Below are 57,671 nucleotides of genomic sequence, written 5' to 3'. Positions count from 1 at the left end.
TCGCCGTTCGGCCGGGCACCGACGCCGCGCTCGCGCTTGGCATCATGCACGTGTTGATCCGGGAAGGACTGACGGACGCCGCGTATATCGCCGAGCATACCGTGGGGTACGAGGAACTGGCGGCTCAGGCCGCGGCGTACTCTCCGGAGCGCGTGGAGGAAATCGCGGGCGTGCCCGCGGATACGGTCATTCGTCTCGCGCGGGAGTACGGCACGGCTTCTCCGGCGTTCATCCGGATCGGAAACGGCCTGCAGCATCACGATAACGGCGGCATGGCCGTGCGCACGATAGCCTGCTTGCCGGCCCTCACCGGCCAATGGCGCGTGAGAGGCGGCGGCGCGATCAAGGGCAACGGGTACTATACTTCCGTTAACGCAATGCGGTTGGAGCGGCCGGATCTCCTGGCGGACAAATCCACGCGCACGGTGAACATGAACCAGCTCGGCAATGCGCTGCTGGATCTGCGGGAACCGCCTGTGAAGCTCCTGTTCGTGTACAACAGCAATCCCGCCGTCGTCGCCCCGGACTCGGGCCGCGTGCGCAAGGGGTTGCTCCGCGAAGACCTGTTCACCGTCGTGCACGACCTGTTCCTGACCGACACGTGCAAATACGCGGACCTCGTGCTCCCGGCGACGAGCCATTTCGAGAATCTCGACTTGTATGCTTCCTACTGGCACTTATATATCCAATTAGGCGAACCGGTCATGGAGCCGATGGGCGAGTGCAAATCGAACTTCACGCTGTTCAAGGAATTGGGGCTTCGAATGGGGTTCGAGCCGGAGGTTTTCGGAATCACGGAAGAGCAGATGATCCGGGAAGCGCTGGATTACCCCGACAACCCGTATTTGGCGGGCATCTCGTTCGAGAGACTGCGGGAGCGGGGCTGGATGAAGGCCGGGCTGCAGGGGCTGTCCTTGTACGATGAGGGGACGGTGCCTACGCCGTCGGGCAAAATCGAGCTGTATTCGGAACGGATGCGTCTGGCCGGACTGTCCCCGGTGCCGGATTACGCGCCCGTCGGCCTCGGGGAAGAGGATTTGCCGTTCTTGCTCGTGGCGGGACCGAACCACGGCTTCCTGAACTCGACTTTCGGCAACCAGGAGAAGCTGAAAAAACTGGAGAAACGGCCCACGCTGCACATGCACCGGGACGATGCTGCCGCCCTGGGCATCGAGAGCGGCGATCGGGTACGGGTCCGCAACGGGCGGGGCGAGATCCGGATCGTCGTCGACGCGGCGGAAAACGTGCTGCCCGGCGTGCTCGTCACGCAAGGATTGTGGTGGGAAGACGGCTACGAGGGCGGGCAGACGGTGAACGCGCTCACTTCGCAGAAGCTGGCGGACATGGGCGGCGGGGCGACGTTTTTCTCCGCCCGCGTCGAGGTTCTTCCTTCATGATCTTGGGAATGCGGAATCGTATAGGCATTCACTCCGGTCCGGGCCTCCGCATAAGCTGAAGAGGAAACCAGATGACAGGAGCGAATGACCATGCCCGTTGCTCCCGGAACCCATGTCGCGTACACGATCGTCCCCGGCGACTCGCTCTACGCGATCGCAGACCGGTTCGGAACCTCCTCGGCGGCGCTGGCCCGGGCGAATGCGCTGTTTCCGCCCGTCGCCGACCCTAACCTTCTCTTTCCCGGCCAGAAGTTGCTGATTCGAACGCCCGGCATGTCGCAGCGAAGCGTCGTTCTCCATCAAGTGGCGCCGGGGGATACGCTCTCGGGAATCGCGGAGCGTTATTCCACGACCGCCGCCAGGCTAGCCTCGCTGAACGCGAATCAGGACACGAGTAACCTGCGCGTCGCGCAGCTGCTGTACGTGCCGGCTTTCGTCTATGAAGTCGAACCCGGGGACTCCCTTTATCTCATTTCCCGCAAGCGCGACGTAACGGTAAGGGAATTGATGTCCGCCAACCGCAACCGTACCGGATTTTCTCCGGATCTGATTTACCCCGGATACCGGTTGATCGTTCCGCAACGAATGGGGGAATGAGAGATAGGTCGCAGGAAAATGCCATAAGAAAACCTTCTATCGAAGTCTTTCGAAAATGAGCGACCGCGTTAAGGCGTAAGTTTTTCCAAGCACAGAAAGTTTTTTTGCGCTTTATTCCTTTTGCGAACTTAAACTTTCCGTAACGGTAAGAAAGCCGGGAGCCGAATCGTGTCGGCCGCCCGGCTTTTCGTTTATCCGAATTGCAAAATCAGCATCGCCCCCAACGTGGTCGCCGCCAGCCCGATCAGCACGGGAATCAGGTTTCTCCGCGCCAGCTCGAACGGGGTGACGCCGCAGATCGCGGCGGCCGGAATCAGCGCCCATGGGATCAACGTGCCCCCGCCGACCCAGATGGCGGCCACTTGGCCGAGCGCCGTCAAAGTGTCGATGCCGCCCGCGGATATCGAGAACATGTGCGCGATCGAGCCGACGAGCGAAATGCCGGAAAATCCCGAGCCGTCCAGCCCCGTGATAGCCCCCGCCGAGGTGAGGGTAACCGCGGCCACGGCGCCGTTCACGGGCACGTGGTTCGCCAGCGCGACCCCCAGGTCGTTCACGATGCCGTGCGATCCTTGCAGGAGTCGGTCGCCGAACAGCTGCGTGAACGCCGAATCGCCGAGGTAGAAGAACGCCGCGATCGGAATGACCGGTCCGAACACCCGGAAGCCGAACTGGAACCCTTCGATCAAATACGAAGTCGTCTCTTCGAGTCCGCGGTTCCGGTGCGCGATCATCGTCACGCCGATCAGGATCAGCACCGCCGTTCCGCCGATCAAGGCAGTGGCGTCCCCGCCCTGCAGCTTGAAGGCGATCATCGCGGCCACGTCCGCCGCGAACAGCAGCCAGATCACGACGGCCAGCGCACGTTTCAGGCCTTTCGGAAGCATCGCCCCCGATCGGACGACGCCGGCCGGCCCCGCGCCGGGCAGCCCGCCTTTACCGGGAGCGCCGACGAGGCCGTTGCGCCAAGTTCCCCGTTTCTGATCCCTCCGCATCATCCAATAAGCGACGGCCGTCGTCACCGCGCCCATGATCAGGACGAGCGGAACGCTGGCTTCCATCACTTGGCTCACCGGAATGCCCGCCGCATCCGCCGTTAACTTGGGCGCTCCTTGAATGATATAGTCGCCCGACAGCGCGATGCCGTGTCCGAACAAATTCATGGCCATCGCCGCGCCGAGCGCGGGCAGCCCGACCCGAAGCGCCACGGGGAGCAGGACCGCCCCGATCAGCGCGACGCCGGGGGAAGGCCAGAAGAACAAAGACACGACCATCATGATCAACCCGATGCCCCAGAACGCCATCGCCGGCGTCCTCAGAAAACGGGTCAGCGGCCGCACCATCGTCTCGTTGATGCCGGTGATGATCAGCACCCGGCTCATCGCCACGATGATCGAAATGATGAAGATGGTCCCCAGCAGCTCTTTCGTCGCGTAAATGAAGCTGTTGAAAATACCCGAGACCGAGGTGCTGAGCGTCTCCGTCGCGATCAAGCCCAACGTGAAAATGCCGGCCACGCACACGAGCGTCGTATCCCGCCGTTTGATCAACACCGCCATGATGAACACGATGAAGGCCAAATAAACCCAGTGCAGCGCCGTCAACTGAACTTCCACCGGGAATCACCTCTCCAAGCCTGCAATGTGGGTGATGCATTGTATGCTTGGAGGAGGTTAGGCGTTCGTACCGGGCAACATGCCGTTTAAGCTCGTTGGGCGCGGGCGTTGCGCATTGGACGTTTGGGCGCATTGGCGGCGTTGGGGCGATTGGAGCGGGAGAGGGTTCGATTTTACGGCCGGTTGCGCACCTGCGGATTCGCTAGTCCGCGAATCTTACGTCGCCGTTTTCCAAAGACGCGATACGGGCTAACGATTCGACGCGGTACCCCGCTTCCGCCAGCTTCGCGTACCCGTTCTGGAACGATTTTTCGATCACGATGCCGATCCCGACCGTCCGAGCCCCGGCGGCTTCGACGATGCGGGCCATGCCGAAGGCGGCTTCGCCGTGCGCCAGGAAGTCGTCGATGATCAGCACGTTCGTACCGGATTCCAGAAACCTGCGGGAGACGGCGACTTGGCTCTCCTGCTGCTTGGTAAAGGAATAAACCGTCTCCACGTACAGGTCGTCCTTCATCGTCAGCGATTTCTGCTTGCGCGCGAAGACGAGCGGAACCTGCAGCTCGAGGGCCGTCATCAGCGCCGGCGCGATGCCGGAAGATTCCAGCGTGAGCACGAGATCGACGCGAACGCCGGAGAACCGCCGCGCGAAGGCTTGTCCGATCTCCTTCATCAATGCGGGGTCGATCCGGTGATTGAGGAACGAATCCACCTTAAGCACCTGATCGCTGAGCACGATCCCCTCCTGCCTGATTTTGTCCTTCAATTTCTGCATGGCGGCTTGCTCCTTCCGGGGTGGAGTTTGTTCCATTATACGGCTGAACCTTGGGAGCCGTCCAAGCATGCGGCGCGACCGCCGTGATCCTGGACCCCGGTCCTCTAGTCATGAAGGTCAGCCTCGGCGGGCGCCGCGATGGAAACCCTCCCGCATATCCGCTACAATGGGAGGATCAAGCTTCCGGAGGTCATTCCATGCCTGCCGTCAACCGACGCCTGATCACCGATTCCGACATGCAGGACGCGATGGACCGCCAAATCGGCATCCGCGTGTTCGAAGACGACCATATCGTCCATTCGGGCGGCTCGATTCTCCGATTCGACGAACGCACGGTGGTGATTCAGGCCGGCGTCAGCGACTTGTCCTACTTCTCCCGCCAATCCTGCGAGTTTTTCGAGCTGAAAAAGCGATAAAGCGACCCTCCTGCCTCAACCGCCTTATTGGTGCTTTGAGAGAAGCCATCCCGTGATTTGTCCGCTTCAGCCACGACTTTTGGCGCTTAGAGCACCGCAATCCCGTGACTTGCCCGTTCCCGCCACGACTTGTGCGCTTAGAGCAGCGCAATCCCGTGACTTGCCCGTTCCCGCCACGACTTTTGCGCTTCGTGCTATGTGGGCGAGGTTCGTACCGCCGTTTGCAGGAGATGGAGGGGGAGTTGAGAAAGAAAGTTTCTTATCTCCACCCTTTGGCGGGATTTCGAAGGGAGTTAAGAAAGAAAGTTTCTTAACTCCACCCTTTGGCGAGATTTCGAAGGGAGTTGAGAAAGAAAGTTTCTTATCTCCAACCTTTGGCGAGATTTCAAAGGGAGTTGAGAAAGAAAGTTTCTTATCTCCAACCTTTGGCGGGATTTCGAAGGGAGTTGAGAAAGAAAGTTTCTTATCTCCACCCTTTGGTGAGATTTCGAAGGGAGTTGAGAAAGAAAGTTTCTTAACCCCACCCTTTGGCGGGATTTCGAAGGGAGTTGAGAAAGAAAGTTTCTTAACCCCACTCCTACACTGGGTTTACGATGGGAGTTAGGAAAGAAACTTACCCCCCTTCCTCCGTCACGGGAACTCCGCACGCGTTGATCCGGAAAGCTCCTTAGCTCCTCCAGCGACGCGACAATCCCCAGCACAACGAAAACAAGACGCCGGACAATGCAGCCGGCGTCTTGTCTCATATGCCTCTTTTCGCTTTCACGCAGTGCAGGCCCCTCTTGATCCCCCAGGGCTTATGGAACTGCATAATGCGGCGCAGCATATGCCGGCTCGGCAGTTTGGTGAAAGGGCACGGATCCGGCCGGGTGTTGGCCTCGAGGACCCAAGGCTTTCCTCGGCGGTCGATGGCGATGTCCAGCCCGATTTCGACGAGACCCGGGTAAGCGGCGTGCAATCGCCGCGCCGCCAGGAGTCCGATCCGGCTCATGCGCCTTCGCAGCCCCGCGCCGTTCGGGATCAGCGCGGATACCGGGTAGATCGTCCCGCCTTGGCTGCCGTTGGTTACGATTTTGCGCGGAGGCGCCACCCGTCCGACCATGCCCGTCACGGTCCAGGGACGGAGCGGCGTCCGCTGCACCATCACCCGGATGTCATATGGACGGCCGCGGTAAGTCGCGAGACGGATCCCCCGCTGCACCAAGTACGGTTTCCGGCGTCCCGCGCGCACGATGGCCGCGTACCCTGCCCCGATGCCGGCAAACCTCATTTTCCGCAATCCGAGTTGGAATCGCAGACCGTTCCCCCGTTTCTCCACCTTCATGACGCCGTTGCCAAGCGACCCGACGACCGGTTTGACGTAAACCATTCCGTATTTCCGCAGCATGCTCTTCAAACTCCGCCGAGTCAGCCGCCGAGTCTCCGGCATGCTGGAAGACAATCCCGGATGCCTTCTCAGCACCTCGTGCTTTCTCCACTTGTCTCCGAAATTCCGAGGATGAGCAGCCATTCCCGCTTCCACTTCCTTTCCTTCACATCATACTCGGCGGCAAAGCTTCGGCGACCCTGGCGGCTGTCCTTGCCGGTCAATCGCCCGGAGCGCGGGGCCGCTTCCAACATATGCTGAACCATATGGCTTGGCATCGCGGCAGAGAAAGCCGGAGCGGAGTCGGCCTGCCCATGCCCCATGCGCGAAAGAGAGGTGCCGAATCGTGAATGACGACGCCATCGTGATCCGAATGGCGCTGGAGACGGCCTCGCGTTTCCCTTGGTACGCGAAGCTGCTGAACGAACGACCGGAGCCGGAAGGCTCCCGGCTGCCGCCGCTTCTTACCGCCCGCCGCTTGGAGCCGTATTACGAATCCGCCCCTCGCGGACTAGCCGCGGGCGTTTCCCTGAACGCCTATTCCACCTCGGGCACCAGTTCGGGCCGGCGCAAAACGATCTATTATTCGCCGGAAGACGAAAGGCAATATATCGAAATCAAAGCGCGGATGTTCGCCGAGTGGCTGGCCGGAGGCGCCTCGTCAGTCAACGGAGAGGATTCCGGCCATCCGGCACGGCACGGTAACGGGATCGAAGGCGGCGAAAGCCGGCCCTTCCGCAAAGTGCTGTCCGACATGGGTACCGGACATGCCGCCGCCACCGCCCCGGAAGTGTTCGAATCGATCGGCCTGGCCTGCGAATCCTTGTCCTTCGAGCTCCCGATCGTCGAACATTTGAAAAAGCTGGAGGCGCTCCGTCCGGACGTGCTGTACACGATGCCCTCCATCCTGGACCGGATCCTCGCCGCGGCCGGGGACGCGTCCCGCTTCGGCATCCGCAGGATCATCCTGGTGGGCGAAATCGCCCCGCCCGCCTGGCAGAGAAAAATCGCCGCCCGGTTCGGCATCCGGGAGACGGATATCCTGGACACCTGCGGCTCCATCGAGATCGGGACGATCGCGGGATACGACCATTCCGTCGGACGTTACGTCTTGGCGGAAGGATTGACCGCGGAATGCGTCTCCGCCGAGGAGCTAGGAGAAAATTTCGACCCGCTCCCGCCGGACGAGAAGGTGCTCGTCTTGACGTCGGAAGTCCGGGAGGCTTTTCCCGCCGTCCGGTACGTAACTTACGACGTCGTGCGGGATTTCCGCACGATGACCGTGCGCGGCGTCCAACGCCAAACGTTCGCGGGGATCGTCAAGCGGATCGGCCCGGAGCTGAAGCACGGCGAAAAAATCAGCTTGTACGATATCGAGGAAGCCGTGCTGCTCCATGCGGACGACGCGGATATCCGGGTCGAAGTGAACGGACGCAAGCTGAGCGTCCGCCTGCGGAGCGCGAAGCTGACCGCGGAAAAGCTGCCGGCCGTCAGGCAGTCCATCGAAGAGAAAATCCCGGCCATCGGGGCGATGATCCGGGGCGGCCTGCTCGACGCCATCGAAGTCGCGCTCGAACTGGTTGCGGGATCCGGCCCTGCGCAAAAAGGCATTAAAACGCGCAAAATCCATTACGGGGAGACGGAATAGCCATGACTTCTTCCTTGCTGTCAGCCATCGGCCGCACCCCGCTCGTACGACTGGCCAACCTGTTCGCGAACGAGCGCGGCATCCGGGTTTACGCCAAGCTGGAAATGCTGAACCCGGGGGGCAGCGCCAAAGACCGGCCGGCCCTCCGCATGCTGACGGAAGCTTGGAAAGACGGACGGCTGGCCCCGGGAGCCACGGTCGTGGAATCCAGCTCGGGCAACACCGCCATCAGCCTGGCGATGATTTGCGCGCAGCTGGGCCTTCGCTTGATCTGCGTCGTCGATCCTCGCACGGCCGGCAACAACCTGGCCATCCTCCAGGCGCTGGGCGCATCCATCGATTATGTGAGAGAACCCGATCCGGACACCGGCGAGTTCCTTCCCGCCCGGATCAACCGGGCCCGGCAGCTGCAAGCGGAAATTCCGGGCGTTTTCTGGACGAACCAATACGGAAACGAGGACAATTGGCGCTCGCACCTGGAGACGATGCAGGAAATCCTGGACGCCGCCGGCCCCGTCGATTACGTCGCGGGCGCCGTCAGCACCTGCGGCACGATGGCCGGCTGCGCCAAGAAAGTACGGGAGCTCGGCCTCCCCACCCGGATCGTCGCGGTCGACTCGGAAGCCAGCGCCATCCTGGGCGAAGGGAAAGGCGTCCGCCGATTCCCGGGCATCGGCGCGGGTATCGTTCCGCCGTTCGGACAGACCCGTTTTTGGGATGAAGCGGTCACGGTATCCGACCGCGAAATGGTGGAAGGGTGCCGGGAGCTGGCGCTGCGGGAAGGCCTCATGGCCGGCCCCTCCTCCGGCGGGGTCATCGCGGCCGTCCGCCGGCTGCTGCCGAAAATGCCGGACGGAGCGGTCTGCGCGCTGATCTTGCATGACCGCGGCGAGCGGTATATGGATACGGTATTTTCGGACGAGTGGGTAAACCGGCAATTCGGAGATGTCGAGAGTCACGATAAGGAGGATGAAACAGGGTGCTCGTCCTGAACGACGGCCAAATCCGTTCGCTCGGTTTCCGGTGGCCGGAACTCGCGGACCGCATCGAACGCGCGGTGCGCGTCCTGGACAACGGGGATTTCGCGCAGCCGATCAAACCTTACTTGCGTTACCGGGATCCCCGCAACCGCATCATCGCCATGCCGGCTTTTCTGGGCGGGGAGTTCGATATGGCCGGGATCAAATGGATCGCCAGTTTCCCCGGCAACCTGGAGCTCGGCCTCCCCCGCGCGCACGGCGTCATCGTGCTGAACCGCGCGGACACCGGCCAGCCGACCGCCATCCTGGCCGGAGGAGCGCCCAACCTGCTGCGGACGGCCGCGGTCAGCGGGCTTATGCTGCGCCGCTGGCTGGAAACCCGCCCGGAAGCCGCTCCGCTGCGGATCGCGATTTTCGGCTGGGGGCCCATCGGCCGGGCCCACTTCGACATGTGCGCCAGCTTGTTCGGCGACCGAATCGGCCGATTCCTGCTGCACGATCCGAGAGGGGTCGAGGCCGCGTCCATTCCGCAAGCGTGGCGAGACCGTACGGACATCGTCCCCGAGTGGCAGGAAGCATACGGCGGCTGCAACGTCTGCATCACCTGCACGGTAGCGGACCGCCGATATATTGATCGGCCGCCCGCGGACGGCGCCTTGCTGCTGAACGTCTCGCTCCGCGACTACCGCATCGAGGCGTTGCGCTCCCTTCAGGCCATCGTCGTGGACGATTGGGAAGAAGTATGCCGCGAGAACACGGACATCGAGCTGCTGCATCGCGAGAACGGGCTGTTGCCTGCCGGGACCGCATCGATCGCCGACGTGGTGTGCCGCGACGCCTTGCGCGGATGGGATCCGGCAGAACCCGTCCTGTTCTGTCCGATGGGCATGGCCGTCTTCGATCTGGCGGTAGCCGGGTATTTAGCCGGACTGGCCCGGCAAGCCGGCGTCGGAACGGAAATCTGACGCGTTCCTCACAGCCCCGTGAAAGCCTGGACGAACTGGATGATCGCCGGGCCGAGCAGCACGATGAACAAGCTGGGGAAAATGAACAGCACGAGCGGGAACAGCATTTTGATCGGCGCCTTCATCGCTTCTTCCTCCGCCCGTTGGCGCCGCTGCTCCCGCACCTCTTGGGATTGGACGCGCAGCACTTGCACCATGCCGATCCCCAGCTTCTCCGCCTGGAGAATGCTGCCGATCAGCACTTTCAGCTCGTCCAGCACCACCCGGTCCCGGACGCCGGACAACGCTTCGCGCCGGGTTTTGCCTAGCCGGATCTCCTCCAGGCAGCGCCGGAATTCCCCGGGCAGGACGCCCTCCTTGCGGGAGACCAGCTTGCTGAGGGCCGCGTCGAAGCCCAGTCCGGCTTCCAGGCTGACGGTGAGCAGATCGAGCACGTCGGGCAGCTCCCGAAGAGCCAGCCGGCTTCTCGACCGGGACTTCAGCTTGAGATAATAACCCGGCAGCCAGAACGCGCCGAGCGCGCCGATCAACCCGAGCAGGATGCCGGCGCCGATGCCGGCATCCAATACATAGCCGTATGCCAGTCCGATCCCCGGCAGCAGCACCGCCAGCGTTAGCTGCAGCAGCCGGAAATCGACCGGCGTCATGCGGAAAGGCTGCCCGGCCTGCAGCAGACGTTTTTCGATCCGGGCTTTTTTGCCTTCCTCCATCCTGCGGCTGAACAGCTTGCGGAACCCGCTCCAGACCGGCTGGAAGACGCGCCCCCGCAGCGGCTCATCGGGGCCGCCTTCCGCCGCGGGCCCGCCCGCGGCTGCCGCCTCCGGCACCCCCGTGATATGGGCCAGCCTGCGTTTTAACCGTTTGGCCCGTTCCTCCCGGACGACGAACAGCGAATACAGCGTAAGCGTAACCGTCATGCAGAACGCCGCGTAGAGCATGCTCACACCTCGATCGTCGTGATTTTGCGGATCAGCAGGAACCCGATGAAGCCGGAGAAGAGCCCGCCGGCCACCATGCCGATGCCGATCGGGTTATGGAACAAGGTGCCGATATACTTGGGCTCGATGAAATACAGGATGATCGCCAGCGCGAACGGCAGCAGGCCGATGACGGTGCCCGACATTCTTCCCTGGGCGGTAAGCGTCGACACCTGCCGCTGGATGCGGGCGCGGTCGCGGATCGTCTGCACGATCGTCTCCAGCACGACCGCCAGGTTGCCGCCGATCTGCCGCTGGATCAGGATCGCCTGGATCATCAGGTTCAAATCCTCGCTGGGCATCCGTTCCTTCCATTCCCCCAGCGCGTCCTCCATCGTCGCGCCGTACTGCATGTCTTTAAGCACCGTTTCGGCTTCCTCGCGGATCGGGCCTTCCGACTCGTCGGCCACCGTCCGAAGCGCCTGGGCGAAGCTGAACCCGGCCCGCAAGGATCCGATGATCGTCGTGAGCATGTCCAGCAACCCCTCTTCGAACGCCTTCATCCGCGCTTTCCGCTTCCGGTCGATCCATAGGCGCGGAAACGCGAATCCGGCCGCCGCCCCCAGCGCGAGCAGCAGCGCTTCGTCCGAGATCAGATAAAACAAGCCGGCGCCGAGCGCGGTGCAGATCCACTGGAACAGCACGTACTCTTCGGGTTTCAGCGGAACTCCGGACAAGCTCAGCATTTTCTCCAGCCGCCCGCTCCGTTTTTTCGTCAGCACCTTCTCCCGCACGGCTTGCTTGTACAATCGCAGCTGCACGAGCCAATCGAGCTTCTTGCGTCCCAGTTTCTGCCTGTCGTTCAGCGCGAGGAACCGTTTCATCCGTTTTTCCATCCGCTTGTCCGACTGGAACAGCAGGCCGAGCACCGCCGCAAACAGCAGGAAGGCGCTCGCCAGGACCATCCCGGTCATCACCCAGGTCATCAAGGTCACGGGCTCAACCCTCCTCCTCGATGAACACGGAGGCGGGGATGTGGATGCCGGACGTTTCCAGCCGCTCGTAGAACCGGGGCCGCACGCCCGTCGGCACGAGCTTGCCGGCGATCCGGCCCGCCTCGTCCACCCCTGTCTGCCGGAACGAGAAAATATCCTGCAGCACGATCACGTCCCCCTCCATACCCTGCACTTCCGTAATGTTCGTGATTTTGCGCGAGCCGTCCCGCAGCCTCGACTGCTGGATGATCAAATCGACGGCGCCCGCGATCTGTTCGCGGATCGCCTTGACCGGCAACTCGATGCCGGCCATGAGCACCATCGTCTCGAGACGGGCGATCATGTCGCGCGGGCTGTTGGAGTGGCCCGTGGCGAGCGAGCCGTCGTGGCCCGTGTTCATCGCCTGCAGCATGTCGAGCGCCTCGCCGCCCCGCACCTCCCCGATCACGATGCGCTCCGGCCGCATCCGCAGGGAGTTGCGCACGAGGTCGCGGATCGTGACCGCGCCCCGTCCTTCGATGTTCGGCGGCCTGGATTCCAGCGATACGACGTGCTCCTGCCACAGCTGCAGCTCCGCCGCGTCCTCGATCGTCACGATGCGCTCGTCGCTCGGAATGAACGAGGACAGCACGTTGAGCGTGGTCGTTTTGCCCGACCCGGTGCCCCCCGAGACGAAAATGTTCAAGCGGGCTTTCACGCAGGCTTCGAGGAAAATGGCCATGTCACGCGTCAGCGTCCCGAAGCCGATCAGATCGTCGATCGTGAACGGGTCTTTGGAAAATTTCCGGATCGTGATGGACGGGCCTTTGAGCGACAGCGGCGGGATGATGACGTTCACCCGCGACCCGTCGGGCAGCCGCGCGTCCACCATCGGGCTGCTCTCGTCCACGCGGCGTCCGATCGGCGACACGATTTTGTCGATGATGTTCATGACGTGCTCGTCGTCGCGGAACTGGACATGCGTCAGCTCCAGCCGTCCGCCTCGTTCGACGTACACCTGGTGCGGACCGTTCACCATCACCTCGCTGATTTCCTCGTCGAGCAGCAGCGGGTTGATCGGCCCGTATCCCGTCAGTTCGTGAATCAGTTCTTCGACCGCTTTCTTGCGGTCCACTTTGCCGCGGAGCGACTCGTCCTCCTGGATGATCTGCACGGCCATCGCGTCGATTTTCGGCAGGATGTTCTCGACGGGCTCGTCCTTCAAATCGTTCAAAATCTGCTTATGCAGCTTGTTCTTCAATTCCTGGTGCTTGGACAGCGGAGCCGAATGGGCTTTCGCCTTGGCGTCGTGCCCGCGGATGTGGCGGAACGCCGTCAGCAGGTCCTTCTTCGGCTTCGCCTGCCGCGCCGCTTCCTCCGGTTCGGCGGCGCCCGCGGCGGCAGAGGCGGCCGTCTCCGGCGGCTCATGGCCGGCCCGGGCTTGGATTTTGTCCAGCAGACTCATGGCAGGGCCTCCCTAGAAAAGCGATGTGATGTTTTTCGACGTCTTGTGCAGCAATGACTGCAGGAATGAGCCCGACTTGGGCTTGAATACCGAGATTTCCCGCCGGATGACGAGCTGCTCGGCCCATTTGAACAGCGCTTTGGCCAGCTCGGTCTTGGCCTGGTTCTGGACGAACGGGATGCCGGTGTTGAGCGACTGCGTGGCCAGCTGCCATTCGTTCGGCACGAACAGGGACGTCTCATAGCCCAGAATGTCGGGCACGTCGCCGGCCTTGATGACGCTGTCCATCGTCGCCCGGTTGACGACCAGCTGCGTCTTGTGCCGGTAGCCGAGCACCTCCAGCGTCTCGAGCATCAGCTTCGTGTTCTTGATGGCGCTCATCTCCAGCGTGGTCAGCACGAAAATCTGGTCCGCCTTCTCGATGAACTGGAGCGTCTGCTCCTGCAGCCCGGGGCCGGTATCGACGACCAGGTAATCGGTCTGGGCCATCAACAGGTCGCATACCTTCTCGATCACCGCGGGCGTCACGAGATCCGCGTACTCGGGCCGCTCCGGCGCCGCGAGCGTCTTCACCCCGCTCCCGTGATGGATCAGGAAGCCGCTCAGCGCGTAACGGTCCATCTCGCCCAAGCTCTCTACCACGTCCTTGATCGTGAAGGTCGGATGCAGGTCCAAGGCCAGCGCGACGTCCCCGAACTGGAAATTGCCGTCGAGCAGGCCGACCTGCACGTTCTTCTTCGTCAGGGCGACGGCCAGGTTGACGGCCATGATCGTGCGGCCGATGCCGCCTTTCGCGCTGCAGACGGCGATCATTTCCCCGCGCTTGGGGGCCGATCCGCTCCCCTCCGGAAGGCGCGCTTCGCTCATGGCTCGCTCCCTCCGTCCTCCTGCACGATACGGCTGTGCAGCATGAGGCTGACCGGCCCTTTCTCATCGGAATTGACCACCTTCACGCCGTCTTCCGGTTTGACTTCCAAGGTGACGGACGCGTATTCCACGTACGGGGTCGTTGCGTCCGCTTCCACCATCCGGCGGCCGATCGCCAGCACCCGAACGTTCTCGAGCAGGATCCGGGACTCGGTCGTTCCGCTTTCCTTGTTCGACTCCGTGGTCACGAGATCGACGTAATCGTCCGGTTCGATCAAGTTGGACACCGACTGCACGAGGTTGACGCCGAGGGAGACGGCCCGGTAGCCTTCCCGGATTTTCTTGGAGACGAACATCGCTTCTTCTTTCTGGTCTTTCAAGTGATTCGCGAGCAGCACCTCGCCGGCCGCCAGATCGCTGGCCGCCAGTTTGCCCGCCGCCAAGGCGGGATCCTTGATGGTCGAAGGATGCACGGCATTGGCCGGAATCCGGACGATTAGCAGCATGTCGCCCGTGATTTTCGTGTTTTCCTTGATCTCCTGCTTCGCCGCCGCTACCTGAACGAACGTCTCGCTCGCGGCGGCCGCGGCGTCGTATTTTTTCATGTAGTCGAAAAACAGCACCGTCGTGGCGATCCCCATCAGGAGAGCGGCCAGCAGTATCAATTTGGATCTCATCGGTTTCACCCGTCCTGCCCGTTATGGTATCGGCCTGGTTATTCGATCAACCGGATCGCGTAGGCGCCTTTGACGTCGGCTCCCGGCTGCGCGTATCCCGTTCCCGTCCGCTCGATGAACATGCCCGTGATGGACGTGTCTTTGCTCGACATGGGCTCCGCGATGTAGAAATAGGCGAAACCGGTCACTTGGATTTGCTTCAGCTGGTTGGAAGTTTGATTATACGGTCGGTAAACGGGAATGAGGATGACCCGAGGGGAGTCCCGGTGGGAATAATCCCCCGACGGATAAGGATCCGAATCGATTCTCCACTGGATGCCGTCCCGCGTCTTGCCGGCGATATTCCCCGTTTGCGTGTCGATGATGTCGCCGAGTTTGATTTCGCTCTGGTATCCGTATCTCAGGTTGCTCTCGTACGTCGAAGCGCCGGGACCGCCAAGGGCCAGGACGCCGAAATAGCCGGCTTCCACGCCGGAACTGTCGACTTTGAGCTTGTACGTCTTGTTGAACTCGAGCGGAATCGACTCGTCGATTCCGAGGGGCGCCACTCCTTCTGCCGAGCCCATCGGGGAGATCCGGGCCGCGGCTTCCGCTTCCACCGTGGCCTCTTCCTTGCCCAGAAGCCGGCTGAACCCCAGCGGGACCTTCTTGCGCAAATGAACGCGAAGCGAGTCCCCCATCTTCACGTCTTCCATGGTTAAGTCGGCTTGCTCCCCATGTTTCGCCAAAATTTCTTCCACGACGGAACGAACGTCCGTCTCTTCGCCGGTCAACTCCTGGGCCCCGGAAAGCGCCGCCGCGTTGGCGGCTTTCTGGAGATGGCTTTTGGCGGCGTACATTGCGCCTCCGTCCATGACCAGGCCCGTTGCCGTCAGCATCAGCAGGAGGGCCAGACCGACGAGTACGGCCGCGTTGCCGCGCTCGTCGCGCAGCCAGGCTGCCGCGAATCGTTTCAACCGCGTTCCCTCCTATTCCACCCGAATCGTCGAGTCCGCCGAAAGGACCGGAGCCGGCAGGATTTGCCCGATAACCGGGGTGATCAGGGGCAAGGCGTACGTCAGCTTGACGGTCACGTCCTGGCCGGATTTCCGCTGCGTGTCCCGAGGCGAGATCGTGACGTCGAGCGTCGAGGAGCTGCCCACCCGGACATGGCTTCGGGCGTAGCTGACGATCGCGGCGTCGGTGCGCCCCAGACCGCCGAGCCGCACCGCCTCCTGCGCCGTCATGTTCAGGCTGACGAAGGCGAACAGAAGCCGCCCCAAATCGACGATCCCGCAGATCAGCAGCAGTAGCAGCGGAAGCAGCAGGGCGAATTCCACGAGCGACTGCCCTTTCTGCTCCCGGATCATGCCGCTCCCCATCCTTCCAGCGCCCAACATAAGACCGCCCCTCCCGCAATCGCCACGCCGTACGGATACGTGACCGCCTCGGCGGCCCCGCGGCTCGGGCTCGGCCATATTCTCAAGCGCAGGCACAAGAGCCATAACCCCCACTGACGGATCCGGGACCGCACCCCCCCGTAGCGCAGCATGACGCCCAGCGCCAGCACGGCGCCGATCGCCGCCATGCAGAAGGACGCCGCAAGCACGAATGCCGCGCCCTTCAAGGCCCCCACCACCGCCAGCAGCTTCACGTCCCCCGCGCCCATTCCCCCGAGCAAATACGGGATCAGCAGGATGCCCAACCCGGCGGCGAATCCGAGCAGCCCGTCCGCCAGTTCCGGCCAGCCTCCCAAGGCGACCCGGAGGATCAAGGCGGCAGCGAGCGCGGGAAATACGACGGCGTTGTAAATTTTACGGCTTTTCAAATCGGTGGCGGCGCATATCGCCGACACCGACAACAGAACGGCATTCATCCACACAGGAATCCCTCCTGTAATCGGGAGATCGACGGAGTCGAACTCTCCCCTTACGCCCGAGGCGGCATGGGCCGCAAGCGTCCCTGACGGAAAAGCAAAGCCATACGCGGATCACGTATGGCTCTGTTTTTCTCTATTCGCGCTTTCCGATCCTCACGGCGCCGGGGACGGGGACGGGGTCGTGCCCATCTGCGTCACGCCGTCGCCGACCGTTTTTTCGGCGTTGTTGAACAGGGAAATGATATGCCCGCGCAGCAGCACCAGAGCAGCCACGACCGCCACGGCGATCAGCCCCAGCACCAAGCCGTACTCCGTCATGCCTTGTCCTTGCTCTTCCTTGATCAGTCCAGCCAGTTTGTTCATCATTTTCGGTTCCTCCTCAAATGTGGGTGTTGGGCGTTTCCTCATCCGATGGTTCGAATACGGCGGTTTGTCCGACCTGCACTTCCGCCCGTTCCAGCGTGCCCGCCGGCAGCTCCACGACGGAGCGGGTACCCCGGAACGATACGCCCAGGTTTCCCGGTTTCAGTTCCCGTTCCATCCCGACGATCCGTCCGTCCGAATCGAGATGAAGCACGTCGATCGGATACTTCATCAGGAAAGAATGCACGGCACGGCACGGCGCGAGATGCAGCCCCGCGCCCTCCGGCAGCGAATCCGTCAGCATCAGGCCGCGAAACCTGCGCAGGAACGTATCCGCCCGGCCGATCCGATTCCCCAGCCGGCGGCCGCTTTCGCGGATCACCAGCATCATGAAGACCCACACCCCCTTCCGCGACTGCAGCCTGAGTTTCGGTTCTCCCGAAAGAAGGGCACAAAAAAAACTCCCCCAGGATCTTTCGGCAGCTGGCTGGCGTCCGCGCGGTCCGATGATCCGCGCGCTTAGCCCCTGTAGCTTTGCGTCGCCTGCTTTCGCAGGGTTTGCCTTTATCGAGATCCGGCGGAGCGGTCACGTTCGCCGGTTCGATGTGATTTCATCATAAAACGCGGAAGAATCTCCCCGAAATCCGTCGTTTCGATCAATTTTCCGAACATTCCGATATGTATGAATACCCGGGAAACGACCATGATGTTCCTAGTCCTTAGGGAGCATAAAATGAAGATTGGATTGATTGGGACCGCTTCTGATCGTGGGTAGATCCGACCAAACCATTCATTTATTTTGATAAAGCTGTTAAACGATTACATTTCATAGAGCGTATGGAAAATTCGAATCCGGATCCGGGATCCCCCGACCGGGGAACTACGCGTTGTTCGCTTGACAGACCGGATCGGCATGGGTTATATTGGACGAAAATGGAAACGCGCGTTCGGGAAGCACCCGTCGGATGAGGAACATTCCTCGCCAACGGGTGCTTTTTTTCTTTTGCGGCGCGTGTCAGACGAGGAGGATGAATATGAACGTTCGGAAGGGAATCCGCGGCCGGACCATTGCCGCCGCGCTTGCCGCAGCCATCGCGCTGTGGGCCGGGGCCGCGCTCCCGGCGGGAGCCGCCGCCGCTCCGGCATTGACCGCGACCCAGCAGAAAGCATTCGACGGGACGGTATCCTCGGCGGATGCGGCTCTTGCGGATAAGCTTAAGACGCAACACGCGGAATATCTGCGTTTGAAGACGCAAAGCCTGGACTGGGAGCAGAAGATCGCAGCGGCCCATAGCCGCAACGCGAAGAGCATGGAGAGCCTTCGGCAGCGGATCCGGCAGGTCGACGCGGCGAAGCTAGCGGCGATGAAGAAAGACGCCGAAGATACCCGCAAACGCCACCAGAAGCTGTTCGATCTTTATCAGAACGTAAACGCGCAGCTCAAGACGGCCAAGAAACTCAAAAGCAAATCGCTCGTCTCCGTCTTAAGCCTGCAGGCGGACGGCATGAAAATTCCGGTCCACTTGGCCCGGGAGGAAATCAAAGCCAAGAACTCGGCGTACGAATCCGCCCGCAAAGCCGCCCAAGGCAAAATGAAGAAACTGCGGAATTCGTTAGCCGCGGCGGATCCGGTCCTGGCCCAGATCCGGGCGTCGAAGAGCGCCCTGAGCGCGCCGAACGACGGCCGCCGAACCGTCTGGAACGCGTTCACGAAGTCGCTGGGCAAACGCGACGCGAAATCCGCCTGCGAATTCCTGGCTTCCGTCAATGCGTTGACCCGGCAAATCGTCGACCGGCAGCAAAAAATATACGCCCTCGAGGAGCGGGTTGCCGCCATCATCCGCGACACGGAAAAACAGCTGTCGGCCTAATTCTTCCCATTTGCATTTTCCAAACGGGTTCCGGGCCGAATCGGGCCATACTTTCTAAGCAGCCACTACTGCCATGGAGGTGACCACGATGTCGGGTCGCAACAACAAGCCGGACAACGACGGACCGGCTTCCGCCCCTTCCCGCCTGGATCAATTCGGCGGCGAAACGCAAGGCGTCCGCGCCCGCAAGCCGAAGAACGCGGACCGTTCCCCGGGACGGAATTCTTGTTGACGGCTTCGTCCGTTTTCGAAATCGGGCGGCAGCCCGAGTCAAACGCTCCTGCCCGATGAGGCCGGGGCGTTTTTTTGGGCATCCTGAAAAGGGTACATAACGGCAAAAGGGGAGTTTCGTATTGTCCATCTATTATGAGGCAGCAACCGTCATCGTTTTCGGATTCGCCGTTCTGCGGCTGGCCGGCAAAAAAGTGATGGCCGAAATGACGACGCTTGAGATGGTGACGGTGCTTTCGATCGGAACCGTCATCGGACATGCCGTCACCGAGAACGAGTTGTGGAAGACGCTCATCGTCATCGTGATTTTCGTCTCTATCCTGATCGTCTTCCAAATCCTGGCGCTGAAGTTCCCCTGGGTGGAGAAGGTGATCATCGGAAGGGCGACCTTGGTGATCCGCGACGGACGCATCGTCGAGCGAAACCTGAAGAAGCTCCGCATGACGATGGAGCAGCTAGAGCTGCGGCTTCGGCGGAACGGCATCTCCAATCTCTCGGATGTCCGGACGGCCACGATCGAAGTAGACGGACGGATCGGCTACGAGCTGGTCGAGTCGGCGCAGCCGTTAACCCGGGGACAAGCCGAGCAGCTTCTGGCGTTGCTTAAAGTGCGAACACCCCCCGCGGACGTCGATCACACGCTTTTCGAGCAGATCCGCAAGACCGATGGCTGAGTTTGGAAGATGAGAATCGGTTCAGATTCCACAATTGCGCCTATCGGACATGCTATAGTTTCTCCTGTGCTTAATAACCCATTTAACAGGAGGAATATCATGAATATTGCAAAACTTACAAAAAAAGCGATCGTCGCATCCGTTCTCGGATTGTCCTTGATTGCCGCGCAGCTGCTTGGGGCCGGCGCCCACACCGCGAACGCCGCAACCTCCGCAAGCGTTTCCGCTTCTTCGGCCAAAGCGACGAAAATCGTCAATTACGCGCTTTCCCTTCGGGGCAAAGTCAAATATAAATTCGGGGTCAATAACCCGAGCAAGTTGATCTTCGACTGCTCGTCCTTCACGAAGTACGTCTTCGGCAAGTACGGCGTACCCCTGAAATGGGGCACGAAATACCAAGCCAAGCAGGGACGTTACGTTTCCAAGAGCAACCTGAAGCCCGGCGACCTGATTTTCCTGAGCGTCTCCACGCCCGGTAAAATCAACCATGTCGGCATCTATATCGGCAACGGCAAATTCATCCACGACACGATCGGCGCGCACTGGAACGGCTTGCTCGTCAGCAAGCTGAGCGATTACTCCAAGCGGTATATCACGGCTCGGCGGGTTCTGTAATCCGAGTCTCCGAAGCGGACCTCCGGCTTACGCCGGGGGTCTTTCTTGCGTTTTACGGGAGCTCGATGACGTAACGTCCTCTCGATTCCCCTCTAAGCAAGGTATCCACGGCTTCAGGGACCCGTTCCAACGGGATGCGCTCGAGCAAGGATTCCAGCCCGTCCGGCTTCCAAGGCCCGGCCAGCCGTTCCCAAATCCGCACCCGCATATCCATCGGCGCCTGCACGGAGTCGATGCCGATCAGCCGGATTCCCCGAAGGATGAACGGAAAAACGCTCGTATTCAGCGCAATCCCCCCGGTCATCCCGCTGGCCGCGACGGCGCCGCCGTAACGCAAAGTACCCAGAACCGCCGCCAGCGTCCCCCCTCCCACGCAATCGACAGCACCGTTCCAGAGCTGCGCGCCGAGCGGGCGGTCCGCAGCCGGCATCCATTCCATGCGCGAAATCACCCTTGCCGCGCCTAACCGGAGCAGCAAATCCCGCATGTCCGCTTTGCCGCTTGACGCCGTGACTTCGTAACCCAGCTTGGCTAATATCGCGACCGCCGCGCTTCCTACGCCTCCGCTCGCTCCGGTGACCAGCACCGGCCCTTGATCCGGCTCAACGCCCGCCTGCCGCAGCGCGTCGACGGACAAGGCCGCGGTGAAACCGGCCGTCCCCAGCATCATGGCTTCCCGCGAACCAAGCCCAGGCGGAATGCGGACCGCCCAAGAAGAAGGGACACGGGCATAACGGCTGTATCCCCCGTAATGGCTGACGCCTAAGCCATAGCCGGTAACCAACACTTCGTCGCCGGCGCGGAACCGTTCGTCTCGGCTTTCCTCCACCGTGCCCGCCAAATCGATCCCCGGCACCATGGGATAAGCCCGCACGACATTTCCGTCCGGCCGAAACGCCAACGCGTCTTTATAGTTCACGCCGGAATAACGGACCCGGACCAGCAGCTCTCCGTCCGGAAGATCCTCGACGCGCAGCTGACGCAGTCCGAAACCGAACTGCCCTTCCGATTCCTCCACTCTCCATGCCGGGAACGTGTCGCCCCCGACAACGTTTGCCTCATACGCCATTTCGTTTCCCCACCTATTCGTCCTTTTTTCCTTTCGCCCTCATCGCCGCCGCTCTTCGCCGCATATACATGAGAATCGGCAAAGGAGGCGAAGGAAATGAACCGGATCTGGTTTCGCGTCCTGACGGCGCTTCTCTGTCTGCTCTTCGTCATCCCGGCTGCCGCGCAAGCGAAGTCGACGCAGCTCGCGGAGAAATACGCCAAATACGATCAATTTATCCTGATCGATAAGTCCTCCAACGTCCTCCAGTATTATGAGAAAGGGAAGTTGGTCAAATCCTTTTCCGTCGGGACGGGACGCAAAAAAACCTATACGCCGGAAGGTCTGTTCACGATCCGGGAAAAAATCAAAAACAGGCCGTATTACAAGGAGAAGATCAAGGGCGGGGATCCGAAAAATCCGCTCGGAGACCGTTGGCTCGGCCTGAAGGTCACGATTAACGGCAAAGTATCGTACGCCTACGGCATCCATGGCACCAACAACGAGAAGTCGATCGGGAAATACGTCTCGGCGGGATGCATCCGCATGCACAACAAGGACGTTCGTTGGCTGTACGACCGAATCGACGTAGGCACGGCCGTGCTTATCACGCATTAGGAACCGTTCGGCCTTCCAACGAAAAAAGGAACTGTCCGGCCTCGAAGGCTCGTGCAGTTCCTTTTCCCATTCCATGCTTACAGCTTTACGACATTCTCGGCTTGCGGGCCGCGGTTGCCTTGTACGACATTGAACTCGACGCGCTGGCCTTCGTCCAGGGAACGGAAGCCTTCGCCGGTAATCGCGCTGTAGTGTACGAATACGTCATTGCCGCCTTCGACTTCGATGAAGCCATAGCCTTTTTCGGCATTGAACCATTTCACGATTCCTTGTTGCATGATGGGTGCACCTCCTTTACCAAGTACCATGAGACCTTTTTATTTCGGGAGAAATAAAAAACTCACATATTGTACAAGGTTATTTGCCCAAAATTATAACCCTCTACAATATGCGAGTTCAGGTCAAAATTTTTGAAAGCAAAGTCATCGTACCATATTCGATTAGCAAAAGCAAATCCCGAGTGGAAACCAACCTCCGGCATCCGGCGCGGAAGTCGGTATCCCTATTATGTCCCGTTGCCGGCCAATCATGCGGACCCGCCCGAAATTATTTTCTCCCGTAATCCGCCTTGATTTCTCCCCACTCCGTCGTCTCCCATTTCAGCAGTTTGTTGTCGTAACGGTTGGCGCGCAGCCATTCGAGCGCCCGATCCACCAGCGTCCAGACCTCTTGGGTCGTCTCGTCCCGCGCGAGATTCGTCGCGACCTGTTTTTCCCTGACCCATTTGAGGGCGGTCCGGGAATCGCTGTATACGGTTTTGCTGCTGCCCTGCTTCTTCAGGTATGCCAGCGCGTGGACGATGGCCAGGAACTCTCCCAGGTTGTTGGTCCCCTTGCTGATCGGGCCGTAAGCGAACAGCACTTCTCCCGTGCGGGTGTCCACTCCCTTGTACTCGATCGGCCCCGGATTGCCGCGGGTCCCTACGTCTACCGAAATGCTGTCCAGATCGACCGCCCCCGCAGCCGCGGCCGGCGTACCGGCAGCCGTTTCCCGTTCCGCGGCTTTCCGCGCTTCGGAGAAGGTCCGCTTCCATCCGCCGCGGTAGGCTTTTTCCGCCTCGGCGCGGGTGCCGAACGACTTGTACTTGGCGCCGGCTACACCGTCCACCTGCGCCTTGCATGCCGTCCAGCTCTCATAGATGCCCGGGGTTTTGCCTTCCCAGACGACGTAATATTTGGATTGGGCCATGTTACCGCGAAACCTCCAACCGTCCATCGCTTTGTGGCCATTATTATACCATGGGAGAACCGTCACCGGAATTTTCCGAAGTTATTGATCTTCATCTTCACGTGAACGGTGATTTTGGCGCCGGCCCATTCCTCCCGCCAATTCATGTTTTTCCATGCCGCGTAGCCGATATGGTTCCGGACGGCGGTGCCCGCGCCGATCCCGTCCGCCCGGTTTTTCCGCATCAAGTCGATCAGGTTTTCGGCCCTGTCCTTCAAACTTTCCGCGATTAGCGCCTCCAGCTTCGCCCTCTGCCGGTCATCGCCGATCTTCAGTTCCCCCATGTACTCCAGAACCGACGCCTCGACATCCAGCGTGATGCGAACCGAGATACGGCCTGCCGCGTCCTTGCCGACTTTGAATTTCCGGTTGCTGGCCAGCGAGCTGAGCATGGCATGGCTGAGCCCTTTTCCCCCGTCCGGCGCCTCGATGTTGATCTCCCCGTTGCGGGTCTTCCCCCTCAGCATGTGGAGCAAGACACCGTCTTTCGAGTCGATCCGGGCAACGTACTTGTCATCCCGGAACAGAGCGATGCCGCTGATCTCCACGTTGTCCCCGGCATCCTTCAAGATGGGCATGACGGGGTCGAGGCCGTCGTCGAAGTAATCCCGTTCGAAATCGTACAACAGCACCCTCGGAATCCCCTGGTCCTGGATCTCCTTCTCCAATAGCCGGTCTATGTACCTCCCGACGCCGGGATGCTGCGGATAGTTCTTGTTGAGCATGTCCCCGGCTTCTCCGTCCACGATCGAAAGCTTCAGCCGGGGGGAGATGGTCGGGTCGCGGATCAAGGTATCGACGTACGGCCATAAGCCCTGCTTGGCGACGGAAATGCCGAACAGCGTGTTCCGGAGCTGTCCGCTGACCAGCTCCCAGTTGGTCTGCCGGGATTGGATCATCCGGGCCTCCTTGCTCGAGTGCGCCGTTGTCGTCAATACCTCGCCGGACGTCTGGCCGGACATCTGGACGTTCCCGGTCTGCCCGGAAGACGATTCGCCGGTTTGCGAATCGCCCTCCCCCGTGATTTTCGGAATGAAGGCCACCATCTTCAATTGCCCATCCGGCAACAGGTCGTAGCTGTTGATGTTGATGAAACCAAGCCGCTCCAGCACCCGCTGCTGTCCGCAACCGCACAGCGCCGCCAATGGCAGCAGCAGAAGCGCGAGTTTACGTGCTTTCAAGACCGGATTTCCCCTTTCTTCTCTGAAACGGCAAGACGGCCAGCAGGATGAGGGGAAAGCCGAACGACACGACGAACCCGGCATAACCGATCTCCCTCAACCACTCTTCCGTTTCCATCAGCGTGTCCGGAATCGCCGCGACGCCCGTCGCGGCGGCGATCAGAACGAAGCCCAACAGTTTCCGGTTCATTTTCGGAACGATGCGGAGGCCCGTCTCGACGGCGGACCAGTAATAGACGGCGACCGTGACGATATTGGCGAACAGGAAGAAGCCGTAGAACAAGTTCTCGATCCGTTCCATGAACGGAAACTTGACGGCGGCCAGCAGATCCAGCACGGGAAACAGCTTGTGCTTGAGCTGGTTGTAGTGGAACACTCCGAAGCAAATGATGCTGACGTACACATAGAGGAGGGTCAAGTATAGATTCGCCATGAAGGCCGCTTGGGTGAGCTTGGTTTTCTTGTCGCTGTACGGGAAGAGCACCAGACTGAGCTCATACCCCAGAAATGCCGGATACAAATTGAAAAACCCCTTGACATAGTCCGTTCCTTCCCGGAACAGGAACGGAGTCAGCCGGCTCCAACGGAAGTCCGAGAAAAAGAAGAGGAGCAGCAGCGTCATCCAAACCGTCAGGAACAAAAACACGATCGCCGCTTTGGAGATGCTGTAAATTCCTTTGCCGTACAAATAGTAAGCCAGCAGCCCCAAGACGATCATGAAAACCGACGAATGGATGGTCGGGAACGCCACCATTTTCAGGATATGGATGTATTCCTTCGCCGCCAGGCTGGCCATCATGGCCCATACGGCAACGACGGCGAAATAGACCGGAAACAGCAGCACGCGCGGGATCGTCCGCTCCAGGATGTCGTAGACCGATTTCCCTTGTCCCAGCTTATAGATGCCCGCGACCATCAAGATATTGAGCGTGGAAGCGGCAAAGCAAATAAGCAGCGCGGACCAACCGTTGGATCCGAAGTACTGGGCCTCCACCTGCGGAAACCGGAACAGCACGAGTCCCGCTTGCACGATGTAGAGCAGGATCAGGGCTTGGGTATACGAGAGCTTCTCCTGCATGCGGAGGTTCCCTACTTTCTCGTTTTCATCCGGACGGGATTCAGCGCTTCGGTCTGTTCCGGCCTCTCCTTCAGCATCTTGAAGGGCGCGCGGATGAAAGTGTCCTTCCAGTCTTTGAATTGCAGGGGCGCGAGCGGGGAGATGAAGGACGCGCCCAGGCTGGTCAACCCGCTTAAATGGATCACGACGAACGCGAGTCCGATGGCGAGACCGAAGTTCCCCCACAAACCGGCCAACAGGATCAACCCGAACCGGACCAGGCGGATGGACGCGCTCATGACGTAGCTGGGTATGACGAATGACGCGATGGCCGACGAGGCGACCGCGATGATCAGGATATTGCTCGTAAAGCCGGCTTGCACGGCCGCTTGCCCGATGACGATACCGCCGACGATGCCGATCGTCTGCCCGATTTTCGTCGGGAGCCGCGCTCCGGCTTCCCGCAGCAGTTCGATGGTCGTTTCCATGAGCAGCGCCTCGTAGACCGGCGGGAACGGAACGCGGCTGCGCGATTCCACGAAGGTCGGCAGCAGGTTGGCGGGAATCATTTCGTAATGATAGGTGGCCACCGCCACATACAGCGCCGTGAACGTAACGGTAATCCCGAAGGCGACGAACCGCAGCAGCCGGGTCCCGGTCCCCAGCAGCCAACGCTGGTAATAGTCGTCCGAGGAAGTGAAAAACTCGAATAACGAGGTCGGGGCGCTGAAGGCCGAAGGACTCCCGTCCATCATCCCGATCACGCGGCCCGAAACGAGCTTGGAAGCGATCGCGTCCGGCCGCTCCGAGGTGAGGAACTGCGGGAAAATGGACAGGGGCGAGTCGTCGATGTACTGGATCAGCATGCTGGTGTCCGTAATCGCGTCCACTTCGATTTGCCGGACGCGCTCGATGATCTTCTGCACGTAGATCGGATTGACGATCCCATCGATATACAACACGTAGACGTCGTTCTTGGCGACTTCGCCCACGGACAGCTTGACCACCTTGAGATGGGAGCTTCTCACGCGTTTCCGGATCAAGGAAAGGTTGGAACCTGCGTTCTCGTTGAACGCATCGTGAGGCCCCGTAATGACCGTCTCCGTCTCCGACTGGCCGATGGAGCGCTCCTTGGGACCTAGAACGTCGACGAGATACGGTTCGTCCCGGTAGAACAAGGCGGTCTGGCCTTTCAAAATGCCTTCGATCAACTGCTTTCGGTCGGTAACCGCCTGGAATTGCGTCTCGCGCAGCAGGCGCGGAACCTCTTCCCGGGTCACGCCGCGCAGCGGCCGGATGACGTCGCGGTCCAGCTTGTCCGGATCCGACAGGAAACTGAAATAGACGAGATGGACTTGGATTTCCGGAAAGGAACGATGCGTAAGATCGGCGCAATCCCGGAATTCGTCCAAGACATGCTGCATGGACAGAACGTCGGAGCTCCCCCGTTTTGCGGGCGTTCGAGACTGCGGGTGCCCGGATGGTTGGGCGATCCGGCCGCGCAGCGTCCGGAACAGGAACGTGAAGACATTCATGAGGAGCGCACACCGCCCTGTAGTGGGATCATTCCCATTATGGGTCAACCCCGGCGGTTGCAAACCTCTCCGAGTACGGATAGATCTTGCGGGAGGCGGCAACCCTAAACCCGAATAAGGCCGAGGAAGGAGACTTTTCCCATGCCCCAAACGCAAACCCCCGCCCCGCAGGCGCAGCAGGCCCCTTTGATGCAAACGCCGCCCCAGGTCATCACGGTCAAGGACTTCAATTATTTGAAGGACATGTTGTCCTGGGAGCTGCTGGCGATGAAAAAATGCAGCCATTTCGCGAAGGAATGTTCGGACACGGACATCCGGACGGAGATCGACAAAGCCGGGCAAATGCATCTGCGGCACTACAATTTGCTGCTCAAGCATTTGCAAAACGACAACAACGCGGCCATGAAGAGCGTTCCCCAGCAAGGTCAATGACAGGAGGTCCCGCATGAACATGAACCAGAACCCGTCCGGAAACCAACAGACGATCCAGAACCCGAAGCCCCCTTACGAGCCTCAGGTCAAAGGTCCGGAGATGAACGACCGCGACCGTCTGAACGATGTCCTGGCCATGGAGAAATATTTGACCGACAGCTTTAACACCGCAGCGCGCGAAGCGAGCCATGCCGCGCTGCACAACGATGTCATGACGGTATTGACCGAGACGCACCAATGCCAGTACAGCCTGTTCGAATGCATGTTCCGCAAAGGCCACTACAAGCTGGAGGCGGAGGAACAGACGAAGCTGAGCCAGGCTTGGCAGCAGTTCAGCGGTTATTCCAGCCAGTTTCCCTATCCGAACGCGACGTTGCAGTGATCGGGGTATCGGCGGGAAAAAGAGATCGCCTTTCATCCTGGCCCAGAGGGCGGGACGAAAGGCGATTTTTTGTCGGTTTATCCATTCGGCGTTCAAACGCGGAAGCGGCCGGCGGCCTGCTTCATCCGCTCCGCCGTCTCGCTCAGCTGCCGCGCGGACGAAGCGATCCCCTCGAAGGAAGCCAACTGCTCCTCGGCCGCGGCGGAAACGTTCTGCGCCGCTCCTGCGGTCCGGGCCGACGCCCGTTCCATCTCCGCCAGAGCCGCCGCGATTTCCTGTGCGCTCGCCGACATTTGCTCCGAAGCCGCGGACGCCTCTTCGACCTGCGTGACGACGCCGCGGGTCGCTTCCATGATCCGCTCGAACGCTTCGCCCGTCTCGCTGACGGCTGCCACGCCCGTCTCCACCTCGCGCTCGCCTTGGCCCATCGATTTCATGGAGGCTTCCAAGTCGCGGCGGATTTCGTCGATCAGCTCGGCGACCTTCTCCGCCGATTCGTTGGACCGTTCCGCCAGCTTCCGGACTTCGCCGGCTACCACGGCGAAACCTTTGCCGTGCTCCCCGGCGCGCGACGCTTCGATCGAAGCGTTCAGCGCCAGCAGGTTCGTCTGGTAGGAGATCCCTTTGAGCGTTTCCGCGATCGAACCGATTTGCTCGGAATGATTGCCCAACCGGCCGACGACTTGGCTCAAAACGCCGACCGTCTGACTGACGGCTGCCATCTGGGAGATCGATTGCCGGATCAACTCCCCGCCCCGTTCGGCTTCCTGCAAGGTGTTCAAGGATGCGTCATAGGCGGAGGTGGACGTAGCGGCGACCCGCTGAATGCCTAGCGCCATCTCTTCCATCGCTTTGGCCGTCTCTTCGATGCTTCCGGCCAGCCGTTCGTTGTGCTGAGCGACTTCGCCGATTGCGGCAGAGGTTTCGTTGACCGCCTGCACCGCGTCCGATGCGATCGCCGACAGGGAGCCGGAGGAAGAAGCGAGCTCGTCCGAACCGCGCAATTGGCTGCCGGCCAATTCCCTTAGACTGTCTCTCAGATGGTTGAACGCAACGGTCAGCCTGCCCAACTCGTCGTGCCGGTTCGCCGCGAGAGGTTCGCCGGTCAAATCCCCTTCGGCCATCTTGTCCGCGCTTTCGGCCATGCGGACCATGGGCTTGGCGAGCCGAAGCGCGAAAATCGTCAGGACGATTCCGCCCGCGGCCAGACAGATCGCCAGCGTCAGCAGGATGGTGGACAGGATGTGCCGCTGGCCGCCGTTATAATCCTGCATATAGGAGCCGGCCGCCACGATCCAGCCCCAGTCGGGATCCTTCTCGGCATATGCGACCTTCAGCGCTTCCTTATCCGAATTCGGCAGCGGCCAATCGTAATAGGTGAATCCGCCCCCCGCTTGCGCCGCCTTGATCATGTCCTGGATATAATACGTGCCGTCCGACGTTTTCTTGTCCCAGATGTTCTGCCCTTCAAGCAGCGGATGCGCGAGCAGATTGCCCTTCTCGTCCAGCACGAAAAAATAGCCGTTCTCGCCCAAGTCGATTTTCGGATTGATCGGCCTCGTGCCGTCGGTCTGCTTCTCCCCGAGCAGCGCGACCTTCAGGTCTTCCTCCGCCTGCTCCCGGGTCACCGTGCCGCCCTCGACGGCATGATTCAGCGACCCGATCATTTCCAAGGCCAGACGGACATTATTGCGCAAACCGTTTTCGATCAACTTGTTCGTTTCGCCTGCGGACACTTGGTACGACATCCAGCCGAGCGCAACGATCGGGATCACCAAAAGCACCGAACAAACGAGCAACAGCTTTTTGCGGATAGTCAACTTGAACATTCAGCCACGTCCCCTGGTTCGAATAGGATGGATTCAGCCGGTCAACGCGAATCTGGCAGGCATATTTTTCTAATAGACTACTGGCTGACGAATGGAAAATCAAATGAATCCGGCGGAATTCGACAGGACGCGTGGAAAAGTGTGACGGATTGGTGACGGGCGGGAAGCGGAAGCGCTTTCCGGGGAGAAAGAAACCGCCGCAAGCGCGGAGAAACCCCGGCTTTCAATCCGCCAGGGTTTCACCGTGCGTCGAGCTTTCGGGCTGGCTTCCGCCGCTTACGTAGACGTTGCTGCCCAGGGTCAGCCGGACGCCTTCTTCCTCGAATACGTTCAAGATCGCGAGGTTGACCGACTGGCGCACCGCTAGATGCTCCGACCACGCCGTCGTTTTCGTGAAAAAGTAGAAGAAGATGCCCAATCCGTTGTCCCGGAACTCGTTGAACTTGACCATGATCGTCTCGGGATCCACGTCCCCGTTCCGCCGCAAATCGTCCTCGATCCGCCCGATGGCGCGGGCCAGCCGCCGGGGGTCCGAATCCGGCGCCGCGCTGAGGGAGAAGGAGATCCTTCGCTTGCCCATCCGGCTCCAGTTCGTAATCGGCTGATCCGCCAGCGACGCGTTCGGCACGGTGACGACGGCGTCCGCGAACGTCCGGATTTTGGAGCTGCGGAACGTAATGTCTTCCACGACGCCTTCCACCGTGGGCGTCATGATCCAATCTCCTTTGGAGAACGGCTTTTCCAAAATGAGCACGATGCCTCCCAGGATGTTGCTTAGCGAATCCTTCGCCGCCAGCGCCACGGCTAGGCTGCCCAAGCCCATGCCCGCGACCAGCCCGTTAATGCTGAATCCCCACTCCGAACCGACCGCCGTGACGGTCAGCAATACGATAATGAACCGAAGCACCTTGGACAGGAACAGGATCAGCATGCTGGAGTCGTCCAACCCGAACTTGCGGCCGAGCCCTTCGAGAATCGCCGAGGACGCGGAGGAGAGATTGTATGCGCCCCAACCGATCAGGAGGATCAGCACGCTCCGGCAAATCCGGTCCCAGACGCCCAGATACGTCCAGTCTCCCGACGCGAAGAAGTGTACCGCGAAATAAGCCCCAAGCAGGATGAACCCGGCGCGAAGCGGCGCTTCGAACCCTTGCATCCCCTTCGCCCATCCTTCCCGCTCCCGGAAACGGACCAAGAGGAAGGTGACCAGATATTTGGCGAAAACCTTGCGAAGGATGAGAAAGAATACGAGTATGCCGGCGGCAATCAGGAACTCCGTCCACCGGAACCGGTCCCATGCTTCCATAAACCGTTCGATGCCCATTTGATGCCTCCATCTTAAAAGTTGCCTATGACTAACAATTCTATCACAATGAACAGATTGTATGTTTAACAAAAAGAACCTCTTTCCCGCGCTGCGGGAATCGAGGTTCAAGGTCTGCCGTGCCGCCTTCGACGGCATGATGGAATGGCTCGATCATTTCCAAGGCCTGGCTGATACGTTGTTGCGCAGGCTGTCCTCGATGAGTTTGCTTGTCTCGCGGCGGTTGGACGGCGGGCAATGCAAATAGTGGATGTGGTACACTATTTCGGCGGTTGGACGGCGGGAGTTGCAAAATAGTGGATGTGGTACGCTATTTCGGCGGTTGGACGGCGGGAGTTGCACAATAGTGGAAGTGGTACGCAATTTCGGCGGTTGGACGGCGGGAGTTGCACAATAGTGGAAGTGGTACGCAATTTCGGCGGTTGGACGGCGGGAGTTGCAATATAGTGGATGTGGTACGCTATTTCGGCGGTTGGACGGCGGGAGTTGCAAAATAGTGGAAGTGGTACGCAATTTCGGCGGTTGGACGGCGGGAGTTGCAAAATAGTGGATGTGGTACGCTATTTCGGCGGTTGGACCGAGGGAGTTTCCTAATAGTGGAAGTGGTACGCAATTTCGGCGGGTGGACGGCGGGAGTTGCCAAATAGTGGATGTGGTCCGCGCGTACGGCGGTTGGACGGCGGGAGTTGCAAAATAGTGGATGTGGTACGCTATTACGGCGGTTGGACGGCGGGAAATGTGTGCACTTTAAACAAAGCCCCGCCTAAAAGGCGAGGCCCTACATCGTGATATTGCGTTTTACGGCTGCGCTCCTCCACTCCCGCCAATGCGTATACGCCAGCAGCACAAAATTCCCGACCCAGAACAACAGAACTTCCGGCGCGAAGGTCCGGGCGACCAAGTAGAACGAGAGAACCATCATACCCGACACGACCTGAATGGCGTCCGCCTCCGAAGAAGCGAGCCTGCCGGTTCCCGTCAGCTTGCCGAGTCCTTTGAGCGCCGCCAAGATGACGGCGTAGGCAAGCGAAGCCTCGAATCCGGTAAGGGCGCTCCACACGCCGAAGGTGACGGCGATTCCCTTGCCTCCCTTAAAGCCGAGGAAAGGCGAGAAAGCATGCCCCGCTACCGGCGCAACGGCGACCGGCACCACCCCGATGCCGGATGCTTCTCCGAAATGGAGGAACAGCCACACCGGCGCATAACCCTTCAGAAAATCCAGCACGATGCCGGCCAACCCCCAGCGGAAACCGGCCGCTTTCCATAGGTTGACGCCCCCGGGGTTGCCGTCGCCGACCGCCCGGATATTATGCCGGGTCAGCAGGCCGAGCCAATAGGAGAACATGAGGGAGCCCGACAGCAGCGCCAAGGCGGTCCACGCGATCACCATGCGGCTACCGTCCCCCTACTTTGATGTTTCGGCCCTTCCAGGTCACTTGCCCCACGACGGTCACCCGGTAAAGCGAATACAGCATCACGAAAACGAAAAACAGGCCGGACAGCACGTGCAGCGGCACGATCGCGAATCCGAAACGTCCCGTATATTTCACGAAATAAAAGATTTGCAGCATGTACAATAAATACCCGATCGCCAGCGGCGCGATCCACGGGGTTCCCCAGAGGAAGGCGGCAGATTCGGCCACGAGCAGCCCGACCAGCCAGATCGCCGTCAACGCGATCGTCCCCGGAGTCAGCGCGGCCGTGCTCAGAACGGCTCCTTTGCCGAAACCCTGGATTTCGCTGCGGATGCCCTGCTCGTACATGCGGAACGAGACGAAGCCGCACCCGAGGTAATTCGTGACGGGGATGCCGGCCTCCCGATATCGCGCGCCGAGATTCAGGTCGTCCAGCACCTCGGACCGGATGCCTTCATGGCCCCGGACTTTCTCGTAATCTTCCCTCGAGGTTACGATGCAGGAGCCGTACAGCCCTTTTTTCGGATTGCGTCTCTCGAACGGGGAAGCGAATGCGAAAATGCCGAGAATGTTCGTGATCAAAGCGAGCCGCTCGTGCCACTTCTCCGTGACATGGTAGGGCACGACGGAGATGACGCCTCCCGCCCGTTCGCGCGCTTTCACGAGCGCCTCCAAAGCGCCGGGAGACAAGCGGATGTCCGCGTCCAAAAACGCGATCAAATCCCCGGTCGCATGCGCGTATCCGTTCCACAACGCCCAGTTTTTGCCCGTCCAGCCCGGCGGGAGTTCCGCGTTCGCGATGACGGATACCCCGAAGCTTTCCGCCGTCTCCCGCGTCCGGTCGGACGAAAAATCGTCCACCACGATCACTTCGAACGGCTGGAACGTTTGATCCCGAAGCGATTGCAGCAAATGAGGCAAATTCCGTTCTTCATCCCTCGCGGGAATGATGACCGACAGCTTTGCGGCAGGCGGCGGCGAGCCGGCGTCCGTTGCCGGAATCGTCACCCTCCTGAACAACGCCAAACCCGAAATCAAGCCCAATACCGTCAGCGGCAAGATCCAGACCCAGACCATGAAGCTCCTCCTCGTCGGCGGATAGGGTGGAACATGCTTCCAATTCCATTGTAGCAGAACTCCGCAAGTCCGACTCCCTTTCTTTGCCCCGTGCCTCGAAATTGAAAGCCGCCCGAGTCGATCGGGCGGCCAGCGAGTAATCCGGCGAACGGAGCATTCTTGTCGTTCTTTTTCCCTGCCTCCTCCAACAGCCGTCGATAGCTGAGCTTGTCGTTCTCCGCCCAATTGCCGATTTGGGCAAACCCCGTGGTCAACTCCGCGAAATACATAAATCCATTTCTTCCAATTTCGCGTATAATAGAAGTAACCATTCCTATGCTTTGATCGATAATATCGCCATTATCGGAGGTCATCGCCATGGGTTTCTACAAAGAGTTCTATTCGAACGGCATGATTCGTTTCGTAACGGGGGTATTCGCGGCGAGCGCGGCGGCAGCCGCCTGCTTCTATGATGGCTGGCTGACCTGGGTCGCGGCGGCGGCAGGCGTCGTGTTGTTCGCGCTCTTCGAATACGCCGTGCACCGCTATTTGCTGCACCAGTTCCCGCGGATCGCCCCGGCTATGTACGCGGGCCATGAGGCCCACCATCAGGATCCGAACGACATCAAGCACCTGTTCGGGCCGGTCCATTACGATATCATCGGATACGTTCTCGTTTTCGGCGTCTTGCTGGCGGCAAGCGGAAGTCTGCCGATCACTTGCGCGGCCGTGGCGGGCATTTCCTTGATGCAGCTGTATTACCAATGGATGCATTACGCTTCCCACCGCCCCGTCAAGCTGCGGACCCCGTGGAGCAAATGGATGAAAAAAAAGCACCTGCTCCATCACCATATGGACGACCATGCGTGGTACGGCGTTTCCAACCCGGTCTTGGACTATTTCATGGGCACGTGGAAGCCGATCCGCAGAACGCTGCGGAAAGATAACCCCCCCTCTTCGCGGCCGCCTCATTCCCTCTGACGGTCAATCGACCAGCCTGTGCCGGTACCACTTCTCGCCGCGGTATCGGCGCAGGAAGATCAGGCCGCGCACGCCCCACTCGCAGTTCATCGCGATCCATACGCCCAACAAACCGACGTGGAGCACGATGGCCAGAATATACCCGAGCACGACCCGGAACAGCCACATCGACAGCATGGAGACAATGGAAGTATATTTGGAATCGCCAGCGGCCCGCAGGGCCGACGGCAGAATAAAACTGATCGACCAGAGCGGAATCTGGGCGATCGCGTTGATCAGCAGAATCCAATAGATATCGTCATAGATTTCGGCCGGCGGTTGGAAAAGGTCGACCAAAGGCTTGGACAGCGGCAGCAGGATCAGCGCCGTCAAGGTGAGCGCCAGGGATGACAGCCACACGAACGAACGGGTGAATTTGCGGGCGTCCGCGATGTTGCGGCTCCCGACGCACTGGCCGACCACCGTGACCGCGGTCAGCGACAACGCGCCCGAAGGAATTTGGTAGACGCTAGCCAGCGTGTTGCACACGGCGTTGGCCGCGAGCGCGTAGGTGCCCAAGCTGACGATGAACACTTGCGTCAGCATTTTGCCGCCGTTGAAGAACATTTGCTCCGCGGCGAAGGGCAGGCCGATGAACAGGATTTTCCGCAGCATCGCCAAGTTGAAATGAAGCAAATCCCGCATCCTGACTTTCAACTCCGCGCTCGTTTTCACCAGATAGACGAGCGCGCAGACGGCCGCCGCGTATCGGGATACGTTGGCCGAGATGGACAAGCCAAGTACGCCTTGATGAAGCAGAAGGATCAGCACCGCGTTCAACAACAGGTAGGACAGGTTCATGATCATCGACAGCGCCAGCGAAGCCCGGCTTCTCCCGACGCCCCGCAATACCCCGCACACCGCCTGCACGATGGCGATCCCCGCATAGGATACGCCGCTTCCGATCAGATACGTCTGGGCTTCCGCCATGACGTCCGGGGAAGCCGATCCGAACAGCGCGCGCAGCAGCGGATGATAGAACGACACCACGAGCGCGCCGATGAGCACCGCCAGCAAGGTCACCGAAGATACGGCACTGGCGGCCGCGCGGGATACCATCTTGCCGTTGCCGCTCCCCTTGTACTGCGCGACGACCACCGTTCCTCCGGTCGCGACGGCGACGAACACGTTGATCAGGAAAATGTTCAGCGAATCGATCATGCTCACCGCGCTGACGGCCGCCACGCCGGAAGAGCTGACCATCGCCGTGTTCAGCAGGTTGAAGCCGGTCAGGAAGGCCTGATCCACCAGGATGGGGATGAACAGCGAGACCATTTGCCGGTAATCCATCGACGCGCCGGTAAAGTGCTTCTCCAGAACGGCTTGAATCCGATTGTTCCTCATGTTGGCAACATCCTCCGGAGAAGGGAATCGTCGCTCTAGTCGCAACGCTATCCTTTCTATTGTACATGAATAAATGTCAAAAGGGCGTCCTAAACCCAGCCCTTTGCAAAGTTCGTCAGGGCGATATCCGGGCGTTGCCGGCTTAACTACTCAGCCCCGGCCCGGCGCCTCCATTAAGCCTGTCTCNACCCAGCCCTTTGCAAAGTTCGTCAGGGCGATATCCGGGCGTTGCCGGCTTAACTACTCAGCCCCGGCCCGGCGCCTCCATTAAGCCTGTCTCGTTAAGAAAGAAAGTTTCTTAATTCCTCTCTAAACACGGGGTTCAACCGACTGTCGGTAATATATATGTTCGGTTCCATAAGTATAAATTCCGATATATGGACAAAGACGGTTCCCGCAACGGAGGCATTCCGCCCCGCTTCGGGAACCGTCTTCGGTTACCAGGCCATTTCTTCTCCCTTGTAATCTACGAAAAGCGGATGGGCCCTCTCGGTGCCGTCTTCCGAATGACGATGGATCACGGCAGCGATCTGCGAGGCCGCTTCCTCCGCCGTCAGATCCCCTTCCTCGCTGAGCTCTCCGCCCATGTACGTCTTCATCCAGCCCGGATGCACGACCAGCACTTTGCCGCCGCGGCGGCGCAGCTCGTTGTGCAGGATGTTGGATTGGACGTTCAGAGCGGATTTGGACATGCAATAGCCGTACCATCCTTCGCGCCAAGCCTGGCCCACTTGGCCGGCCTCCGAGGAGATGTTCACGACCAGTTTCGTCTCCCCGTTCATCAGAAGCCCGGACAAAGCCTGGACCATGCGCAGGGGACCCAGCGCGTTAACGGCGTACATGCGCTGGATCTGCCCGTAATCGATCTCGCCGAAAACGGATGACGTCTTGTCCGACTCGGCGATGATGCCCGCGTTGTTGATCAGGATGTCCAGCCGCCCGGCTTCGGACGCGATTCGCCCGGCCGCTTCGCGGACGCTCTCTTCGCTCGAGATGTCCAGGCGCACGATCCTAATCCGCGACGGCCATTCGTCGGACAGCTTGCCCAGCGCCTCCCACTGCGGCATATATTGTCCGGCGTACACCGTATATCCCCTTTGGAGCATCTCCACGGTCAGCGCATGCCCCAAACCCCGGTCCGCTCCCGTGACGCAAGCGACTTTGCTCAACGTTCATCCCTCCGAGTCCGATACTGGTTTGATCAACCGCCGATACTCCCCGACGCGGCACGGCTGGCCGCCGGGCGATCCCGCCGCATGAATTTGCGCTGCAGCCACCTCCGGTTGGCGAGCGCGGCGCGAATGGCTTCGTCGGCGATCATGGCGGCGTATACGCCGTAGATCAGCCAACCGAAGGCGATCCCGAAAACGTACGTCCCGACGACGGACACGCCCCATTGGACCGGCACGCTGATCATCATGACGTACCGGCTGTCGCCTACCGCGTTGAGCGAGTTGCCGATCGGCATGTTGGCCATTTTCAGCGGCTGCAAGAGCAGATCGCAGAGGATGACGCCGACCCCGAGGCGGATAATGTCCGGATTATCCGTGAACATCGAGAGCACGGGCTTTCCGAAGCCGTATAGCAGGAGAACGTTCGCGATTACGATGATCTCGCCCCACAACAGCGCGCGCAAGGCGCTTTTGAAAGCTTTGTCGTGTTCGCCCGCCCCGTAATGAGCCGCCACCTGGATTTGCACGGCCAACGCGATCGCCCAGCCCAGCGTGAAGCAGAACGACTCCATCGTATTCAAGTACGTGCGCACGGCCAGCTGCTCGGCGCCCATGGAGGCGACCATGGAGAAGATCACGAGCTGCGAGAAAGTCCATGACGCGCTGCTGACGGCCATCGGAACCCCGACGCGGGCGACTTCCTTCAGCAAGGGCATGTCGAATCGGAAGTAATCGCGCCGACCGATAGGCGTCGAGAACGACCTCCGGAATATCCAGAACAGCGCCGCGCAGGCGATGATCCGGCTGGCTAGCGTGGAGATCGCGACGCCCGTCAGTCCCAGCTTCGGAATGCCGAACGCTCCGAAAATGAAAACGTAATTTCCGACCAGGTGGATCGCGTTCATTCCCAACGCCACCAGCATCGGCGCCCGGGTGTTCCCGGTGCTGCGGATCACGGTGCCGAGCGCCATGACGGCGCCGATCCAGAGCGTGCCGCCTCCGACGATTCCGATATACTGCGAAGCCATGCCCTGCAGCCGATCCGGCGTTTGCAGCAGCTCCGCGAAAAAGCCGGATCCCGCCGATAGAGCCGCGCTGGCGGCGATTCCGATCCCGGCGATCAGCACGACGCACATCGCCGCGACGCTTTTGGCGTCTTTCTCCCTTCCCGCCCCAAGGCTCCGGGATATGACGATGCCCGCGCCTCCGCTCACGAGCGCGAACAACATGATGACCGCCTGGAAAAACTGGTTGGACAATCCGACGACCGCCACCGCATCGTCGGATATGCGGCTGACCATCAACGTGTCGGCGGTGCCGATCATAAACTGAAGGAACAATTCGATCATGATGGGCCATGCCAGGCGAAACAAGGAAAGCTCCTTCGGATTCATCGCGTGTCGTAAAGTCTCCATTCCATGGGCATTTTCAATCTGCCGTACGTTCTTTCCACATCATCAGGGCGGCACCCGCGGCGACGGCGTCCTCGCGCAGCTCCCCCTTGGAAAAGACCGGTTCGTAAGCCGGATAATAATAGATATGCTTGCGCGCGATTTCGATGGCCGTCTCCCAAAAGCCGGAGTGGGAGTACGTCAAGGCGCCTCCTAAAATGACGACTTCCGGATGCAGCAGATTGATCATGTTCGCCAAGCCGATCCCGAGATACGACGCCGCCTGCCGGAACATCTCGACCGCGGCCGGCACCTCCTGCCGGAGCGCCTGAAGCAGGTCGTCGTAACGGATCCGGTCCGGCGCCGCCGCCCGGAACAGCTCCTTCCACGGACCGCTGCCCATCTTGGCTTGGGACGACGCCTGCTTCTCCAGCGCCTGTACGGAAGCGAACGCCTCGAGCGCGCCGAAATTCCCGCTTTCCTGCAGGCGGGGGCCGCCCACCTGGACGATCATTTGCCCGACCGCGCCTTCCATATCGATCGAGCCGTGGATGATTTGGCCGCGGGACATCATGGCGGACCGCAGGCCGACCCCGGCATGGACGTACAGCATGTGCTGCGGATTCGACTTTCGCATCGCCCAATGTTCGCCCATGAGCGCCGTGTTCGCTCCGTTCTCGAGACGCGCCGGGAATCCGGTCGCCTCTTCGATCATCCGGCAGACGGGCACGTGGGACCAGCCCTGCGCCGGGAAGTGCAGCGGCTGCAGGATCGTGCCCGCCTCGCGGTCCAGCGGTCCTACGGCGCCGATGCCGACCCCGAATACTTGGCCGGGATCGATCTTATGGTCGAATAGGATGGCTTTCATGCTGGCGTCCACATGCCGGACGAGCCGTTCCGGCGTCATCGATTCGTCCATGCGCCACCGGGTGAACGACATCGGATTCATGCGCGAATCGAAAAAGCCGAGCGAGGAATGGAGCCGGGAGATTTCGAGTCCGAAGTAATACCCGTAACCCGGATTGATTTCATAGAGAATCGGCCGACGGCCGCCGCTGGAAGGTCCCAGTCCCGAGGCCAAGATCAGCTTCTCCGACGCCATTTCCTCGAGCATCCGGGTCAACGTGCTGCTGGTTACGGCAAAACGGCCGAGCAGCTCCGCCTTGGAGACGATGCCGGACTCGGCGATAAAGGAATAGATTCGCTCCTTGGAGCTGGGCAAACGGTTGGTCCGATTCATGTCAGGGCATTCCTCACCGATCCGTCAAACGCGGAATAATGGGTTGATTTCATTATACCGGAACGGAAAGCCGATGGGGTCACCGCCGTATCGAATTTGAGGTTAATTCCATAATGAAATAAAGCTGATTCTATGATAGCCATTCGAAGTCGGTCAACGCCGCGCACGACGGATCACGCTTGGTTGGGGCCGCCGTGACGGGGGCAACCCCCCGTTCCCGCGGTCCCCGCGGACGGAGAAGGACCGTCCCGGCTCGTCCGGACGGCTCCTCTCCCGACCCCGCTCGCGCGGGCGGCGCAGTCGATTCCGCCAACGCGCCGATGCCCCGTCCCGCGAACCGGGCATCGGCTCCTACGCTCTGACCAATCCGGGGTTTCCGGATTTTTTGTTCGAATTGATCAATTGCGGGAGCATCCGGAATCCGCTGGTCATGTCCGACTGGCACAATGGACAGATCGGCTCGCTGGAAAACGTGAAATTGTCCCGGATCCAGCCTTTGCACTCCGGATTGACGCACGACCATACCAAAGTTTCCTCCAAGGGCAGCTCTTCCACCGGCTTGCCGCGATAAGGCATGTTCATTCCTCCGTTTCATCGGGAGTTTGGCGGAATCGAATTCCCACCGCTTCGAATCCTCTCCGCGCGCATCGGACAGACGGCGCCGAGGGTTTTATTGTTGGGATTTCTGCATCTTTCCATACATTTCGTGCCGCGGTGCCCATTCGCTCATCGGGATTTCTCGCGAATCTCGCCAACGCCGCGCTTTTCGCTATTGACACCCGGAATTCATTTCCCCTATAATTCTTGCTGTAAATGATAATCATTATCAATTGTTTTCCACACGTATAAATGAGATCCTGGGGGGAACGGAATGACGATCGCGGGTTGGCCGAACCAGCGGGTACTCCTGACGGCGATATGCACCATGATACTGATCTTCGCCCTTGCGGCCGTCCCCGGATTCGCTTCGGCTGCCGGCAGCGGCACGGACGGAGCCGATACCCGTACCGCCGTTTCCTACGCGGGTACCGTGATCGACAGCTTGAAGGCCGGCAACGCGGACCAGGCGGCCCAATCGTTCAGCTCCTTGAAAGCTTGGTGGAACGCGAACAAGAAGACGGTCAAGCAAAATTCGTTGGACATGTCGCTGGAGATCGACCGGCAGATCGCCAACCTGTCGCTGGATTTCCTGAACCGGGATACCGGGAAAGCGGCGGATGACGCCGAAGCGCTCAGGTTTTCGCTGCAAGCCTATGCGGACGGCGCATACACCGGCAACGACGGGAAGCAGAAGATGACGCTTTCCTCGTACGTAATGAAGCTCCGCCAAGCGGCCGATAAGATGCAAAACGGCGACTGGGATGCGGCGCAGAGCGAAGTCAAGCTGCTCCAGCGGCAATGGCTTTCCGTCGAAGGAGACGTCGTCAGCCGGTCCCAAACCGCGTACAACAACGCGGAGCGGGATCTGGTCTTGATGGACGCCTATTTGGCCAGCCCGGCCAAGCGCTCCCAAGCGCTGCCCGTTGCGGAACGGATGACCGAATCGCTCTCCGCCCTGCTGAATGCGGGGTACTCGTGGTGGGATGCCGCCCTGATTCCGCTTCGGGAAGGGATCGAGGCGTTGCTCGTCGTCGGCACGCTGCTCATGTTCGCGAGGAAATCGGATTCCCGGGCGGCCAAGCGTTGGGTCGTCGGCGGATCGGCGGCAGGAATTCTCCTCTGCGTCGCGGTCGGCTTCGCGGTCGCGATGCTGCTGTCGGCCGGCACTTTCGGGCAAAGCAACTCGCTCATCAACGGCTGGACGGGCGTGCTCGCCAGTCTGCTGCTGCTTTACGTCAGCTACTGGCTTCATCGGAACGCGGACATCAAGCGCTGGAACCAGTTTCTGAAGTCGAAGAGCGTCCAAGCCATGACCAGCGGAAGAATGGTTTCGCTCGGGCTGCTCGCCTTCTTCGCGATCGTCCGCGAAGGATTCGAAACGGTCATTTTCCTGATCGGCATGGCCGGCAAGATGCCGGCGGGCGAGCTGGCGGGCGGGATCGCCGCCGGCTTCGGCATTCTGGCCGTCGTCGCATTCGCCATGATCAAGCTGGGCACGCGGCTGCCGGTACGGCCCGTGTTCCTCGTGTCCAGCGCGGTCGTCTTCTATCTCTGCTTCAAATTCATGGGCTCCGGCATTCACAGCCTGCAGATGGCCGGAATCATTCCGTCCGCGGTCCATGACTACTTGCCGGAGTGGAGCGCTTTGAGCCTGTACCCTTCCTGGTACAGCACGCTCCCGCAAGCCTTGTTCGCCGCGGCCGCGGCAACCGTCTTGATCTATCAAAGAATATCGGCCGGAAACAAAAGAAAACGCCAAAGCGAGCCTTCCATGGAGCTTTTGGCGACGAAAACGCAAGTACGATAATGGGGGAAACGGACGAATGAACAGACGGATCTTCGGGGCAAGCGCGATTTTGGCATCGATCCTGGTACTGGGCGCTTGCGGCCAATCGAACGGGAAGAACGCGGAAACCGCATCCGCGGCGCAAGAGCAAGCCGGGGGATCGCCCTCCGCTTCCGCATCGGCGCCTGGAGGGAAGAGCCCGATTCAAGAGGAAACCGCCAAGCTGCAAGAGCAAACGAAGCAACTGCAAGCCGCGATCGAGAAACAGGACGCCGCGGAAGTGAAACGGCTGGGCAAAGCGATCAGCGACGCTTGGCTGGCTTACGAGAACTCGGTTCGCCAGACGTTCCCGATCGAATACACGGAAGTCGAGAAATACGAAATGCCGATTTTCGCGGCTTCGGCTTCCGACACCCTCGATTTCGAAGCGTTGAAGACGAACGCGGAGAAGCTGCAGGGAGCGCTCACCACCCTGTTGAACGCGAAGGAAACGGCCGCGAGCACCTCCGAGCTGCTCACGAAAGCGGTCGCCCAATATAAAGTCTACGTAGAAGAGCAAGCTGACGGGCTCGTCAGCAGCACGAAAGTATTCGCCGAAGCCGTGAAGGCCGGCGACGCGGAGAAAGCGAAGCTCGAATATCCGAAAGCGCGCGTCTTTTTCGAGAATATCGAGCCGATCGCCGAAAGCTTCGGAGACTTCGATCCGAAAATCGACGCCCGGCTGGCCGACGTCGAAGACGAGAGCACGTGGACCGGTTTCCATCGGATCGAGAAGGCGCTCTGGCAGGACAACTCGCTGGAAGGCATGGACAAATACGCCGACCAATTGGTGAAGGATACCGAAGAATTGCGGAAACAGATCGCCTCGATCGAGCTGGAGCCGAAGGCCATGGTGGCCGGCGCCATGGAGCTGTTGAACGAAGCGGCGATCTCCAAGATCACGGGCGAAGAAGAAATCTACTCCCATACCGACCTGGTGGATTTCGCGGCGAACGTGGACGGCTCGAAGAACGTTTACCTGGCCATCATTCCCGCGCTGAACGAGAAAAACCCGGGGCTGGCCGACCAACTGGACAAACAGTTCCAACAGCTCGAACAGACATTGAACGAACACAAGACGAACGGGCAATTCGTCTCGTACGATAAATTGACGACGGAACAGATCCGCGCCATCAGCGACCAGCTCAGCCAACTTTCCAGCTTGATGTCGCAAACCGCAAGCATCCTCTGACGAGGGTTGGAAGGAGAACGGCAATATGACGCAAGAAAAGAAACCGGAGGGCGTCTCGCGGCGGGATTTCCTGAAAATGACCGCTTCGCTCGGCGTCGGCCTGGCGCTCGGCGCGTCCGGCATGTCGGCTCTCGGGAATTTGGCCTCTCCTTCCCGCCCGGCCGCAGCCGGAAGAGGCGGCACGCCGACCGGCGAGACCATCCCGTTCTACGGCGAACATCAGGCCGGAATCATCACGCCTCAGCAAACCTACATGTACTTGGCCAGTTTCCGGATCACGGCGGCGGATCGCGCTGCCGTGATCCGCTTGTTCCGGGATTGGACGAAATTCGCCGATCTCAGCACGGCCGGCGGCACGATGAAGACCGGGGACAATCCGATGCTGCCCCCCAGCGACACCGGGGAAACGCTGGATCTGCCCGCTTCGAGGCTCACCGTGACGTTCGGCTTCGGGCCGACCTTTTTCCGTCTGGACGGCAAGGACCGGTTCGGCATCGCGAATAAAGCCCCGCTCTATTTGAAGGATATTCCCCGCATGCCGAAGGACCATCTGGATTCCTCGCTCTCTGGCGGAGACGTCTGCATCCAGGTGTGCGCGGAGGACCAACAGGTCGCTTTCCACGCGGTGCGGAATTTCATCCGCCTCTCGACGGGATCCGCGTCTGTCAATTGGCTGCAGGAAGGCTTCATCAGCGGCGGCAACGGCGGGCAGACCCCCCGCAACCTGTTCGGCTTCAAAGACGGGACGGCCAACGCCTTGCATCAGACGCCGGAAGGCTTCCGGAACGTCGTCTGGGCGGGTCCGGACGAGCCGGCGTGGATGCAGGGCGGCACTTACATGGCCTATCGCAAAGTGCGCATGCTGCTGGAGGTGTGGGACCGATCCTCGCTGAGCGATCAGGAGGATACGTTCGGAAGGTACAAAGAATCGGGATCGGCTTACGGCAAGAAGGACGAATTCGATGCCGTCGACCCGTCGAAGCTGCCGGCCGACTCCCATGTTCGGCTGGCTAAAAACTCCAAGCAATTGATCCACCGCAGGGGGTATTCCTACACGGACGGGGTCGATCCGCGGACGGGCAACGTCAACGCCGGCTTGCTGTTCATCAGCTTCCAGCGGAATCCCGACGAGCAGTTCATCCCGATGCTCCGGCTCATGCAGAGCCAGGATAAGCTGAACGAGTACACGGAGCACATCGCGAGCGGGATGTTCGCTTGCCCGGGCGGCCTGCGGGAAGGGCAATACATCGGGCAGAGCATACTGGAATCCTAATATTCTATAATAAGAAAAACCGTCAGGGAGAAATTCGTCCCTGACGGTTCTATTGTTTCGTGCCTCTGAAGTCATTCTTCAGCAACTTTCCCACGAACATGCTCAATCCTGTACGCAAATGAACATGACCATTGGGACCCGTCTGTCGAGAGGAGCGGGGTTTAAGCTTGTGCGGCAGGCTTAATCAGTTGTTGCCCCGCGCGTTGGCGGGGTTTAAGCTTGCGCGGCAGGCTTAATCAGCTGTTGCCCCACGCGTTGGCGGGGTTTAAGCTTGCGCGGCAAGCTTAATCAGCTGTTGCCCCACGCGTTGGCGGGGTTTAAGCTTGTACGGCAAGCTTAACCGGAAACTATCCCCTGCTTTGGGCGGCGTTTAAACCGATGCGACCCGAAGTCATGCTTCATCCCTTTCTTATTTTTTTGTGATTTGGACATATGGAATCCCGATAAGTTATAAATTCTAGCCAAGAATGGAGCTGTCCCGCGCGGAATCGCCCGCCGGAGACAGCTCCTTTTCGCTTATGCAAGGGGTTCTCTCATGGGTGGGACCGATCCTCGCGCCGAGAGGAGATATTGCGTTTGCGCAACAATTCGGCCGTCGCTTCGACTTGGGCCGCCGAGTTATTGCATTCGGGCAGCAACTCGGATGTTTTGGGGCATCGCCGGATCCGAAACCGGGATTTTATTGCTCAAACGCAATCGCTTATGCTTCAGAAATACTCCAAGCTCTCCAAAATCTCCCGCACGCTAAGCTCCGCGCACGCCATGGACGAGTCCGCGGCTCCGTAGTACATCTTCACGGTGTCGCCGTCGACGAGCGCGCCGCAGGAGAACACCACGCCGCCGAAAAAACCGTTCGTCTCGTACTCGGCCTCCGGCTCCAAAATCGGCCGCGGCGAACGCGCGATAACCTTGGACGGATCGTCCGGATCGAGCAGCAGCGCGCCCATGCAATACCGGTGCTCGCGGGTCGCGCCGTGATACAGCTCGAGCCAGCCCTTCTCCGTCCGGAACGGCACGGCGCCGCCCCCGATCCTTCCGCTGTCCCACATGCCTTCCCGAAGTCCGGCCAGATGCTTGTGGTTGCCCCAATGCAGCAGGTTCTCGGATTCCGCGATCCAGATTTCCGGCTTGCCGGAGCTCATGACGGTCGGACGATGGAGCGCGTAATATTTGCCGTTCACCTTCTCCGGGAAGATGAGCACGTCCTTGTTGTCCGGCCCGAAAATCATGCCGTGAAACGCGAAGCTGCGGAAATCCTTCGTCGAGACCATCGACTCCCCGATGCCGACCGGCGAAACGGCGGAGAAATACACGTAGTACGTGTCGCCGATCTGCGTCACCCGGGGATCCTCGATCCCGAAGGTCTCCAGAGGCCCGGAGGGGTACACCGCCGGCCGGTCGTCGACCGTGAACCGGCGCCCGTCCTGGCTGCGAGCGATCCGGATGTACGAGAGCGAGGTCAAGTACTTGAAGCCGGCGCCGTCCGTCACGTCCCGCACGACGCGGGGATCGGAGAAGTCGTATTGCGGATCGTCCCGCCTCAACTCCACGAGATTCACGGCTTTCGTAACCGGATTGTAGACCGGAGCCAGGACGATGCCGGGGTCCGGACTCACCGGCCGCTCCGCCACGCGAAGCAGCAGGAGCACTTCTCCGCCGCAGCGGGCGACCCCGGCGTTGAACGCCCCGATCACCTCGAAGCCCTCGTGGTACGGCTTCACGTCGGCGGGCGTGATCAACGGGTTTTCTTCATAGCGGTATGCCTTTACGTTCACGCGATCCTCTCCATTTTCAGCACGATGCCGGTCTTCGGCGGAACGCGGACCTCCGCGGATCCTTCCGCGCGTTCGAACAGCCGCGTTTTCGAGCCCAGGTCCTCTCCCCGGCAGGGCGCGCCGTCCGGCAGCGCCACCTGGACCGTCCGCTCCTCGCCATGCGGGTTGTAAATCAGCCGATGCCGCGTCCCCGGCCCTTCAACGCCGAGGAAGTCCGTGACGTCCAGGTCCCATTGCAAAATATACGGATCTTCCGACCGGTCCATCATGGCGTCCCACCAGATCGTCATGGCCCCGCCGTACACCGAGCGGTGGCCGAAGAAGTCCCCGGAGGCATACGGCGACGGCCCTTCCGCCTGGTGGATCAGATTCTCGTACGGCACATCCGGCGTGAAATGCGGCGTGCTCTGCGATTCGGCCGGCATCAGGTCGGCGATGAACCACTGGGCGTTACTGGCGGCATGCAGCGCGTATTTGCCGACGGGGCCGGCCAAGTCCGGCGCCTCCTTCAGCACGGGAAGCAAATAAGGCAGCAGCACGAGCGTCTCCAGGCTGTACGCGATTTTCCGCTCCGATTCGTCCAAGTTGCCGAACCAGCCGCGCATCAGCCCGCTCACTTCCTTGTCTCCCCACGTGCCGACGTGCAAAGGACCCTTCACGGGATCGAACACGTGAGAGACGGCTTTGCCGATATCGTAATTCCCGCCGAGCCGGTTCAAACGGGCGGCGGCATGGCAGGCCATCGCGCCGTTGGGCATCTCGTACCACGGGTTCTCCGGAAACGCCAGATAACGGTCCATCGCGATGCGGGCTTCCGTCAAGTAACGGCTGTCTCCGAACATTTCATAGGCGAAAACCATGAGGTACGCGTAGCCGCCCACCGAATCCGGCTGCCGGAATTGGTCTTGGCGGGTGAACGGCACGCCGTGGTCGAAGTCGAAGCCTTGGTCGTTGAAGTCGTACTGGATCTGATGCGCCATCTTCACCAAGCCGTCCATGCTGCTCTTGAGCAGCGGCACGAGCTCCGGTTCTTCCTCCGCCTTCCGCTTGACGATGCCCGCGGCCAGCGCGTTGACGAACATCAAATACCAGTATTCCATCATTTCGGCCTGGGGCGCTCCCTTCGGCCGGTTAAAAAACATTTTATGGTCGGGGTGGTAGAAGTCCCTGAGCGACTTCAGATAAAGAGATACGTCTTCCCTTTGGAAAATGCCCCCGAGCACGACGCCGCCCAGCGTAATCAACTCTTCTCCGGTCCCGTCGTGAAACGCCGCGAAGTGCGAATTCCCCATGCCGTTCACGAACATGACCCGGTTCTCCGGATTCAGGACGTATTGTTTGAAGCGCTTCCCGATGCGGTTCCAGTCCGGCGGTACCGCCTGCGGCTTCTCCGGCATCGATTCGATCGCCGGAAATCGGGTCGTGATGATCATTTCGAAAACACCTCATTCTCGTAAAATCCATGCCGTGCCTTCTCCGGAGGCCGGGGACGCCGTGACCCGAATGCCGTCCGGAGAAGCGGCCTTGGGAACGGCCAACTGCAGGGAGAACGTGCCGTCCTTGGCCGTGAAAGCCGTGCCGGCAACTCCGTCGGCCCGAACGGATACCTTTCGGCCGGAAACCGGCTTGCCCAAGGCGTCCGTCACCTTGCCGGTCACGGCCGCCTTGGACCCCGCTCCCCGCCCGGCCTGCAGCTGCGCCGCGACGGAAATCCGGTCGCGGACCGCGGCGGCGTCGGGCGAACCGACGAACAGGGTCCCGCTGACGCTGTCCCGGATGACGGCAGTCTTTTTGCCGTCCGGAGTGGCAACCGTGATGCCGGATTCGACCGGGTACAGGACGAGGGCATCCAAGCCCGCCGACCGATCCCCGCTCGGGTTCTTCAAGCGCAGCTCGTGCTCTCCCGCCGTAAGCGAGACGCTTGCCACCCGTTTCAGGGCGACGCGTCCGGCCGGGGCCGCCGGCAGGTCGATCAGGGCGGGCGCCTGGCCGTCAAAGCCGATCGAGACGCGCGGCGCCGCCGATCCCGCGTTCCCGGTCGCCACCGAGCTGAGCATGACATCGTACAGGCCCGCCGCCGGGACGTTGACCTTGAACGACTTCTCCTGGCCCGCCGGCATTTCGACGTAACCGCCGCCCGAGACGTCCGGATTGGCGTACCGTACCTCCGGGACGGACATTTTGAACAGCTTGGCGGCCGCGATGGAGGCGTAGCCCTCGTGCGGATTCGGATTGTCCGCGCTGACGCGGAAGCGTACGATCAGCTTCGCCGTACCTGCGGGAATCGCTCCCCGAGGCGTCGTCTTCACCGCGCCGTCGCCCGAATACCAGGTGCGCGCGTGATAGCTCATGTCGTTGGCATCCGCCACGACCGTCTCATGTCCCGCCGAGTCAACGGCGAGCACTTCCGCGCTCAGCGCCGTATCGAATTCCACGCGGGCGTCGAATTGCAGCTTGACCGTTTCTCCGGGCTTGAAATGTCCTTCCGCGCCGTCCGCCTGCAGCTCCGCCTGAATCGTGCCGCCATCGAACAATCGCATGTTGTTGTAGCCGGAAGACGCGACGAAAATCGCCTGCCCGCCCTTCCAGCCGGGATAAATCTCCGTGCCCGCGCCGACTTGCTTCGCGTCCTCATAGATCGCGGCCTCGTCAGTGCCCGAATCGGGATTCTGCTTCCGCAGCGCCGCGTCGGGGTCGTTCAACCCACCGCTGGGCAGCGCCATCTCGGCGTCCGGCGGCGCGGATCCCCGGTACAGCTCTTCGATCTCCAGCGTCTGCGCCTTCACGGCGCTCACCGTCGTCGCCTGCAGGTAAGTCCGCGCGTCCGCGTTCTCCTGGGTCCGGAGCAGCGCGCGCAGCGCTTCGTCGACCGATTCGCCGCCGCTGTTGATGTTCACGTCCCGGTCGGTCAGCCCGTCGTACGCGTAGCCGTTCCGCTGATCGAACATCGGGACTTGGCGCACGTTGTTGCCGGTCCACCAGGAGCCCGCGATGCCGGCCAGCTGCGCGTATTTCTTTTTGCCCGTCACCTCGTACAGCGCGAGCAGATTGTCCACGTAGCTGGCCGTGCCGTAGTTGATCTGCGGATAAGGCTTCTTGTTCGGATGCAGGTTTTCCGCCCGGCCGGAAATCAGAAGGTCGCTCAGGAAGCTGTCGGCCGCGGTCTCGGCGGCCTCGACCCAGGCCGGGTTGCCGGTCATTTGCCCCGCGAAGGCGAGCGCCCGCACCTGGATGCTGCCCCATTCCTCCCACAGATCGGGATTCGTCATGCCGACGGTATGGTGGAGAATCCCCCCGTAGGGGAAATCGCGGAACGACGTGCCTCCCCGCGCCAGGTAAATCCCTTCGCCCAGCTTGCGCACGGACTCCAGGATCGCCTTCTTCGCCGAGGAGTCATTGACAGCCTGATAATGGGCCCGCAGCGCGTCGACGGCGATGGAAGACACCCAGACGTCGCCTTCCAGCAGCCATTTGGCCACCTTGACCCCGCTCGACTCGTCGAATTGGCCGTATAGAGGGTCCGTCTTTTCCTGGAGCCGCTTCAAGGACAAGTTCAGCCGCACCGTTACGCGGTTCGCCAGCGCCTTGTCTTCCTTGCCGAGCAGCGGCAGCGCCGTGCCCATCGCTTCATAGGCGCGCGCCGCCCACCAGCTGAAGCTTTTCTGCGACGAGTGGCTGTCCTTCGGATGGATCGTGCCGTCCGCGTCCCGGACGACGAAATTATCGAAGTCCCCGTCGTCGTGCTGCATCCACATGAGGAACTCGAGGCCGCGTTTGATCATGTCGTAGCTGTACGCGTCGCGGTACGTCCGGTAATGCTCGGCGTATACGATGACCGCGCGGGACACGTCGTCCACCGCCGCCAAGCCCTCCTGCGGATCGCCGACCCAGCCGTAGCCTTTGGACGGATCGCTGCGGTCGATCGGCTCGGCGTACAGGTGCGTGATGAACATCGGGACGCCGCCGATCGTCACCTTCTCGTTCATGAAGTTGAAATGCTTCAGGTTGAGATACACTTCGTCCGGCCGCTTCAAGCCGTATTTGCGAAGATAGGACGAATCCTTCGGCGTCAGCTGCCCGTCTCCGTCATAATCGAAGCGAAGGTCCTGCTTCCCGCGCTTGATCAAGTCCGCCAGCGCTTGTTCGTCCTTCGCGTCGACCCGGCCGTCGCCGTTCACGTCGAATTTAGCCGCGGACTCCTCGCGCTCAGCCGTGATGTCGACGTTTCGGATGCGGACCGGCCGGTCCGTCTCGTTGTGCAGCTCGATCCAGATTTCCGCAGCGTCGTCGTGCAGGATGCCGCCGTTCAAACGCGAAGAGTCGGCAGCCTTAAACCAAGCGTCCCTCGGCGTATCCGCGATATCGTTGATGTCGGCCTGCGAGCCTTTGGCGTCGTGCACCCGCACGAATACGCCGTCGGTCCGGTTCACGCCCGATGGGACGAACAGCTCCGCCGACGCGCGCACCTTGTCGCCCGGCTGCGGGGCCGCCGCGCCGTCCCCGAAAGGCACGCTGCGCCATGCCGCCGCGCCGGGCTGCATCACGAGGGAAGCGCTCAAGTACGATTTGTCCGCGCCATTGCTCTCCCAGCCTTCCATGCCGGCCGAGAAATCGTAGGCGGCATAGGTTTTGGCCGCTCCTCCCGATCCGCCCGCTTCTCCCCACACTTCCAATCCGTACAGCTCGATCGTGCCCGGCGTGTCGTTGTGGATTTCGACCCACAGGTCGCTCTGCCCGGCCGGGATCGCGCCGTTTTTCTCTATCGCCTTCGAAGCGAGCTCCGCCTGTTGGCCGCGCGGAACCCCGCTCAAATCGTTGATTTCCGCGAGCACGCTCCCCGCATTCAGGCGGATCAGCACGTTGCCGTCCACGGTAACGCCGCTGTCCAGCATCGCCGTCGCTTTGGCGTGCACGACATCCCCTGCCGCCGGGGCGCTGCCGGCGCCCGTGATCGGAATCGGCCGCCACAGCGCGGCTCCGGGCTTCAGGGTTAAGTATTTCTGCGCCTTGAACTTCGAAGCGTCGCCGGTGTCCCAGCCTTCGAGTCCCCGGCTCAGATCGGCATTGTCGATGGCGTAACGCACGAGGTCCGCCTCCGCGGCCGCCGCCCGGAAGGGCAGCGGCGCGGCGGACAGGACCAGGCATAGCACGAGCAGAAGCAAAGCCGGCTTCTTCATGGGCTTCATCCTTCCCGCCAATGGGATGAACGCGTCATTGTTTCAACGTTGCTTTATAAGCGTCCAACTGCTTCTGGTATTCGGCCAGCACTTTGTCGATGCCGGCGGCTTTCAGCTTATCGAGCGCGGATTTGATGTTCTTGTCGTAGTCGACGACGCCGCGGTAAATCGGCGAGACGTCTGACGTGAACACGGCCTGCACGTTGGCCATTTCGGCCTTCACCGCGGAGGGGTCGAAGAAGAAGTCGGCGGCGATGAAGTTTTTCGCTTCCGGATCCGCTTTGTACAGCGCTTTGTTGGCCGACAAGTAGTCTTGGTTGACCCGGATGTAGTTCAGGTTGCCGGCCATCCAGTCGTCGTGGATGTAAAGCGGCAGGTTCGTGCTCGGGTCCATGATCGACTCCAGCCCGCGGTCGCCGGCCTTATTGAACGTTTTGCCTTCGATGCCGTACATGAACAGGTCGTAGTTATCTTGGTTGTCATAGAGCCAGTTCAGGAATTTGACCGCTTCCGCCGGATGTTTGCTGTTCGCGGCGACGACGTTGACGTTCTTCGCGTTCACCATGCGGTAGCGGGGCTTATCCGGATTCAGCCGGATGAGCTGGAAGCCCTCGTCTGTGACGTCCGGATACGTCTTCTGCACGTCGGACAGCTTATTCGGCGTCCCGAACATGAACACGTATTTGCCGTATTTGATCTGGTCGTCGACCTGCTCTTGCTTGACGGTTAGAACGTCCGGGTTAATCAGCTTCCGCTGGTACGCGCTGCGGAACCAAGCCGCGTCTTGCTTGAATTCGTCCGTCTCGACCCAGTTCTTCACGACGCCGTCCTGCCCGATGTAGGCAATGTTGTCGCGAACGGTGAACGGGTAAGTGTCGTACGTGCGTTGGAAGACGTCGGCGGGACCCGCCGTGCCGCCGCGAAGCGGAATCGTCAGCTTCAGGTTCAGCTTCCGGTTGACCTGCTCCATGGCGTCGAGCAGCTGGTCGCGGTTCGTGATCGGAGTCGCGTAGCCCGCTTTGTCCAGCAGATACTTGTTGATCGTGATGGAGCCGTCGACGGCGGATTCATACCAGTAAGCCGGGATGCCGTAAACTTTGCCTTCTTTGGTGACGCCGCTCCATACCGATTCGGGGATCACCTTTTTCAGATTCGGACCGTATTGCTCGACTTCCGCGGTAATGTCTTTGAGCGCTCCGCGGCCGGCGTAGTTAGCCAGGCTTACCCAGTCGTTCATGACGTGGAACAGGTCGAAATCCTCGTTGGTGGACAGCTTCAGGTTGATCTTCTGTTCCCACGCGCCCCAGTCGATGTATTCCTTCTCGATCTGGACGTTCACGCCGTCTTCGAGCAGCTTCTTGTTGACCGCTTCCTTGACGGCCGGCCATTCCTTGGGCTCCGTGCCCGGCACGACGTACTTGATCGTGACGACTTCCTCCTGCTTGGCTCCGCTGTCGGTGCCGCCGCCGCTTGCGGAAGCGCTTCCGGACGGAGCCGGCGAGTTCGAGGCGGATTCCTTCGAGTCGCCGCTCCCGCCGCCGCTGCATCCGGCCAGCACAAGGGCCAAAACCAAAATGGAAGTCGCGAAAACAGTGAATCTTTTCATCGCAGACCCTCTCCTTAAGAATGTGGATTTTATATATGCACCTCTTGCGAGGGACATAACAGGATATAAAGCCCGATGATGCCGCTTCAGCCTTTCACGGCCCCGATGACGAGACCTTTGGTGAAATAGCGCTGCAAATAGGGGTAGAGGAACACGATCGGCCCGATCGTGATAATGACGGTCGCCATCTTGGTCGATTCCGCCGGCAGCGTGTATTCGGTTTTCGCCCCGTTCGGCAGCATCTCGAGCATCTGGATGTTGGAGCGCAGCTGGAACAGGATGTATTGGAGCGGATACAGCTTCTTGTTGTCGACCAGCATGATCGCGTTGAACCAGTCGTTCCAGTACGCCAGCGCGTAAAACAGCGTGACGGTGGCCAGGACGGGCACGCACAGCGGCATGTAAATCCGGAACGCGATGCGCAGGTCGTTCGCCCCGTCGATGTAGGCGGATTCCCGCAGTTCCCCCGGAATCCCCTCCATGAAGTTGCGGACCAGGAACATGTTGAAGGCGTTGAACATCAGCATGGGCACGATGAGCGAGAGCAGGTTGTTCGTCAGGCCGAGCTTCACGCACATCAGATACCAGGGGACGAGCCCCCCGTTGAACAGCATCGTGATGAAAAAATACAGCGACAGCACGTTCCGGTACTTCACGTTCGGGTTGGCCAGCGGGTACGCGGCCAGCGCCGTGACGAGCAAGGCCAGCGCCGAACCGGCCACCGTCACGACGATCGAGATGAGGTAGCCCCGGAAAATGAGCGCGCTGTTCACGAAAATGGTCCGGTACCCGTCCAGCGACCACTGATCCGGAATCAACCGGTACCCGTGCTCAATGATGCTGTCTTCGGACGACAGCGAGACCGTCAGCGTCAAGACCATGGGCAGCAGGCAAATCAGGGAAAACAACGCGAGGGCCAGGTAGATGAGCAGCGTGCCGATCGTGAATCGTCTTCTTGCCGTCATCAGTACAACGCCCCTTCCTTGAACGTTCTGCGGGTGACCCAGTTGGCCGCGAACACCAGCAGCAGCCCGACCACGGATTGGAACAGGCCGACCGCGGCGGCATTGGACGGATCCCCGATTTGACGCAGGGCGCGGTACACGTACGTATCGATAACGTCGGTCGTCGGATACAGCACGCCGTTGTCGCCGATGATCGCGTAGATCATGCCGAAGTCCCCGTAGAAAATTTTGCCGAGGTTCAGCAGCGTCAGGATCGCGATCGTGGGCGCCAGCAGCGGCAGCGTGATCCGCCTCATTTTCTGCCAGCGCGTGGCTCCGTCGATGTCCGCGGATTCGTACAGCGATCCGTCGATGGCGGTGATGGCGGCCAGGTAGATGATCGACGACATGCCGGCTTCCTTCCATACTTTCATGCCGACGAGGATGGCCGGCCAGGCTTTGGCGGTGGAATACCAGTTGACCGGCTCGGCGCCGAACCATTGGAGCGCCTGGTTGATGATCCCGTAATCCATCGTGAACAGGCTGTACATCATGTAGCTGACGATGATCCAGGACAGGAAATTCGGGAAGATCATCGTCGTTTGGGCGAACCGCATGAACAGCCGGCTGCGGATCTCGTTAAACAGCAGCGCCAGCGCCACCGCGAAGACCGTCACGGCGATCATGAACAGCACGTTCAATTGCAGCGTGTTCGCGATCACCCGGACGGCTTCGCGCGATTGGAAGAAGAACCGGAAGTTCTCCAGGCCGATCCACTCGCTGCGAAACGGACCCTTCTGATAATTGAAGCGCTGAAACGCGATCATCAAAAACGGGTACGTCGCGTACGAGAACAGGAACACGTACGCCGCGGCAGGCAGGACCAGCAGGTAGGAATACCGGTTTCTCGCCAGCTCTCGCAGGAAACTTGCCATGTCAGCACCCCTTGCCTCTTTCGTGGTTCGATCATACCGGGGACTCCGGAAGCTTGTAAATTTCGAGTTTCGGCTATGCTTTCACGAATCGGAAATCATGCTTTCAAAATGGAGATTTCAATATCAAAAACGCGATCCGGAGGCGAAAAAAACGGCACGGGAAAAGGCCCGATCGCGCGATCGGGCGATGAATGAAGGCGACTGCAAATTAACGTACGACGTACGTTATTCCGCCGGAGGCACGGGAGTTCGAGCAAATTAACGTACGACGTACGTTATTCCGCCGGAGGCACGGGAGTTCGAGCAAATTAACGTACGACGTACGCTATTCCGCCGGAGGCACGGGAGTTCGGGCAAACTAACGTACGACGTACGTTATTCCGCTGGAGGCACGGGAGTTCGAGCAAATTAACGTACGACGTACGTTATTCCGCCGGAGGCACGGGAGTTCGAGCAAATTAACGTACGACGTACGCTATTCCGCCGGAGGCACGGGAGTTCGGGCAAACTAACGTACGACGTACGTTATTCCGCTGGAGGCACGGGAGTTCGAGCAAATTAACGTACGACGTACGCTATTCCGCCGGAGGCACGGGAGTTCGAGCAAATTAACGTACGACGTACGCTATTCCGCCGGAGGCACGGGAGTTCGGGCAATTTACCTCGGCCATTCAACCCGCCGAGTCCTCGCCGCGCCCCGCCTGCTCCCGGTATTGCGAGGGCGTGATCCCGTACTTCTTTTTGAACAGCGTCGTGAAATACGGGACGTTGTACACGCCGACTTTCTCGCCGATCTGGGCGACGGAATCGTTCGTCTCCGCCAGCAGCGTTTTCGCCCGTTCCATCCGGATGTGCGTCACGTAATCGTTGAAGGCGGTCCCCGTCATGCTTTTGAACAGCTTGCCGATGTAACCGGACGAATAGCCGGCTTGCTCCGCGGCGGCTTCCAGCGACAAGCCGTGCTCGGCGTAATGCTCCCGCACGAACCGCTGGATTTCCTCGACGATTTTGGCGTTTTTGGTGACGCTCAGGTTTTTGCGGTTTTCCTCCAGAATATCCACGATCGTAAAGCACAAAGCCGTCAGCCGTTTCTCGACCTCCTCCAGCGTCTCGGCCTCCCGGATGTCGTCCGCCGAACGATACAGCCGCTCGTCGTCGACGCTCCACCATTCCGCCAAATACTCGAACTCCCGGACGATCGCCAGCACGAGGAAATGGATATTCCGCACGGCCTGGCCGTAAGCGCAGTCGGACAGCACGGACCGGAATCCCGCGATTTCCTGCCGCACGGCTGAGCGGTGGCCGAGCCGGACCGCTTCCAGCAGCCGCTTCTCGATGGCCGCCGGGTAGCGTTCGGGTGCCTCCCGGCTTTCCCGCATCGTGCCCTCCGTCGCCACGCAGCCATGTCCCAGGAAAAACCGGGACGTCATGTAAGCCTGCGCCGACTTGTACGAATCGGAAATTTCGCTGAGCGAATCCGCCGGATCCCCGACGCTGACGGACAAGCTGACCCGGTAATATTCCCTCACGGCGTCCTGGACTTCGCCCAGCAGCAGGAACAGCCTGCTGCCCGGCTTCTCCGTCTCGGTCCGAAGGATCAGCGTGATCTCGTCCTCTTCCGGATTGGCGGCGGCCAGGGAGTAAGACTGGCCGAGGATCTCCTGGGCGATATTGTGGACCGCGAAACGGTACAGCCCCCGGTCGAAGGCGTTGTGGGTTTCGCGGAACGTCCTCCAATCGTCGATTTTCAGCAGGATGACCCTGAGAGAAGGCCCGGCCAGCCGTTGCTCCACTTCCCGCTTCAGCTCGGCGGACACCTCGATTTTGCTCGCGTTCCCTTTCAGCAAGCGAACCAAGTAAGCGTCCTGCAGCGCGCTTTGGGACTGCTTCAGGCTGGACTGCATCGTTCGGGCGGCCTCGATCGAATGCGAGAACGCCTCGGAGAGCATTTGGTACTCGTCGAGCCGGAGCAAGGACCCGCTTCCGGCGCCCGAAGCCGCGTTCACTTTGTCGAGCAGCGTCTTGATCGGGTTGTAGATATTGCTGCTGAGCAGCAGCGAGCCCCCGGCCCCGGCCACCAGCAGCAGGGCGGCGATGAAGATCGTCCAATCGCGGAGCTCCGTAATGTTCGAGATCGTCTCCGCGTAAGGACGGACGCTGACGAAATACCAATCCAGCGCCGAAGATTTCACGTAAGTGACCAGCTGCTTTTGACCGTCGATCCGTTTGCTGAAGCTGCCTTCCGCGTTCGGATCCGAGAGAATCCGCCGAACGTAATCGTATGTGCCGAAATTCGCCATGAAATGCGCGGGGTCGGAGTGCGACAGCACCGTGCCGGACGCGTCCATGACGAAGGTCCGCGATTCGCGCGACGATCCGCTGATCCGCTGCATCGTGCTGCGGATGTAGTTCTCGTCCAAATCGACGACGATGGCCGATTCCGGCGCGTTCGAGAAGGACCGCCCGGGAATGATTTTAAAGGTCAGCATCCGGTAAGCGCTGCCGCCGAGCGACGTGACGGTCCGGGGAAAAAAGCCGAAATAGCTCGTTTCCTCCCTTCTCACCATGCCGGGGTCCGGCGCCAGCCCGAGCGTATCAACGTAAGCTCCGGTGGACAGGTTGTAAATGCCTAAATTTTTAATGAACGGGTAGATGCCTTGGATCCGCGCGAGAAACAGGTTCGCCGCGTAATCCACCGTCTTGTCGTCTTCCTTGGCGTAGAGGAACGAAATGATGACCTGGTCGCTCAGCAGCTGCCCCGTGATCCGCTGCACCTGCTCGTAGACGACGTTGGAGGTGTA

The 57,671-nt window shown here is 60.5% G+C and carries 53 protein-coding genes and 1 riboswitch (2 of these 54 cut by a window edge); of the genes, 18 read left to right on the top strand and 35 right to left on the bottom strand.

The features are described from left to right. Positions 1-1,397, top strand: the 3' portion of a protein-coding gene (locus tag PTZ19_RS13425; protein ID WP_276355224.1) for a molybdopterin-containing oxidoreductase family protein. Its footprint begins 670 nt before the window's first position; 1,397 of the gene's 2,067 nt are visible here — the last part of the coding sequence; the start codon falls outside the window, past its left edge; the stop codon is at positions 1,395-1,397. 90 nt (positions 1,398-1,487) lie between these two features. Next, positions 1,488-1,994, top strand: a complete 507-nt coding sequence (locus tag PTZ19_RS13420; RefSeq protein ID WP_276355222.1) for a LysM peptidoglycan-binding domain-containing protein — start codon at positions 1,488-1,490, stop codon at positions 1,992-1,994. Positions 1,995-2,185: 191 nt separating this feature from the next. Here PTZ19_RS13420 and PTZ19_RS13415 read toward each other — a convergent pair whose 3' ends face one another. Both PTZ19_RS13415 and PTZ19_RS13410 read right to left on the bottom strand, forming a co-directional pair. Next, entirely contained in the window at positions 2,186-3,610 is a 1,425-nt protein-coding gene (locus tag PTZ19_RS13415; protein ID WP_276355221.1) for a hypothetical protein, read from the bottom strand. 202 nt (positions 3,611-3,812) lie between these two features. Then, positions 3,813-4,385 carry a xanthine phosphoribosyltransferase gene (locus PTZ19_RS13410; RefSeq protein WP_276355219.1) on the bottom strand — a complete coding sequence of 191 codons (573 nt, stop codon included), beginning with the start codon at positions 4,383-4,385 and terminating at the stop codon, positions 3,813-3,815. 197 nt (positions 4,386-4,582) lie between these two features. Here PTZ19_RS13410 and PTZ19_RS13405 point away from each other — a divergent pair, with 197 nt between their 5' ends. Next, a complete protein-coding gene (locus PTZ19_RS13405; protein ID WP_276355218.1) occupies positions 4,583-4,801 on the top strand; it encodes a hypothetical protein in 219 nt (72 codons plus the stop codon). A 160-nt stretch (positions 4,802-4,961) separates the two neighbouring features. Further along, positions 4,962-5,405, top strand: a complete 444-nt coding sequence (locus PTZ19_RS13400) for a hypothetical protein (RefSeq protein ID WP_276355216.1) — start codon at positions 4,962-4,964, stop codon at positions 5,403-5,405. 138 nt (positions 5,406-5,543) lie between these two features. Here the strand turns inward: PTZ19_RS13400 and PTZ19_RS13395 are convergent, their stop codons facing one another. Then, a complete protein-coding gene (locus PTZ19_RS13395; protein ID WP_276355214.1) occupies positions 5,544-6,311 on the bottom strand; it encodes a YheC/YheD family protein in 768 nt (255 codons plus the stop codon). 202 nt (positions 6,312-6,513) lie between these two features. On the opposite strand from PTZ19_RS13395, the gene PTZ19_RS13390 reads away from it, so the two are divergent. Genes PTZ19_RS13390 through PTZ19_RS13380 form a run of 3 tightly spaced genes read left to right on the top strand, consistent with a single transcriptional unit; the run spans position 6,514 to position 9,760 of the window. After that, positions 6,514-7,815, top strand: coding sequence for a phenylacetate--CoA ligase family protein (locus tag PTZ19_RS13390; protein WP_276355212.1), 1,302 nt, complete (start codon positions 6,514-6,516; stop codon positions 7,813-7,815). Between the two features lie 2 nt (positions 7,816-7,817). Beyond that, positions 7,818-8,807, top strand: coding sequence for a 2,3-diaminopropionate biosynthesis protein SbnA (sbnA, locus tag PTZ19_RS13385; protein ID WP_276355210.1), 990 nt, complete (start codon positions 7,818-7,820; stop codon positions 8,805-8,807). Then, positions 8,795-9,760 (top strand): 2,3-diaminopropionate biosynthesis protein SbnB, encoded by a 966-nt coding sequence (locus PTZ19_RS13380; RefSeq protein ID WP_276355208.1) that lies wholly within the window; start codon positions 8,795-8,797, stop codon positions 9,758-9,760. Before sbnA ends, PTZ19_RS13380 begins: the two co-directional genes overlap by 13 nt. 8 nt (positions 9,761-9,768) lie before the next feature. On the opposite strand, the gene PTZ19_RS13375 is transcribed toward PTZ19_RS13380, so the two are convergent. The 10 genes from PTZ19_RS13375 to PTZ19_RS13330 all read right to left on the bottom strand — a co-directional run bounded on the left by PTZ19_RS13375 (position 9,769) and on the right by PTZ19_RS13330 (position 17,272). Further along, positions 9,769-10,698, bottom strand: a complete 930-nt coding sequence (locus PTZ19_RS13375; RefSeq protein ID WP_276355207.1) for a type II secretion system F family protein — start codon at positions 10,696-10,698, stop codon at positions 9,769-9,771. 2 nt (positions 10,699-10,700) lie between these two features. Continuing rightward, entirely contained in the window at positions 10,701-11,663 is a 963-nt protein-coding gene (locus PTZ19_RS13370; RefSeq protein WP_276355441.1) for a type II secretion system F family protein, read from the bottom strand. Positions 11,664-11,676: 13 nt separating this feature from the next. Further along, positions 11,677-13,116, bottom strand: a complete 1,440-nt coding sequence (locus tag PTZ19_RS13365; protein WP_276355205.1) for a TadA family conjugal transfer-associated ATPase — start codon at positions 13,114-13,116, stop codon at positions 11,677-11,679. A gap of 12 nt (positions 13,117-13,128) precedes the next feature. Beyond that, complete coding sequence (locus PTZ19_RS13360) at positions 13,129-13,983, bottom strand: CpaE/TadZ family protein (protein ID WP_276355203.1); 855 nt, start codon at positions 13,981-13,983, stop codon at positions 13,129-13,131. After that, positions 13,980-14,660, bottom strand: a complete 681-nt coding sequence (gene cpaB, locus PTZ19_RS13355) for a Flp pilus assembly protein CpaB (RefSeq protein ID WP_276355201.1) — start codon at positions 14,658-14,660, stop codon at positions 13,980-13,982. The genes PTZ19_RS13360 and cpaB overlap by 4 nt, the downstream gene beginning before the upstream one ends. A gap of 38 nt (positions 14,661-14,698) precedes the next feature. Continuing rightward, complete coding sequence (locus PTZ19_RS13350) at positions 14,699-15,616, bottom strand: pilus assembly protein TadG-related protein (RefSeq protein WP_276355197.1); 918 nt, start codon at positions 15,614-15,616, stop codon at positions 14,699-14,701. 12 nt (positions 15,617-15,628) lie between these two features. Continuing rightward, positions 15,629-16,009: a TadE/TadG family type IV pilus assembly protein gene (locus PTZ19_RS13345; protein ID WP_276355194.1), complete on the bottom strand. Its 381-nt coding sequence runs from the start codon at positions 16,007-16,009 to the stop codon at positions 15,629-15,631. After that, positions 16,006-16,515 (bottom strand): A24 family peptidase, encoded by a 510-nt coding sequence (locus PTZ19_RS13340; RefSeq protein WP_276355191.1) that lies wholly within the window; start codon positions 16,513-16,515, stop codon positions 16,006-16,008. Before PTZ19_RS13340 ends, PTZ19_RS13345 begins: the two co-directional genes overlap by 4 nt. 156 nt (positions 16,516-16,671) lie before the next feature. Next, complete coding sequence (locus PTZ19_RS13335) at positions 16,672-16,884, bottom strand: Flp family type IVb pilin (RefSeq protein ID WP_276355188.1); 213 nt, start codon at positions 16,882-16,884, stop codon at positions 16,672-16,674. 13 nt (positions 16,885-16,897) lie between these two features. Further along, positions 16,898-17,272: a DUF192 domain-containing protein gene (locus tag PTZ19_RS13330; RefSeq protein WP_276355185.1), complete on the bottom strand. Its 375-nt coding sequence runs from the start codon at positions 17,270-17,272 to the stop codon at positions 16,898-16,900. A gap of 84 nt (positions 17,273-17,356) precedes the next feature. Then, positions 17,357-17,454, bottom strand: a riboswitch (cyclic di-GMP riboswitch). A 461-nt stretch (positions 17,455-17,915) separates the two neighbouring features. Here PTZ19_RS13330 and PTZ19_RS13325 point away from each other — a divergent pair. The 4 genes from PTZ19_RS13325 to PTZ19_RS13310 all read left to right on the top strand — a co-directional run bounded on the left by PTZ19_RS13325 (position 17,916) and on the right by PTZ19_RS13310 (position 20,272). Continuing rightward, entirely contained in the window at positions 17,916-18,752 is an 837-nt protein-coding gene (locus PTZ19_RS13325) for a hypothetical protein (protein WP_276355182.1), read from the top strand. Between the two features lie 88 nt (positions 18,753-18,840). Next, complete coding sequence (locus tag PTZ19_RS13320; RefSeq protein ID WP_276355180.1) at positions 18,841-18,984, top strand: hypothetical protein; 144 nt, start codon at positions 18,841-18,843, stop codon at positions 18,982-18,984. Positions 18,985-19,105: 121 nt separating this feature from the next. Beyond that, positions 19,106-19,657, top strand: a complete 552-nt coding sequence (locus tag PTZ19_RS13315; RefSeq protein WP_276355178.1) for a DUF421 domain-containing protein — start codon at positions 19,106-19,108, stop codon at positions 19,655-19,657. 99 nt (positions 19,658-19,756) lie between these two features. After that, on the top strand, positions 19,757-20,272 hold the full coding sequence (locus tag PTZ19_RS13310; RefSeq protein ID WP_276355175.1) for a C40 family peptidase: 516 nt from the start codon (positions 19,757-19,759) through the stop codon (positions 20,270-20,272). A gap of 52 nt (positions 20,273-20,324) precedes the next feature. Here the strand turns inward: PTZ19_RS13310 and PTZ19_RS13305 are convergent, their stop codons facing one another. Beyond that, positions 20,325-21,341 (bottom strand): oxidoreductase, encoded by a 1,017-nt coding sequence (locus PTZ19_RS13305; protein WP_276355173.1) that lies wholly within the window; start codon positions 21,339-21,341, stop codon positions 20,325-20,327. Positions 21,342-21,437: 96 nt separating this feature from the next. Between PTZ19_RS13305 and PTZ19_RS13300 the strand changes: the two genes are divergently transcribed. Next, on the top strand, positions 21,438-21,938 hold the full coding sequence (locus PTZ19_RS13300) for a L,D-transpeptidase (RefSeq protein ID WP_276355171.1): 501 nt from the start codon (positions 21,438-21,440) through the stop codon (positions 21,936-21,938). Positions 21,939-22,015: 77 nt separating this feature from the next. Here PTZ19_RS13300 and PTZ19_RS13295 read toward each other — a convergent pair whose 3' ends face one another. The 5 genes from PTZ19_RS13295 to PTZ19_RS13275 all read right to left on the bottom strand — a co-directional run bounded on the left by PTZ19_RS13295 (position 22,016) and on the right by PTZ19_RS13275 (position 26,938). After that, positions 22,016-22,216 carry a cold-shock protein gene (locus PTZ19_RS13295; RefSeq protein WP_276355166.1) on the bottom strand — a complete coding sequence of 67 codons (201 nt, stop codon included), beginning with the start codon at positions 22,214-22,216 and terminating at the stop codon, positions 22,016-22,018. Positions 22,217-22,484: 268 nt separating this feature from the next. Then, positions 22,485-23,126, bottom strand: coding sequence for a ribonuclease H (gene rnhA, locus PTZ19_RS13290; RefSeq protein ID WP_276355162.1), 642 nt, complete (start codon positions 23,124-23,126; stop codon positions 22,485-22,487). Between the two features lie 62 nt (positions 23,127-23,188). After that, positions 23,189-24,346, bottom strand: a complete 1,158-nt coding sequence (locus PTZ19_RS13285; RefSeq protein ID WP_276355160.1) for a Ger(x)C family spore germination protein — start codon at positions 24,344-24,346, stop codon at positions 23,189-23,191. Beyond that, positions 24,333-25,424, bottom strand: coding sequence for a GerAB/ArcD/ProY family transporter (locus PTZ19_RS13280; protein ID WP_276355157.1), 1,092 nt, complete (start codon positions 25,422-25,424; stop codon positions 24,333-24,335). The genes PTZ19_RS13285 and PTZ19_RS13280 overlap by 14 nt, the downstream gene beginning before the upstream one ends. Positions 25,425-25,435: 11 nt before the next feature. Then, the gene (locus PTZ19_RS13275) at positions 25,436-26,938 is read right to left on the bottom strand and encodes a spore germination protein (protein ID WP_339329329.1); all 1,503 of its coding nucleotides are present in this window, start codon (positions 26,936-26,938) and stop codon (positions 25,436-25,438) included. Between the two features lie 141 nt (positions 26,939-27,079). Here PTZ19_RS13275 and PTZ19_RS13270 point away from each other — a divergent pair, with 141 nt between their 5' ends. Further along, on the top strand, positions 27,080-27,370 hold the full coding sequence (locus tag PTZ19_RS13270) for a hypothetical protein (RefSeq protein WP_276355155.1): 291 nt from the start codon (positions 27,080-27,082) through the stop codon (positions 27,368-27,370). A gap of 13 nt (positions 27,371-27,383) precedes the next feature. Further along, entirely contained in the window at positions 27,384-27,752 is a 369-nt protein-coding gene (locus PTZ19_RS13265) for a spore coat protein (protein WP_422614998.1), read from the top strand. A 92-nt stretch (positions 27,753-27,844) separates the two neighbouring features. Here PTZ19_RS13265 and PTZ19_RS13260 read toward each other — a convergent pair whose 3' ends face one another. The 4 genes from PTZ19_RS13260 to PTZ19_RS13245 form a co-directional block, all read right to left on the bottom strand. Next, positions 27,845-29,581, bottom strand: a complete 1,737-nt coding sequence (locus PTZ19_RS13260; protein WP_276355152.1) for a methyl-accepting chemotaxis protein — start codon at positions 29,579-29,581, stop codon at positions 27,845-27,847. 223 nt (positions 29,582-29,804) lie between these two features. Beyond that, a complete protein-coding gene (locus PTZ19_RS13255; RefSeq protein WP_276355149.1) occupies positions 29,805-30,905 on the bottom strand; it encodes a mechanosensitive ion channel family protein in 1,101 nt (366 codons plus the stop codon). A 778-nt stretch (positions 30,906-31,683) separates the two neighbouring features. Beyond that, the gene (locus PTZ19_RS13250) at positions 31,684-32,295 is read right to left on the bottom strand and encodes a glycerol-3-phosphate acyltransferase (protein WP_276355145.1); all 612 of its coding nucleotides are present in this window, start codon (positions 32,293-32,295) and stop codon (positions 31,684-31,686) included. Positions 32,296-32,299: 4 nt separating this feature from the next. Next, positions 32,300-33,397 (bottom strand): glycosyltransferase family 2 protein, encoded by a 1,098-nt coding sequence (locus tag PTZ19_RS13245; protein ID WP_276355143.1) that lies wholly within the window; start codon positions 33,395-33,397, stop codon positions 32,300-32,302. A 357-nt stretch (positions 33,398-33,754) separates the two neighbouring features. Between PTZ19_RS13245 and PTZ19_RS13240 the strand changes: the two genes are divergently transcribed. Further along, positions 33,755-34,357, top strand: coding sequence for a sterol desaturase family protein (locus PTZ19_RS13240; RefSeq protein ID WP_276355141.1), 603 nt, complete (start codon positions 33,755-33,757; stop codon positions 34,355-34,357). Between the two features lie 3 nt (positions 34,358-34,360). Here the strand turns inward: PTZ19_RS13240 and PTZ19_RS13235 are convergent, their stop codons facing one another. The 5 genes from PTZ19_RS13235 to PTZ19_RS13215 form a co-directional block, all read right to left on the bottom strand. Continuing rightward, positions 34,361-35,740: an MATE family efflux transporter gene (locus PTZ19_RS13235; RefSeq protein WP_276355139.1), complete on the bottom strand. Its 1,380-nt coding sequence runs from the start codon at positions 35,738-35,740 to the stop codon at positions 34,361-34,363. Positions 35,741-36,177: 437 nt separating this feature from the next. Continuing rightward, positions 36,178-36,909: an SDR family NAD(P)-dependent oxidoreductase gene (locus PTZ19_RS13230; protein ID WP_276355137.1), complete on the bottom strand. Its 732-nt coding sequence runs from the start codon at positions 36,907-36,909 to the stop codon at positions 36,178-36,180. 32 nt (positions 36,910-36,941) lie between these two features. After that, the gene (locus PTZ19_RS13225; protein WP_276355135.1) at positions 36,942-38,306 is read right to left on the bottom strand and encodes an MATE family efflux transporter; all 1,365 of its coding nucleotides are present in this window, start codon (positions 38,304-38,306) and stop codon (positions 36,942-36,944) included. Between the two features lie 34 nt (positions 38,307-38,340). Beyond that, entirely contained in the window at positions 38,341-39,543 is a 1,203-nt protein-coding gene (locus PTZ19_RS13220) for an ROK family protein (protein ID WP_276355132.1), read from the bottom strand. A 351-nt stretch (positions 39,544-39,894) separates the two neighbouring features. Then, the gene (locus PTZ19_RS13215) at positions 39,895-40,119 is read right to left on the bottom strand and encodes a cold-shock protein (protein ID WP_276355130.1); all 225 of its coding nucleotides are present in this window, start codon (positions 40,117-40,119) and stop codon (positions 39,895-39,897) included. 295 nt (positions 40,120-40,414) lie between these two features. Between PTZ19_RS13215 and PTZ19_RS13210 the strand changes: the two genes are divergently transcribed. From PTZ19_RS13210 to efeB, 3 genes are read left to right on the top strand one after another with little or no spacing between them, the layout of a single operon-like run. Continuing rightward, positions 40,415-41,950, top strand: coding sequence for an FTR1 family iron permease (locus PTZ19_RS13210; protein WP_276355127.1), 1,536 nt, complete (start codon positions 40,415-40,417; stop codon positions 41,948-41,950). Between the two features lie 16 nt (positions 41,951-41,966). Beyond that, positions 41,967-43,160: an iron uptake system protein EfeO gene (gene efeO, locus PTZ19_RS13205; RefSeq protein ID WP_276355125.1), complete on the top strand. Its 1,194-nt coding sequence runs from the start codon at positions 41,967-41,969 to the stop codon at positions 43,158-43,160. 25 nt (positions 43,161-43,185) lie between these two features. After that, complete coding sequence (gene efeB, locus PTZ19_RS13200; protein WP_276355122.1) at positions 43,186-44,433, top strand: iron uptake transporter deferrochelatase/peroxidase subunit; 1,248 nt, start codon at positions 43,186-43,188, stop codon at positions 44,431-44,433. Between the two features lie 707 nt (positions 44,434-45,140). On the opposite strand, the gene PTZ19_RS13195 is transcribed toward efeB, so the two are convergent. The 7 genes from PTZ19_RS13195 to PTZ19_RS13165 all read right to left on the bottom strand — a co-directional run. Beyond that, the gene (locus PTZ19_RS13195; protein WP_276355118.1) at positions 45,141-46,208 is read right to left on the bottom strand and encodes a BtaManbiosPhlase; all 1,068 of its coding nucleotides are present in this window, start codon (positions 46,206-46,208) and stop codon (positions 45,141-45,143) included. Beyond that, positions 46,205-47,641, bottom strand: a complete 1,437-nt coding sequence (locus PTZ19_RS13190; protein WP_276355115.1) for a hypothetical protein — start codon at positions 47,639-47,641, stop codon at positions 46,205-46,207. The genes PTZ19_RS13195 and PTZ19_RS13190 overlap by 4 nt, the downstream gene beginning before the upstream one ends. Before the next feature lie 12 nt (positions 47,642-47,653). Next, entirely contained in the window at positions 47,654-51,385 is a 3,732-nt protein-coding gene (locus tag PTZ19_RS13185; RefSeq protein ID WP_276355113.1) for a hypothetical protein, read from the bottom strand. Positions 51,386-51,419: 34 nt separating this feature from the next. Then, on the bottom strand, positions 51,420-52,991 hold the full coding sequence (locus PTZ19_RS13180; protein ID WP_276355110.1) for an extracellular solute-binding protein: 1,572 nt from the start codon (positions 52,989-52,991) through the stop codon (positions 51,420-51,422). An 86-nt stretch (positions 52,992-53,077) separates the two neighbouring features. Then, positions 53,078-53,956 carry a carbohydrate ABC transporter permease gene (locus PTZ19_RS13175; protein WP_276355106.1) on the bottom strand — a complete coding sequence of 293 codons (879 nt, stop codon included), beginning with the start codon at positions 53,954-53,956 and terminating at the stop codon, positions 53,078-53,080. After that, positions 53,956-54,870 (bottom strand): ABC transporter permease, encoded by a 915-nt coding sequence (locus tag PTZ19_RS13170; protein WP_276355104.1) that lies wholly within the window; start codon positions 54,868-54,870, stop codon positions 53,956-53,958. Before PTZ19_RS13170 ends, PTZ19_RS13175 begins: the two co-directional genes overlap by 1 nt. Before the next feature lie 671 nt (positions 54,871-55,541). Further along, positions 55,542-57,671, bottom strand: the 3' portion of a protein-coding gene (locus PTZ19_RS13165) for an AraC family transcriptional regulator (RefSeq protein WP_276355101.1). It continues 177 nt past the right edge of the window; only the last 2,130 of its 2,307 coding nucleotides appear in the window; its start codon lies beyond the right edge, outside the window; the stop codon is at positions 55,542-55,544.

It is taken from the genome of Cohnella caldifontis (genome assembly GCF_029360585.1).
Lineage (GTDB): Bacteria > Bacillota > Bacilli > Paenibacillales > Paenibacillaceae > Cohnella > Cohnella caldifontis.
Note: the sequence above shows the minus strand (reverse complement) of the source record. Positions and strands in the feature narration are given on the sequence as shown.

Bases quoted from the DNA above. Each gene is read 5' to 3' on its own strand.
- PTZ19_RS13420 (WP_276355222.1), top strand. From the start codon at position 1,488: ATGCCCGTTGCTCCCGGAACCCATGTCGCGTACACGATCGTCCCCGGC.
- PTZ19_RS13410 (WP_276355219.1), bottom strand. From the start codon at position 4,385: ATGCAGAAATTGAAGGACAAAATCAGGCAGGAGGGGATCGTGCTCAGC.
- PTZ19_RS13405 (WP_276355218.1), top strand. From the start codon at position 4,583: ATGCCTGCCGTCAACCGACGCCTGATCACCGATTCCGACATGCAGGAC.
- PTZ19_RS13395 (WP_276355214.1), bottom strand. From the start codon at position 6,311: ATGGCTGCTCATCCTCGGAATTTCGGAGACAAGTGGAGAAAGCACGAG.
- sbnA (WP_276355210.1), top strand. From the start codon at position 7,818: ATGACTTCTTCCTTGCTGTCAGCCATCGGCCGCACCCCGCTCGTACGA.
- PTZ19_RS13375 (WP_276355207.1), bottom strand. From the start codon at position 10,698: ATGCTCTACGCGGCGTTCTGCATGACGGTTACGCTTACGCTGTATTCG.
- PTZ19_RS13370 (WP_276355441.1), bottom strand. From the start codon at position 11,663: ATGACCTGGGTGATGACCGGGATGGTCCTGGCGAGCGCCTTCCTGCTG.
- PTZ19_RS13365 (WP_276355205.1), bottom strand. From the start codon at position 13,116: ATGAGTCTGCTGGACAAAATCCAAGCCCGGGCCGGCCATGAGCCGCCG.
- PTZ19_RS13360 (WP_276355203.1), bottom strand. From the start codon at position 13,983: ATGAGCGAAGCGCGCCTTCCGGAGGGGAGCGGATCGGCCCCCAAGCGC.
- cpaB (WP_276355201.1), bottom strand. From the start codon at position 14,660: ATGAGATCCAAATTGATACTGCTGGCCGCTCTCCTGATGGGGATCGCC.
- PTZ19_RS13345 (WP_276355194.1), bottom strand. From the start codon at position 16,009: ATGATCCGGGAGCAGAAAGGGCAGTCGCTCGTGGAATTCGCCCTGCTG.
- PTZ19_RS13340 (WP_276355191.1), bottom strand. From the start codon at position 16,515: ATGAATGCCGTTCTGTTGTCGGTGTCGGCGATATGCGCCGCCACCGAT.
- PTZ19_RS13335 (WP_276355188.1), bottom strand. From the start codon at position 16,884: ATGATGAACAAACTGGCTGGACTGATCAAGGAAGAGCAAGGACAAGGC.
- PTZ19_RS13330 (WP_276355185.1), bottom strand. From the start codon at position 17,272: ATGATGCTGGTGATCCGCGAAAGCGGCCGCCGGCTGGGGAATCGGATC.
- PTZ19_RS13325 (WP_276355182.1), top strand. From the start codon at position 17,916: ATGAACGTTCGGAAGGGAATCCGCGGCCGGACCATTGCCGCCGCGCTT.
- PTZ19_RS13320 (WP_276355180.1), top strand. From the start codon at position 18,841: ATGTCGGGTCGCAACAACAAGCCGGACAACGACGGACCGGCTTCCGCC.
- PTZ19_RS13310 (WP_276355175.1), top strand. From the start codon at position 19,757: ATGAATATTGCAAAACTTACAAAAAAAGCGATCGTCGCATCCGTTCTC.
- PTZ19_RS13305 (WP_276355173.1), bottom strand. From the start codon at position 21,341: ATGGCGTATGAGGCAAACGTTGTCGGGGGCGACACGTTCCCGGCATGG.
- PTZ19_RS13300 (WP_276355171.1), top strand. From the start codon at position 21,438: ATGAACCGGATCTGGTTTCGCGTCCTGACGGCGCTTCTCTGTCTGCTC.
- PTZ19_RS13295 (WP_276355166.1), bottom strand. From the start codon at position 22,216: ATGCAACAAGGAATCGTGAAATGGTTCAATGCCGAAAAAGGCTATGGC.
- rnhA (WP_276355162.1), bottom strand. From the start codon at position 23,126: ATGGCCCAATCCAAATATTACGTCGTCTGGGAAGGCAAAACCCCGGGC.
- PTZ19_RS13280 (WP_276355157.1), bottom strand. From the start codon at position 25,424: ATGCAGGAGAAGCTCTCGTATACCCAAGCCCTGATCCTGCTCTACATC.
- PTZ19_RS13275 (WP_339329329.1), bottom strand. From the start codon at position 26,938: ATGAATGTCTTCACGTTCCTGTTCCGGACGCTGCGCGGCCGGATCGCC.
- PTZ19_RS13270 (WP_276355155.1), top strand. From the start codon at position 27,080: ATGCCCCAAACGCAAACCCCCGCCCCGCAGGCGCAGCAGGCCCCTTTG.
- PTZ19_RS13265 (WP_422614998.1), top strand. From the start codon at position 27,384: ATGAACATGAACCAGAACCCGTCCGGAAACCAACAGACGATCCAGAAC.
- PTZ19_RS13260 (WP_276355152.1), bottom strand. From the start codon at position 29,581: ATGTTCAAGTTGACTATCCGCAAAAAGCTGTTGCTCGTTTGTTCGGTG.
- PTZ19_RS13255 (WP_276355149.1), bottom strand. From the start codon at position 30,905: ATGGGCATCGAACGGTTTATGGAAGCATGGGACCGGTTCCGGTGGACG.
- PTZ19_RS13250 (WP_276355145.1), bottom strand. From the start codon at position 32,295: ATGGTGATCGCGTGGACCGCCTTGGCGCTGCTGTCGGGCTCCCTCATG.
- PTZ19_RS13245 (WP_276355143.1), bottom strand. From the start codon at position 33,397: ATGGTCTGGGTCTGGATCTTGCCGCTGACGGTATTGGGCTTGATTTCG.
- PTZ19_RS13240 (WP_276355141.1), top strand. From the start codon at position 33,755: ATGGGTTTCTACAAAGAGTTCTATTCGAACGGCATGATTCGTTTCGTA.
- PTZ19_RS13235 (WP_276355139.1), bottom strand. From the start codon at position 35,740: ATGAGGAACAATCGGATTCAAGCCGTTCTGGAGAAGCACTTTACCGGC.
- PTZ19_RS13225 (WP_276355135.1), bottom strand. From the start codon at position 38,306: ATGAATCCGAAGGAGCTTTCCTTGTTTCGCCTGGCATGGCCCATCATG.
- PTZ19_RS13220 (WP_276355132.1), bottom strand. From the start codon at position 39,543: ATGAATCGGACCAACCGTTTGCCCAGCTCCAAGGAGCGAATCTATTCC.
- PTZ19_RS13215 (WP_276355130.1), bottom strand. From the start codon at position 40,119: ATGCCTTATCGCGGCAAGCCGGTGGAAGAGCTGCCCTTGGAGGAAACT.
- PTZ19_RS13210 (WP_276355127.1), top strand. From the start codon at position 40,415: ATGACGATCGCGGGTTGGCCGAACCAGCGGGTACTCCTGACGGCGATA.
- efeO (WP_276355125.1), top strand. From the start codon at position 41,967: ATGAACAGACGGATCTTCGGGGCAAGCGCGATTTTGGCATCGATCCTG.
- efeB (WP_276355122.1), top strand. From the start codon at position 43,186: ATGACGCAAGAAAAGAAACCGGAGGGCGTCTCGCGGCGGGATTTCCTG.
- PTZ19_RS13190 (WP_276355115.1), bottom strand. From the start codon at position 47,641: ATGATCATCACGACCCGATTTCCGGCGATCGAATCGATGCCGGAGAAG.
- PTZ19_RS13185 (WP_276355113.1), bottom strand. From the start codon at position 51,385: ATGAAGAAGCCGGCTTTGCTTCTGCTCGTGCTATGCCTGGTCCTGTCC.
- PTZ19_RS13180 (WP_276355110.1), bottom strand. From the start codon at position 52,991: ATGAAAAGATTCACTGTTTTCGCGACTTCCATTTTGGTTTTGGCCCTT.
- PTZ19_RS13175 (WP_276355106.1), bottom strand. From the start codon at position 53,956: ATGACGGCAAGAAGACGATTCACGATCGGCACGCTGCTCATCTACCTG.
- PTZ19_RS13170 (WP_276355104.1), bottom strand. From the start codon at position 54,870: ATGGCAAGTTTCCTGCGAGAGCTGGCGAGAAACCGGTATTCCTACCTG.